The 55,266-nt window shown below is 71.4% G+C and carries 53 protein-coding genes, 2 tRNA genes and 1 pseudogene (1 of these 56 only partly in view); 34 read left to right on the top strand and 22 right to left on the bottom strand.

Going from position 1 to position 55,266, the window contains the following annotated elements; genetic code table 11:
* Positions 1-1,299, top strand: partial view of an alpha/beta hydrolase gene (locus ACFFXY_RS00280; protein ID WP_382344795.1) — the 3' portion only. The gene continues 414 nt to the left of window position 1, outside the view; the window shows 1,299 of its 1,713 coding nt (coding positions 415-1,713); its start codon lies beyond the left edge, outside the window; it ends in the stop codon at positions 1,297-1,299.
* The gene (locus ACFFXY_RS00275; protein ID WP_382344794.1) at positions 1,296-1,985 is read left to right on the top strand and encodes a hypothetical protein; all 690 of its coding nucleotides are present in this window, start codon (positions 1,296-1,298) and stop codon (positions 1,983-1,985) included. Before ACFFXY_RS00280 ends, ACFFXY_RS00275 begins: the two co-directional genes overlap by 4 nt.
* 20 nt (positions 1,986-2,005) lie before the next feature.
* Here the strand turns inward: ACFFXY_RS00275 and ACFFXY_RS00270 are convergent, their stop codons facing one another.
* The 4 genes from ACFFXY_RS00270 to ACFFXY_RS00255 all read right to left on the bottom strand — a co-directional run bounded on the left by ACFFXY_RS00270 (position 2,006) and on the right by ACFFXY_RS00255 (position 3,860).
* Complete coding sequence (locus tag ACFFXY_RS00270; RefSeq protein WP_382344793.1) at positions 2,006-2,329, bottom strand: type II toxin-antitoxin system PemK/MazF family toxin; 324 nt, start codon at positions 2,327-2,329, stop codon at positions 2,006-2,008.
* On the bottom strand, positions 2,326-2,595 hold the full coding sequence (locus tag ACFFXY_RS00265; RefSeq protein WP_382344792.1) for a hypothetical protein: 270 nt from the start codon (positions 2,593-2,595) through the stop codon (positions 2,326-2,328). The genes ACFFXY_RS00270 and ACFFXY_RS00265 overlap by 4 nt, the downstream gene beginning before the upstream one ends.
* Positions 2,596-2,639: 44 nt before the next feature.
* Positions 2,640-3,317: a class F sortase gene (locus ACFFXY_RS00260; RefSeq protein ID WP_382344791.1), complete on the bottom strand. Its 678-nt coding sequence runs from the start codon at positions 3,315-3,317 to the stop codon at positions 2,640-2,642.
* 66 nt (positions 3,318-3,383) lie between these two features.
* On the bottom strand, positions 3,384-3,860 hold the full coding sequence (locus tag ACFFXY_RS00255; protein ID WP_382344790.1) for a hypothetical protein: 477 nt from the start codon (positions 3,858-3,860) through the stop codon (positions 3,384-3,386).
* A 194-nt stretch (positions 3,861-4,054) separates the two neighbouring features.
* On the opposite strand from ACFFXY_RS00255, the gene ACFFXY_RS00250 reads away from it, so the two are divergent.
* Genes ACFFXY_RS00250 through ACFFXY_RS00240 form a run of 3 tightly spaced genes read left to right on the top strand, consistent with a single transcriptional unit; the run spans position 4,055 to position 6,713 of the window.
* Positions 4,055-4,522 carry a 4Fe-4S binding protein gene (locus tag ACFFXY_RS00250; protein ID WP_382344789.1) on the top strand — a complete coding sequence of 156 codons (468 nt, stop codon included), beginning with the start codon at positions 4,055-4,057 and terminating at the stop codon, positions 4,520-4,522.
* On the top strand, positions 4,519-5,016 hold the full coding sequence (locus ACFFXY_RS00245) for an NADH-quinone oxidoreductase subunit J family protein (protein WP_382344788.1): 498 nt from the start codon (positions 4,519-4,521) through the stop codon (positions 5,014-5,016). Before ACFFXY_RS00250 ends, ACFFXY_RS00245 begins: the two co-directional genes overlap by 4 nt.
* A gap of 50 nt (positions 5,017-5,066) precedes the next feature.
* A complete protein-coding gene (locus ACFFXY_RS00240) occupies positions 5,067-6,713 on the top strand; it encodes a DUF885 domain-containing protein (protein ID WP_382344787.1) in 1,647 nt (548 codons plus the stop codon).
* Between the two features lie 56 nt (positions 6,714-6,769).
* Here the strand turns inward: ACFFXY_RS00240 and ACFFXY_RS00235 are convergent, their stop codons facing one another.
* Both ACFFXY_RS00235 and ACFFXY_RS00230 read right to left on the bottom strand, forming a co-directional pair.
* Positions 6,770-7,657: a CHAD domain-containing protein gene (locus ACFFXY_RS00235; RefSeq protein WP_382344786.1), complete on the bottom strand. Its 888-nt coding sequence runs from the start codon at positions 7,655-7,657 to the stop codon at positions 6,770-6,772.
* Between the two features lie 134 nt (positions 7,658-7,791).
* Positions 7,792-8,934, bottom strand: coding sequence for a lytic polysaccharide monooxygenase (locus tag ACFFXY_RS00230; protein WP_382344785.1), 1,143 nt, complete (start codon positions 8,932-8,934; stop codon positions 7,792-7,794).
* Between the two features lie 193 nt (positions 8,935-9,127).
* Between ACFFXY_RS00230 and ACFFXY_RS00225 the strand changes: the two genes are divergently transcribed.
* Positions 9,128-9,580, top strand: coding sequence for a peroxiredoxin (locus tag ACFFXY_RS00225; protein ID WP_382344784.1), 453 nt, complete (start codon positions 9,128-9,130; stop codon positions 9,578-9,580).
* A 40-nt stretch (positions 9,581-9,620) separates the two neighbouring features.
* On the opposite strand, the gene rdgB is transcribed toward ACFFXY_RS00225, so the two are convergent.
* Together rdgB and rph are read right to left on the bottom strand one after the other, a co-directional pair.
* A complete protein-coding gene (gene rdgB, locus ACFFXY_RS00220) occupies positions 9,621-10,205 on the bottom strand; it encodes an RdgB/HAM1 family non-canonical purine NTP pyrophosphatase (protein ID WP_382344783.1) in 585 nt (194 codons plus the stop codon).
* Positions 10,202-10,930 (bottom strand): ribonuclease PH, encoded by a 729-nt coding sequence (gene rph, locus ACFFXY_RS00215; RefSeq protein ID WP_382344782.1) that lies wholly within the window; start codon positions 10,928-10,930, stop codon positions 10,202-10,204. The genes rdgB and rph overlap by 4 nt, the downstream gene beginning before the upstream one ends.
* A 77-nt stretch (positions 10,931-11,007) precedes the next feature.
* On the opposite strand from rph, the gene ACFFXY_RS00210 reads away from it, so the two are divergent.
* From ACFFXY_RS00210 to ACFFXY_RS00195, 4 genes are all read left to right on the top strand, one after another.
* Positions 11,008-11,089: transfer RNA gene (locus tag ACFFXY_RS00210), tRNA-Leu, on the top strand.
* A 147-nt stretch (positions 11,090-11,236) separates the two neighbouring features.
* The gene (locus ACFFXY_RS00205) at positions 11,237-11,599 is read left to right on the top strand and encodes a nucleotidyltransferase domain-containing protein (RefSeq protein WP_382344781.1); all 363 of its coding nucleotides are present in this window, start codon (positions 11,237-11,239) and stop codon (positions 11,597-11,599) included.
* A 436-nt stretch (positions 11,600-12,035) separates the two neighbouring features.
* Positions 12,036-12,836 carry a Cap15 family cyclic dinucleotide receptor domain-containing protein gene (locus ACFFXY_RS00200; protein WP_382344780.1) on the top strand — a complete coding sequence of 267 codons (801 nt, stop codon included), beginning with the start codon at positions 12,036-12,038 and terminating at the stop codon, positions 12,834-12,836.
* Between the two features lie 91 nt (positions 12,837-12,927).
* Positions 12,928-13,587 carry a hypothetical protein gene (locus tag ACFFXY_RS00195; RefSeq protein WP_382344779.1) on the top strand — a complete coding sequence of 220 codons (660 nt, stop codon included), beginning with the start codon at positions 12,928-12,930 and terminating at the stop codon, positions 13,585-13,587.
* 52 nt (positions 13,588-13,639) lie between these two features.
* On the opposite strand, the gene ACFFXY_RS00190 is transcribed toward ACFFXY_RS00195, so the two are convergent.
* A complete protein-coding gene (locus tag ACFFXY_RS00190; protein ID WP_382344778.1) occupies positions 13,640-14,557 on the bottom strand; it encodes a DMT family transporter in 918 nt (305 codons plus the stop codon).
* Between ACFFXY_RS00190 and ACFFXY_RS00185 the strand changes: the two genes are divergently transcribed.
* The gene (locus ACFFXY_RS00185) at positions 14,556-15,962 is read left to right on the top strand and encodes an aminotransferase-like domain-containing protein (RefSeq protein WP_382344777.1); all 1,407 of its coding nucleotides are present in this window, start codon (positions 14,556-14,558) and stop codon (positions 15,960-15,962) included. The genes ACFFXY_RS00190 and ACFFXY_RS00185 overlap by 2 nt on opposite strands.
* 11 nt (positions 15,963-15,973) lie before the next feature.
* On the opposite strand, the gene ACFFXY_RS00180 is transcribed toward ACFFXY_RS00185, so the two are convergent.
* Positions 15,974-16,879, bottom strand: coding sequence for a hypothetical protein (locus ACFFXY_RS00180; protein WP_382344776.1), 906 nt, complete (start codon positions 16,877-16,879; stop codon positions 15,974-15,976).
* Between the two features lie 85 nt (positions 16,880-16,964).
* On the opposite strand from ACFFXY_RS00180, the gene ACFFXY_RS00175 reads away from it, so the two are divergent.
* The 8 genes from ACFFXY_RS00175 to ACFFXY_RS00140 all read left to right on the top strand — a co-directional run bounded on the left by ACFFXY_RS00175 (position 16,965) and on the right by ACFFXY_RS00140 (position 24,306).
* Positions 16,965-17,177: a hypothetical protein gene (locus ACFFXY_RS00175; RefSeq protein ID WP_382344775.1), complete on the top strand. Its 213-nt coding sequence runs from the start codon at positions 16,965-16,967 to the stop codon at positions 17,175-17,177.
* Positions 17,178-17,223: 46 nt separating this feature from the next.
* A complete protein-coding gene (locus ACFFXY_RS00170) occupies positions 17,224-18,291 on the top strand; it encodes an efflux RND transporter periplasmic adaptor subunit (RefSeq protein WP_382344774.1) in 1,068 nt (355 codons plus the stop codon).
* A 98-nt stretch (positions 18,292-18,389) separates the two neighbouring features.
* The gene (locus ACFFXY_RS00165) at positions 18,390-19,094 is read left to right on the top strand and encodes a response regulator transcription factor (RefSeq protein ID WP_382344773.1); all 705 of its coding nucleotides are present in this window, start codon (positions 18,390-18,392) and stop codon (positions 19,092-19,094) included.
* Entirely contained in the window at positions 19,091-20,575 is a 1,485-nt protein-coding gene (locus tag ACFFXY_RS00160) for a sensor histidine kinase (RefSeq protein WP_382344772.1), read from the top strand. Before ACFFXY_RS00165 ends, ACFFXY_RS00160 begins: the two co-directional genes overlap by 4 nt.
* A gap of 96 nt (positions 20,576-20,671) precedes the next feature.
* Positions 20,672-21,853 (top strand): efflux RND transporter periplasmic adaptor subunit, encoded by a 1,182-nt coding sequence (locus tag ACFFXY_RS00155; protein WP_382344771.1) that lies wholly within the window; start codon positions 20,672-20,674, stop codon positions 21,851-21,853.
* A complete protein-coding gene (locus ACFFXY_RS00150; RefSeq protein ID WP_382344770.1) occupies positions 21,853-22,557 on the top strand; it encodes an ABC transporter ATP-binding protein in 705 nt (234 codons plus the stop codon). Before ACFFXY_RS00155 ends, ACFFXY_RS00150 begins: the two co-directional genes overlap by 1 nt.
* The gene (locus ACFFXY_RS00145) at positions 22,554-23,759 is read left to right on the top strand and encodes an ABC transporter permease (protein WP_382344769.1); all 1,206 of its coding nucleotides are present in this window, start codon (positions 22,554-22,556) and stop codon (positions 23,757-23,759) included. The genes ACFFXY_RS00150 and ACFFXY_RS00145 overlap by 4 nt, the downstream gene beginning before the upstream one ends.
* Before the next feature lie 10 nt (positions 23,760-23,769).
* Complete coding sequence (locus ACFFXY_RS00140; protein ID WP_382344768.1) at positions 23,770-24,306, top strand: hypothetical protein; 537 nt, start codon at positions 23,770-23,772, stop codon at positions 24,304-24,306.
* 207 nt (positions 24,307-24,513) lie between these two features.
* Here the strand turns inward: ACFFXY_RS00140 and bcp are convergent, their stop codons facing one another.
* Positions 24,514-24,987, bottom strand: a complete 474-nt coding sequence (gene bcp, locus ACFFXY_RS00135; protein WP_359952290.1) for a thioredoxin-dependent thiol peroxidase — start codon at positions 24,985-24,987, stop codon at positions 24,514-24,516.
* Positions 24,988-25,217: 230 nt separating this feature from the next.
* Between bcp and ACFFXY_RS00130 the strand changes: the two genes are divergently transcribed.
* The 4 genes from ACFFXY_RS00130 to ACFFXY_RS00115 are packed head-to-tail and all read left to right on the top strand — an operon-like array spanning position 25,218 to position 27,844.
* Complete coding sequence (locus ACFFXY_RS00130) at positions 25,218-25,970, top strand: energy-coupling factor ABC transporter permease (protein WP_382344767.1); 753 nt, start codon at positions 25,218-25,220, stop codon at positions 25,968-25,970.
* Positions 25,967-26,305, top strand: coding sequence for a PDGLE domain-containing protein (locus ACFFXY_RS00125; RefSeq protein WP_382344766.1), 339 nt, complete (start codon positions 25,967-25,969; stop codon positions 26,303-26,305). Before ACFFXY_RS00130 ends, ACFFXY_RS00125 begins: the two co-directional genes overlap by 4 nt.
* A 28-nt stretch (positions 26,306-26,333) precedes the next feature.
* Positions 26,334-27,095: a cobalt ECF transporter T component CbiQ gene (gene cbiQ, locus ACFFXY_RS00120; protein ID WP_382344765.1), complete on the top strand. Its 762-nt coding sequence runs from the start codon at positions 26,334-26,336 to the stop codon at positions 27,093-27,095.
* Positions 27,092-27,844, top strand: coding sequence for an energy-coupling factor ABC transporter ATP-binding protein (locus tag ACFFXY_RS00115; protein WP_382344764.1), 753 nt, complete (start codon positions 27,092-27,094; stop codon positions 27,842-27,844). Before cbiQ ends, ACFFXY_RS00115 begins: the two co-directional genes overlap by 4 nt.
* A gap of 276 nt (positions 27,845-28,120) precedes the next feature.
* Here ACFFXY_RS00115 and ACFFXY_RS00110 read toward each other — a convergent pair whose 3' ends face one another.
* A complete protein-coding gene (locus ACFFXY_RS00110; protein ID WP_382344763.1) occupies positions 28,121-28,861 on the bottom strand; it encodes a DsbA family protein in 741 nt (246 codons plus the stop codon).
* 69 nt (positions 28,862-28,930) lie between these two features.
* On the opposite strand from ACFFXY_RS00110, the gene ACFFXY_RS00105 reads away from it, so the two are divergent.
* A complete protein-coding gene (locus tag ACFFXY_RS00105; RefSeq protein WP_382344762.1) occupies positions 28,931-30,631 on the top strand; it encodes a copper resistance CopC/CopD family protein in 1,701 nt (566 codons plus the stop codon).
* 36 nt (positions 30,632-30,667) lie between these two features.
* Here the strand turns inward: ACFFXY_RS00105 and ACFFXY_RS00100 are convergent, their stop codons facing one another.
* Entirely contained in the window at positions 30,668-31,522 is an 855-nt protein-coding gene (locus ACFFXY_RS00100; RefSeq protein WP_382344761.1) for a TatD family hydrolase, read from the bottom strand.
* A gap of 192 nt (positions 31,523-31,714) precedes the next feature.
* Between ACFFXY_RS00100 and ACFFXY_RS00095 the strand changes: the two genes are divergently transcribed.
* Positions 31,715-32,824 (top strand): hypothetical protein, encoded by a 1,110-nt coding sequence (locus ACFFXY_RS00095; protein WP_382344760.1) that lies wholly within the window; start codon positions 31,715-31,717, stop codon positions 32,822-32,824.
* A 61-nt stretch (positions 32,825-32,885) separates the two neighbouring features.
* Here the strand turns inward: ACFFXY_RS00095 and metG are convergent, their stop codons facing one another.
* Positions 32,886-34,676 (bottom strand): methionine--tRNA ligase, encoded by a 1,791-nt coding sequence (gene metG / locus ACFFXY_RS00090; RefSeq protein WP_382344759.1) that lies wholly within the window; start codon positions 34,674-34,676, stop codon positions 32,886-32,888.
* Between the two features lie 156 nt (positions 34,677-34,832).
* Here metG and ACFFXY_RS00085 point away from each other — a divergent pair, with 156 nt between their 5' ends.
* From ACFFXY_RS00085 to ACFFXY_RS00070, 4 genes are all read left to right on the top strand, one after another.
* A complete protein-coding gene (locus tag ACFFXY_RS00085) occupies positions 34,833-35,582 on the top strand; it encodes a hypothetical protein (RefSeq protein WP_382344757.1) in 750 nt (249 codons plus the stop codon).
* 236 nt (positions 35,583-35,818) lie between these two features.
* Entirely contained in the window at positions 35,819-37,963 is a 2,145-nt protein-coding gene (locus ACFFXY_RS00080; RefSeq protein WP_382344756.1) for a transglycosylase domain-containing protein, read from the top strand.
* 30 nt (positions 37,964-37,993) lie between these two features.
* Positions 37,994-39,544, top strand: a complete 1,551-nt coding sequence (locus ACFFXY_RS00075; RefSeq protein WP_382344754.1) for a dolichyl-phosphate-mannose--protein mannosyltransferase — start codon at positions 37,994-37,996, stop codon at positions 39,542-39,544.
* 66 nt (positions 39,545-39,610) lie between these two features.
* Positions 39,611-39,686, top strand: a tRNA-Ala gene (locus ACFFXY_RS00070).
* 60 nt (positions 39,687-39,746) lie between these two features.
* On the opposite strand, the gene ACFFXY_RS00065 is transcribed toward ACFFXY_RS00070, so the two are convergent.
* The gene (locus ACFFXY_RS00065) at positions 39,747-40,307 is read right to left on the bottom strand and encodes a TetR/AcrR family transcriptional regulator (protein WP_382344753.1); all 561 of its coding nucleotides are present in this window, start codon (positions 40,305-40,307) and stop codon (positions 39,747-39,749) included.
* 92 nt (positions 40,308-40,399) lie between these two features.
* Between ACFFXY_RS00065 and ACFFXY_RS00060 the strand changes: the two genes are divergently transcribed.
* Both ACFFXY_RS00060 and ACFFXY_RS00055 read left to right on the top strand, forming a co-directional pair.
* Positions 40,400-41,242, top strand: coding sequence for an alpha/beta fold hydrolase (locus ACFFXY_RS00060; RefSeq protein ID WP_382344752.1), 843 nt, complete (start codon positions 40,400-40,402; stop codon positions 41,240-41,242).
* A gap of 135 nt (positions 41,243-41,377) precedes the next feature.
* Positions 41,378-43,585, top strand: a complete 2,208-nt coding sequence (locus ACFFXY_RS00055) for a heavy metal translocating P-type ATPase (RefSeq protein WP_382344751.1) — start codon at positions 41,378-41,380, stop codon at positions 43,583-43,585.
* Between the two features lie 20 nt (positions 43,586-43,605).
* On the opposite strand, the gene ACFFXY_RS00050 is transcribed toward ACFFXY_RS00055, so the two are convergent.
* From ACFFXY_RS00050 to ACFFXY_RS00035, 4 genes are all read right to left on the bottom strand, one after another.
* The gene (locus ACFFXY_RS00050) at positions 43,606-44,505 is read right to left on the bottom strand and encodes an alpha/beta fold hydrolase (RefSeq protein ID WP_382344750.1); all 900 of its coding nucleotides are present in this window, start codon (positions 44,503-44,505) and stop codon (positions 43,606-43,608) included.
* A 133-nt stretch (positions 44,506-44,638) separates the two neighbouring features.
* Positions 44,639-46,387, bottom strand: a complete 1,749-nt coding sequence (locus ACFFXY_RS00045; protein ID WP_382344749.1) for an ABC transporter ATP-binding protein — start codon at positions 46,385-46,387, stop codon at positions 44,639-44,641.
* Positions 46,384-48,066 (bottom strand): ABC transporter transmembrane domain-containing protein, encoded by a 1,683-nt coding sequence (locus tag ACFFXY_RS00040; protein ID WP_382344748.1) that lies wholly within the window; start codon positions 48,064-48,066, stop codon positions 46,384-46,386. The genes ACFFXY_RS00045 and ACFFXY_RS00040 overlap by 4 nt, the downstream gene beginning before the upstream one ends.
* Positions 48,067-48,131: 65 nt before the next feature.
* The gene (locus ACFFXY_RS00035) at positions 48,132-49,913 is read right to left on the bottom strand and encodes a thioredoxin domain-containing protein (RefSeq protein WP_382344747.1); all 1,782 of its coding nucleotides are present in this window, start codon (positions 49,911-49,913) and stop codon (positions 48,132-48,134) included.
* 171 nt (positions 49,914-50,084) lie between these two features.
* Here ACFFXY_RS00035 and ACFFXY_RS00030 point away from each other — a divergent pair.
* Positions 50,085-50,711, top strand: a pseudogene (locus tag ACFFXY_RS00030) (DUF998 domain-containing protein); the annotation flags it as partial.
* A 36-nt stretch (positions 50,712-50,747) separates the two neighbouring features.
* Here ACFFXY_RS00030 and ACFFXY_RS00025 read toward each other — a convergent pair.
* The 3 genes from ACFFXY_RS00025 to phoH2 all read right to left on the bottom strand — a co-directional run bounded on the left by ACFFXY_RS00025 (position 50,748) and on the right by phoH2 (position 53,561).
* The gene (locus tag ACFFXY_RS00025) at positions 50,748-51,419 is read right to left on the bottom strand and encodes an aggregation-promoting factor C-terminal-like domain-containing protein (RefSeq protein ID WP_382344746.1); all 672 of its coding nucleotides are present in this window, start codon (positions 51,417-51,419) and stop codon (positions 50,748-50,750) included.
* An 84-nt stretch (positions 51,420-51,503) separates the two neighbouring features.
* Positions 51,504-52,187, bottom strand: coding sequence for an aggregation-promoting factor C-terminal-like domain-containing protein (locus ACFFXY_RS00020; protein ID WP_382344745.1), 684 nt, complete (start codon positions 52,185-52,187; stop codon positions 51,504-51,506).
* A 69-nt stretch (positions 52,188-52,256) separates the two neighbouring features.
* Positions 52,257-53,561, bottom strand: a complete 1,305-nt coding sequence (gene phoH2 / locus ACFFXY_RS00015) for an RNA 5'-3' helicase PhoH2 (protein ID WP_382347306.1) — start codon at positions 53,559-53,561, stop codon at positions 52,257-52,259.
* A 184-nt stretch (positions 53,562-53,745) separates the two neighbouring features.
* Here phoH2 and ACFFXY_RS00010 point away from each other — a divergent pair, with 184 nt between their 5' ends.
* Both ACFFXY_RS00010 and ACFFXY_RS00005 read left to right on the top strand, forming a co-directional pair.
* Positions 53,746-54,012, top strand: coding sequence for a hypothetical protein (locus tag ACFFXY_RS00010; RefSeq protein ID WP_219926995.1), 267 nt, complete (start codon positions 53,746-53,748; stop codon positions 54,010-54,012).
* A gap of 13 nt (positions 54,013-54,025) precedes the next feature.
* Entirely contained in the window at positions 54,026-54,823 is a 798-nt protein-coding gene (locus ACFFXY_RS00005) for a hypothetical protein (protein WP_382344744.1), read from the top strand.
* Positions 54,824-55,266 lie beyond the last annotated feature (443 nt).

The following is a 55,266-nucleotide window of genomic DNA, read 5'->3' as shown; positions in this document are numbered from 1 at the left end:
GAGGAGATCGACGCCCTGCTCGAACGGGCGACCGCGGCGGACGAAGCGCTCAAAGCGGCGGTGGGGATCTGGGCCGGGACCTTCAGCGAATCGGAGCGGCTCGACCTGATCCACCAGGCTGAGGACGAGGCCGGAGAACTCCAGGACCTGATCGACTCAGGCGCTTCTCCGGATGCGGTCAACGATTGGTGGAACGGCCTCAGCGAGGCCGAACGCCTCGGCGTCCTCGAAGGGAGCCCGGCCCTGATCGCCGGCCTCGACGGCGTCCCCACCGGCACCCGCGACGCCGCCAACCGCGACCTCCTCGAAGCCGAGCTCGATCGCTACAGCCCGACGCTCGACGGCGACATCGCCTCTCTAGAGGACCAGATCGCGGAGCTGGAAGGGGACTGGGACGACATCGTCGCCTCCGACGACCGCGAGCGGGCCATGGAGCTCGAAGACCTCCAGGCCGAGCTGGAACGCCTTGAAACCCAGCGCGACCAGCGCGACTCGCTGGCGAGCCTCCAAGAGGCGATCGCGGGACAGGCCCCGAGCGGCCAGGAGTACCTCCTGCTGGGCTACGACTCCGCCGCCGACGGCAAGGCGATCGTCTCCGTCGGCAATCCCGACACCGCCGACAACACCGCGGTCTATGTGCCCGGCACCGGTGCCGATCTCGACGGCGCGAGCAGGGGGCTCCTGGACCGGGTCGAGGCCATGGCGACGGATGCCTCCCAGGTGCCCGGCAGCGGGGAGACCGCCGTGGTGCTGTGGCTCGACTACGACGCCCCGAACAACCCGGTCGTAGACTCCCCGAGCATCTCCTACGCCGAAGACGCCTCCGAACCTTTGGCCTCCTTCATGAGCGGCCTCGAAGCCACGAACCACGACCCGGAGGGAACGACGACCACTGCCGTCGGGCATTCCTACGGCACCACGGTCATCGGTCAGAGCGCCAGCGAACACGGGCTCGCCACCGACCAGATCGTGGCCGTCGCCAGCCCGGGAATGAACGTTGAGCACGCCAGCGACCTGGGCATCGACCCCGACGACTTCTACACGACCACAGCACCCGGAGACATCATCAACCTTGCGGCCGAGACCGGGACGCACGGCCCCGACCCGAACGACAGCGGCGTCAACTGGGACGGCGAGCATGTGGGAGTGGACTGGGAAGGTTTCGGAGGGAACACCTTCACCAGCGACGACATGGACGGGAACGCGGTCGACATCCACAGCAACTACTGGGACGAAGGGAACTCGGCGAGGAAGAACCTCGCCTACATCTTCACTGGAAACGGCGGTGAAGTCACATGAGGACCTTCCACCGCTCAGTGCTCGCGGTTCTGCTCGTTGTACTTGCTATCGGAGGATGCTCCCCCATGTCGTCAGAGATGCCAGAACTGGAATTCAAGCTCGACGAGGCGTTCCTCCGAATGGACGATGCGATCGCTGAGACGATCGAAGGGCTTCCGGACTTCCCCGGCTTCTACGAGCGGACGACGCTCAAATTCGAATGCCCTGATCCGGGCCGAGAATCCTACGAGATCAACTACACCCTTCCCGAGGAGACGATCGGCTCCGACCTGGTCACGAAGGAGTACTTCGAGATACTGAAGGAGTACTGGCCCTCGATCGGATGGGAAGTGCACGGCGAGCGGGACAACGCGCAGGGGAACGTCGCCGACATCGAAGCGATCCGGCCCGACGGCGTCAACGTCTGGTACTCGAACATGCTCGGCCAGATCGTGATCCACGCGCAGGTCGCCTGCGTGGCCCCGGGAGACGGGCCGGCGCTGTGCGGGCCCCCGTTGGGCGGAGTCCTCCCCGAGAACGACCGCGCTCGGGACTGCTCGGTCGTCGAACCGGAAGCGTCCGAGAGCGAGAGCGCGGATGCAGTGGCCCCGTTCCAGGGCGGGCAGGCGGCGCTCAGGCCGTTCGGCGGGCCGGGCCGGGAGTTCGACGCGCACCCGATGCAGGCCTCATACGACGAACACCTCTGAGGGGCGAAGCAAGCGGCCGCTCAGCCCATGAGGCCGAGGTAGCGGACCACGGCGTACTCGACCTTCTCCATGTCCTCCCGGTTGAGGAAATCGACCAGATCGCCGACCACGTACTGAGCGTCGATGGTCCTTATCTGGTCGACCAGCAGCCGCGTCGGCCGCCCCGCGACGATCGCCTCCGGGCGGAACGCGGAGCGCTGCGCGCTCGTGGAGGTGGGGACGATCGTGATCGTGCTCCAGCGCTCGTGCTGCGAGCTGAGCACGAGCCCGAGGCGCCGTCCCCGCTGCTCGTGTCCGCGCTTCGCGTCGCCGAGATCGACCGGGTAGACCGCGCTCCGGATCACCGGTCGCCGTCCTTGCGCGGCGACACGACCACGTCGGTGCCGATGATGCGGATGCTGCCGTCCTCGGCGTACTCCCAGTCGTCCGGCTCCTGCGAGAGGTCTTCGAGTGCGAGCCTCGCCATGTCCGCCCGGGCCTCTTCCTCCCACGCGAGTCGCTCCAGGCTTCGCAGCCCGCGCCGCAGCACGTCGGAGGTGCTCTCACCCTCGCGCTTGAAGCTCTGGATGATCCGTTCGTCATCGTCCGTCGGACGGAAGCCGATAGCCATGGACCGATTGTACAACAATTGTTGAACATGCTGGTGGACCCGGACTAGTCCCGGTCCTTGAAGTCGTTCCTGCCGTTCAGGGGGCGGGCGAGTTCCTTGTCGGTGGCCTGGTGGTGGCCCGCGTAGTCGGCGAAGACCACGACGTTCTCGGTGTAGTCGCCCGCGTCGCGGTCGAACTCGCCGCCGCAGGTGATGAGGCGCAGGACCGGTTCGGGGCCGATGCCGAAGACGTCCTCGTAGGGGAGGCGCTTCTTGGGGTAGGACTCGACGCCGGTGACCTCGTAGACCACGACGATGCCGTCCTCGCGGGTCACCTCGATCTCGTCGCCCTCCTCAAGGCGCTTCACCGAGTAGAACACCGCCGGGCCCTTCCTGGTATCCACGTGTCCCATGAGGACGGTGGGGCCGAACTCGCCGGGCGTCGGGCCCGGCTCGAACCAGCCCGCGTCCTGCGGGCGCCACATCGCCGGGACCTCGAAGTCCCCGCGGAAGTTCAGGCCCAGGGACGTCAGCGGGGCGTGCACGTCGATGCGGTCGATGTCCACGCGCGTGGGCTCCGAGCGGTCGAGCCAGTCCCCGCCCGCCGGGTCCGCCACCGCGAACGGGTCGTCCTCGAAGGGGGAGTGGAACTGGGGCCAGCGCAACGACGGCACCGGCACGACGCTCCCGACCATGAGCCCCAGGCCCCCCGCGAGGACCAGCGAGAGCACGACAGCGGCCACCGGCCGGAACGCGGGTTCCGGCCGGTGGACGGGTCTCTCGTCGGCCCCTGGAGGCTCAGTGTCCATTTAGGCGGCCGTGACGCCGCTGCGGCGCTTGAGCAGCCACATGCCCGCGGCCGCCGCGAGCACCAGCGCCGCGCCCGACCACAGGACGACCGTCGCCGCGTCAGAGGCGGCCCCGCCGCCGCCCGTGGACGCGCCCGTCCCCGACGTCACCGTGAACTTCGAGGAGGCGGTGTCGCCGTCGCAGGTCACCGTGATCGTGTACGTGCCGGGCTTCAGGTCGTTCGTGACCGTGAAGCTCCCCTGCGCGTTGTTGTTGTTCTTCGGGAGCTTGAAGGAGACGTCGGTCCCCTCCACGTCGCCCGTGGCGTCCTTGTCGCAGTTGGACGCGAGCACGTCCACCCGGGTGCCCACCGCCCCCGCCGTCGGCGAGAGCGTGACGGTGATGGCCGCGTTCGCCGGTGCGGCGCTGGACAGCACGACCGCGGCGCTGAGCGCCACCGCCGCGAGCATCCCGCGGACGGACTGCGTGATTCGCATGGGCACGGTTCCTCCCCGATCGCCGCCGGGACCGACCCGGCAGACGTGACGTGTCAAGGCCTCACGGTAACGGCTGTCGCCAGTGGTGCAGGGGTTTTCATCGGAAAACGGGTGCGGCCCGTGGGAGTCGGGAATCGGACAGTGGCGGCGGCGCCGGGCTGGAAAACACCGGTGTCATCTGCCACGATGAGGACATGAGGCTTCCCGGGAGCGGTCTGGTCGGCGGGCTCGCCGCGACCGCGCGCACAGCGACGCGACGCGCGGTCACCCGCCAGTACCCCGAGCGCGAACCCGAACTGCCCGAACGCACCCGCGGCGTCATCGCCCTCCACGAGGGCAACTGCACCTCCTGCATGCTGTGCGCCCGCGAATGCCCCGACTGGTGCATCTACATCGACTCCCACAAGGAGACCGTCGAGGCCGAGGGCGCGGCCCGGCCCCGCCAGGTCAACGTCCTCGACCGCTTCGACATCGACTTCTCCCTGTGCATGTACTGCGGGATCTGCGTCGACGTGTGCCCCTTCGACGCCCTCTTCTGGGCCCCCGACTTCGCCTACGCCGAAGGCGACATCCGCGACCTCCTCCACGACAAGGAGCACCTGGGGGAGTGGCTCGCCAACGCGCCCGCCGCCCCGCGCCCCGCGGAGGAGGAGGGCGCGTGACGCTCGCCGACGTGCTGCTCGCCGCGTTCGGGCTCCTCGCGCTCGGCGCGGGCCTCGCCGTGGTCACCACCGACCGGATCGTGCGGGCCGGGCTGTGGCTCGCCGTCGCGTTCGCCGGGATCGCCGGGGTCGCGCTCGTGCTCGCCGCGGAGTTCCTCGCGTGGGTGCTCGTCCTCGTGTACGTCGGCGCGATCGTGGTGCTCCTGCTGTTCGCGACGATGCTGACGAAGGCCCCGACCGACCCGTCCGAGGACCTCGACCGGGCGCGCTGGCCCGGGGCCGCCGTCGCGGGCGGCGTGGGGCTGGCGCTGGCGGCGGCGGTGACCGGGGCGTACGGGTGGACGAAGGCGGACCTGGACGCGAACGGCGCGGGGGACGCGGCGGCGATGGGGGAGGCGGTGTTCTCGCAGTGGGTGCTGCCGTTCGAGGTCCTGTCGCTGCTCCTGCTGGCGGCGCTCGTGGGCGCCGTGGTGGTCTCGACCAGGTCACGGTGAACGCCGATCTTGAAACAAACGCTTCCTAGCCGCGCGGTAAGCTAGCGCGCATGACCTCACCGATCTTCGCTCTCGCCGACGAGTACATCACCTCGTACGCTCGGCTCGACCCCGCATTCGCCGGCGCCGTCGGCATCAAAGGCGACTTCGGCGTCGCCACCGACTACGGACCCGACGCGGAGGCCGAGCGCGCGCGGCTCTACCGCGAGACCCTGACCCGCCTCAACGCCCTCGAATCCACCGGCCCCGCCGACGACCTCGCCCGCCTGCACATGGCCGAGCGCCTCCAGGTGTTCGTGGACCGCCACGACGCGGGCGAGTGGCGCCGGGCCCTGAAGGTCCCGTACGGAATGCTCCAGAACGTCGTCAGCTACATCGACCTCGCGCCGCGCGAGACCGAGGGCGACTGGCGGCTGGGCGTCGCGCGCATGCGCGCGATCCCCGAGATGCTCGCGACCTGGCGCCAGACCATGAACGCCGGGATCGACGCGGGCGAGACCGTGGCCCTGCGCCAGGCCCTCGAAGGCGCCAAGCAGGCCCGCCGCAACGCCGAGTCCCGCGTGTTCGACAAGCACGTCGCGGCCTACGGCGACGGCTCGCAGGCCGGCGACCTCCGCGAGGCCGCCGACGCCGCGTACGCCGCGTTCGCGTCCGTCGCCGAGTACCTGGAGCAGACCTACGCGCCGCACGCCGACCCGAACGACGGCGTCGGCGAGGAGCGGTACTTGCTCGCGGCCCGCTCGACGCTCGGCGCGGTCCTGGACCCGCACGACGCGTACGCGTGGGCGTGGGACGAGCTGCACCGCATCGAGGACGAGATGGAGGCCGAGGCCGAGCGCATCCTCCCGGGCGCGGGCCTGTCCGACGTCATCGCGCACCTCGACGCGACGCAGGCCGTGGAGACCGCCGAGGAGTACCTCGCCTGGCTCCAGGCGAAGCACCGCGGCGCGCTCGACGCGCTCAACGGCGTCCACTTCGACATCGACCCGCAGCTGATGAACCTGGACGTGCAGCTCGTGCACGGCTCCTCGGCCGGGTCCGCGTACTACACCGGGCCTTCGGAGGACCTCTCGCGCCCGGGCCGCACCTGGTGGCCCGTCGCCGACCGCGAGCGCTTCCGCACCTGGGCCGAGCTGACCACGGTCTTCCACGAGGGCGTGCCCGGCCACCACCTCCAGATCGGGCAGGCGAAGGTCGCCGGGGACGGCATCTCGCGGTTCGCGAAGGTCTTCGGCTCGGTCTCGGGCCACGCCGAGGGCTGGGCCCTGTACGCCGAGCGGCTCTCCGACGACCTCGGCTGGTTCACCGAGCCGGGCACGCGCCTGGGGATGCTCAAGGGCTCGGCGCTGCGCGCCGCCCGCGTCGTCATCGACGTCGGCTGGCACCTCGGCCTGCCGCTGCCCGCCGCGGAGGCGAAGCGCCACGGCGACACCTGGAACTTCGACGTCGCGCTCGACGTGCTCACCACCCGCGGCCGCATCGCCGAGCACCGCGCCCACCCGGAGATCGTCCGCTACGCGGGCTGGCCGGCCCAGGCGATCTGCTACAAGCTCGGCGAGCGGGCATGGATCGCCGCGCGCGACGAGGCGAAGGCCGCCGCGGGCGCGGACTTCGACCTGAAGGCGTGGCACACCGCGGCCCTGAACCTGGGCCCGATCGGCCTCGACAACCTCGCGTCGGTCCTGCGCGGGAAGTAGTCGGCATACGACAGACGGCGGGCGCTCAATCGAGCGCCCGCCGTTGCCGTGCCGCCCTACTGCCAGCGGTCGATCATGGCCGCGGTCGCCTGGTCGATCTGCTCGCCGAGCTGGTGCAGGTGCTCCTTCTCCAGGTCGGCGAGGCTCGCGGTGAGCCGGTCGGCGCGGTCGGCGCCCGGCAGGCGCAGGAGCCAGTTGCGGGCGATGACGGCCTGCCGGTACTGGACCAGCAGGTGCCCCAGATCGGCCACCGGGGCGATGACCTCCTCGGCGCTGCGGCCCAGTCCCGGCGCGGCGGCCTCGGCGAGGTGGTGCGCGTCGCGGGCGGCGGTGCGCATCTCGTCCCGGGCGGCCACGAGGTCGGTCGCGTGGCTCATCTTCACGTACGTGTCGAGCAGGTGGATCTTCGCCTTCGAGACGACCCCCATGAGCGAGGACGCGGGCTTGTCGCCGTCGCGCGTGAACTTCGCGTGCTCGGCGAACATCCGCACCTGGCCGAGCAGGGCCGCGACCCACGTCTGCGAGTGGACGCGCTCGATCTGCCGGTACGATTCGCGGACCTCTTCGTCAAGGGCCCCATACCATTTCGGGTACTCGGCGACCGTGAGGCCGAGCTGGTCGAAGCGGTCGGCGAAGTGGGTGCGCAGGCGCTCCAGGTCCTCGGTGTGCTTGAGCGCGGTCAGGAGCTGTTCGAGCTGCGGGCCCCCGTGCGGGGTCGCGGTGAACAGGTGCTCGTAGCCGCGGATCGCCGTGCGCAGACGGTGGATCACGGCGCGCACACCCCCGGCGGAGCCGGGCGCGTGCCGTTCGGTGGCGGCGATCGCGCGGTTGAGCGTGTCGACCTGGCTGGAGATGTAGTACTGGATGACGGCGCCGGCGCGCGTGTTCGCCGACATGGGACCCGATGACGCGGCCGGTTCGACGGCCGCAGTGGCTGCTGACATGGCTCCTCCCCCGGAAGACCTGCTGAAATGGAGTATTCCAGCGGGGTACCCGGGGGAGGAGCCGAAGCGGTGATTTTTCGACGATCGTTCAGGTTTCGGCCGCGCAGGCGTCACCCGGAGCGATCACCGCGTTGTCATCCCTGCATGCAGTCCAGCGTCGGCATCGTCGACAGCGTCCCCGTGACGTTGAAGCCGAAGGTCGCCGTGCCGTTCGCGTTGATCGTGCCGTTCCAGGCGGCCGGACCGGCCATCTGCATGTCGCCCATCGTGGTTATCGTCGAACTCCAGTAGTCCCTGATGGTGATCCCCGAGCCCGGCGGCCACATCCAGTGGACCATCCAGTTGCTCAGAGCCGTGGTCCCGGTGTTCTTGACGGTGACGTTCACCGTCGCGCCGCCGTTCCAGGAGGACACGGTCGCGGTCGCCGCGCAGATCCCCGACGGGTTGCCCGTGCCGGGGTCGGTCGGGTCGTCCGAGGTCGGGTCGTCGGTGGTCGGCGGGTCCACGACGCCGCCGTCGTTGCCGGGGAACGAGGTGCCGGGGCGCACGCCCGAGATCTCGCCGTTGCCGCCGTCGAACTGGACGTCGGAGCAGGCGTAGAAGTTCTCGTTCGAGTCCGAGCGCACCCAGTGCGTGAACACCATGTGGTAGCCGGACTTCTGCGGCAGCGTCAGGTTCGCGTAGTAGTAGTGGTCGTTGCTGCCGGGCCCGCCGTTGGAGGCCGGGTTGGTGAAGGTCTGGAACTTCTCCAGGTCGTCCCAGGCCAGCGGCTGGGACGGGTCCCACCCGTCCTTGGTGATGTACAGGTCGAAGCGGCCCGGGTGGTGCGCCCAGTTGTTGTAGCGCCACTGGACGGTGTCGCCCGCGGTCACGTGGGTCTTCGGCCAGTCCCCGGGGTCGTTGAACGCCGAGAAGTCGTACGGGCCGCGGCCGCCGCCGTTGCAGATCTGGCCGTCGGGGATGTACCCGACGGTCTTGCCCGCGCCGTTGGAGTCGAGGTTGCCGAACCAGTTGTAGAACGGGGTGGGCCCGCCCTGGTCCAGCGCGGACTGGCACGCCTCGTTGTACGGGTCGAGCGCGCCGGTGCCGCCGAGTGCGTCGAAGTAGCACAGGTACTGGCGGGAGCCCGGGAACACGGTGGCGCCGTGGGCCTCCGCGTCGCTCTTGGTGAACAGCGTCGATATGGTCATGGCCGCTACTGCGGCCAGCACCATCGACATGACGACGGCGATGCGGCGGCGTCTGCCGCCGAGCACCGCCGTGGCGGTGGTGGACATGGAGTAACTCCTCTGCCGGTTCTGGAGCGCTCCCAACCAGGCCCTGCGAGCCCGCGCGCGATCTTGTGGACTGCTGCTGACGCGAATTGCTATATTCGAGTGTATCTATATTGAGGCGCGGAGCGCAAACGCCCCCCTCTAGATGCCGATCGGACCGGCCCGCCGCGGCGGGCGCGTGGATAGACTGGGCTTCATGGACATCGGCGACACCGCCCCGGCATTCACCCTCGACGACGAGACCGGGGAGCCGCGCAGCCTCGACGACCTCGTCAAGGACGGCCCGGTCGTGCTCTTCTTCTACCCGCTCGCCATGTCGGCGGGCTGCACCGCCGAGGCCTGCCACTTCCGCGACCTCGCCGCCGAGTTCGGCGCGCTGGGCGCGACCCCGGTGGGCATCTCCACCGACGCCGTCGAGCGCCAGGCCGAGTTCTCGCGCAAGCACTCGCTGGGGTACCCGCTCCTGTCGGACACGGGCGGCGAGATCGCCGAGGTGTTCGGGGTGCGCCGCAAGATCACGATCGTGCCGACCAAGCGCAAGACGTTCATCATCGGCGCCGGACGCGAGATCATAGGCGTCGTCAAGAGCGAGATGAACATGCGGGCCCACGCGGACAAGGCCCTGGAGCTCCTCAAGGCTCGCACGTAGGAAGAGGCGGCCCGGAGGCCGCCTCTTCCTCTGCTTTCGGTCAGATCTTGGTCGCGAGCTCGCGGAACGCCTTGCCGCGGTGCGAGATGGCGTTCTTCTGCTCGGCGGTGATCTCGGCGCTCGTCAGGTCGAACCCGTCGGGCACGAACAGCGGGTCGTACCCGAAGCCGTTGGCGCCCCGGGGCTCCCGGATCACGCGGCCGGGCATCTCGCCGTGGACGACGATGTCGCGCCCGTCGGGGAACACGATCACGGCGGCGCAGACGAACTGCCCGGTGCGCAGCTCGTCGGGGACGTCGCTGAGCTGGTCGAGCAGCAGCGCGTTGTTCGCCGCGTCGTCCTTCTTCGATCCGGCCCAGCGGGCCGAGAGGACGCCGGGCATGCCGTTGAGGGCGTCCACGGCGATCCCGGAGTCGTCGGCGATCGTGGGCAGGCCGGTGTGCTTGACGCCGTCGCGGGCCTTGAGCAGGGCGTTCCCCGCGAAGGTCAGCTCGGTCTCGGGGGTCTCGGGGTACTCGTCCACGGCGTCGAGGCCGACGAGCTCGACGTGCGGCGCGGCCTCGGCGAGGATCTGGCGCAGCTCGTCCACCTTGCCCGCGTTGCGGGTCGCCAGGAGCACTCTCATGAGCTCAGCAGGGTCCGGGCCTGGAGGCCGGCGAGTTCCTTGCAGCCCTTGAGGGCCAGGTCCAGCAGCTGGTCCAGTTCGGAGCGGTTGAAGACCGCCTCCTCGCCGGTGCCCTGGACCTCGACGAAGTCGCCCTCGCCGGTGCAGACGACGTTCATGTCGACCGACGCGGCGACGTCCTCCTCGTAGGGCAGGTCGAGCACGGGCACGCCGTTCACGACGCCGACGCTGATCGCCGACACCGAGGTCGTCAGGATCTTGTCGGGCTTGCGGGCGAGCTTCTGCTCCTTGAGCCAGTCCACCGCGTCGTGCAGCGCCACATAGGCGCCGGTGATCGAGGCGGTGCGGGTGCCGCCGTCGGCCTGGAGCACGTCGCAGTCGAGGGTGATCGTGTTCTCGCCGAGGGCCTTGAAGTCGACGCAGGCCCGCAGGGAGCGGCCGATCAGGCGGGAGATCTCATGGGTGCGCCCGCCGATCTTGCCGCGGATCGACTCGCGGTCGGAGCGCGAGTGCGTGGAGCGCGGCAGCATCGAGTACTCGGCGGTCACCCACCCCTCGCCCGAACCGCGGCGCCAACGCGGCACGCCCGGCGTCACCGACGCCGTGCACAGCACGCGGGTGCGACCGAATTCGACCAGAACCGACCCTTCCGGGTGATCGGTCCAGGAGCGGGTGAACTTCACGGGGCGCAGCTCATCGGCGGCGCGCTTGTCAGGTCGAGTCATCCTGACCAGCCTACGGCAGCGTACAGGCGTGTGACACACTAGTTGCTGCTCAAATGAGAGCGCCCGCATCTCACCAGGCGCGAGTGGCGGAACTGGCAGACGCGCAGGATTTAGGTTCCTGTGTCCTAGGACGTGGGGGTTCAAGTCCCCCCTCGCGCACCGAAGTAAGACCCATGAAGACGAGTGTCCTCCCATCTTCTCAGCTCATCGTGCCTGGCTCGCAGCCGAAATTTCAGGTCCGTGGTCGGTGACTCGTTCCGGGTAGGATCTGTCAAGATCTTCCCGACAAATCTCCCTGAGGACGGCATGGAGCGCAATCAGGCTACGGCGATACTTGAGGAAGTCATCGCCAACATCTGCAGGTCAGACGAGTGGCCGGTGAACCTTATCAGCAGCCTGTACGTCTTTGGCTCGTATGCACAGGGCTCACCGCGCCCAGGTGACATCGATGTCGCCATCGAGTTGGAACAAGACGAGCGATGGGTCCGGCACACGGTCTCGTGCATATTCTCGGGCCGAAACTGGATGGCGCCACTGAACCTCGCGATTCGCGGGAAGCGCCGGTCGGTTCAGATCGTCAAGAAAGACGAAATCATGGAGAGCATCCCCTTGACGCTGCTATGGCGACGTCGGTGGCAGGCACCGAGCGCGCCGAGCGACACTTCATGATTCCGGCATTCGATGGGATTGACAAGTGGGTGCCGATCGGTGCCAGGCAACCGCTTGTGAAGCTCGTGGACCAAGGTGCCGTCCGCGTGACCAAGGCTGAACTTCCCGAATCAGCTCCTTCCGATCCGCTCGTTCAAAGACATGTGAGGCGCCGATGGTCACCGGACAGCCCGTTGCTTCGATGCTCGAATGCGGCACTTGGATACCTGGAATCTCGCGGAGTCGATCTCAGACAGGTTCACTTGCACGGCGTTGACATCGGCAGTAGGACGACACCCTATTACGTCAGCATCGGTTACAGGTACTTCAAGTCGCTCTCACACTGCTTGAAGGAGTACGAGGGAGTCCAGTGGATTGAGGTGGTTCGACCGACTCGTCGGAGTCCGATGTTCGCCTTGGTGATCGACCTTCTCGATCGAGATCGAATCGAGGATTTATGAAGCACGGGCCGATCGTGCGGGTTGTCGTGGCAGTGGTGGTCATGATCTTCATCGCCGTATCGTGGTGGCAGACCGGGAAAGCCGACCTCACCTGGGTCAGACTGTCCTCCACGGCCATATTCGTTTCCGCCGCCATTCTGGGCCTGTGGGATGTCTGGCTGTGGCGAACTCCTCTCGTCCAGCGAATCCCGGTAGTCCCACGTTGCGTGCGCGGCACTTGGAAAGGTCAACTCGCATCCAATTGGCGCCATCCCGACCGGCCTGACCAACCGGTCGTTGGCGAGGTATACCTGGTCGTCAAGCAGACCTCCACCTCTATCGAGGCCAAGCTCGTGACCTGTGCTTCGCAATCGAACTCCACTGTTGCAAAGATCGCGGTCATCAACAACAACATATTGCTGACCTACATATACATGAGCGAACCGGATCTCCGTGTGCAGCAAATGAGCAAGATCCACTACGGCACTACGGTACTGGAAGTGATCGGAAGTCCTTCACGGAGGATGAAGGGACGGTACTGGACCGATCGAGGTACGAGTGGGGAACTGAACTTCAACCAGTACCGCCGGAAGATCGCGGGGGACTTCGAAGAGGCCGTGGAGTTGTTCTCGAATGAGAGAAGCACAGAGGCAATCGCAGACATGGAACGTGTCGGCTTAGAAGCGACCTCGACGGTGGCACGGTGGCCGCGACGGACGGCTTCCCTGAGGGTGCCGAGTTCGTGTCGACGCGGTTCTTCGCGACCGATGACGCCGGGACCGAGGTCGGGCAGACCACGATCCGCTCGTTCGGCCTGAAACAGCGAGAAAAAGGGCCCGGCGGTGCAACCCGGCGGGTCCTTTCTGGCGTATGGAGGGTGACGTCTGGTTCGACCGAAAGGTGATCTTCATGTCCGTTGTCAAGTCCGTCACCCGTACCGCCGTCGCCGCTGCGGCGGCCGCGGCCGTGTTCCTTCCGGCGGCCGCCGCCTCCGCGCAGGGGACGGAGATCCCGGAGGAGGGGTGGGAGTACTCCGCGGCCTGGGACTTCGTCCGGGACGAGTACACCGCCGAGTTCCAGTCCGACGTGGACGACGCGCTGGCGTCGCAGTTCCCGGACTGGACGTTCGACAACAGCCTGGAGGCCGTGCGGCTCCAGAACTACTACATCGACGGCGTGAACGAGACGCCCGTGCAGCGCAAGTTCCGGGCCGACTTCTGGGTGGGCGAGACCGGGGAGGGCTTCGAGACCGCGGTGTACCTGCCGGGCGGGCTCACGCCCGGGATCCAGGACGTGTCGGGGGGCGAGGAGTTCGACGGGCACTACCTGCTGCACTGCCAGGCGGCGGACACCGAGTGCTCGTCGGAGACGCTCGCCGACGGGACGGTCGTCGCGTACACCACCGACGGGACCTATGTGGAGGCCGCCGCGTTCTACCCGGACGGCTCCGCGAGCTGGTCCTGGTGGGGCGCGTTCGAGGGCCCGCTCCAGGTGACGCCCGACAACGTGACTGCGCTGGTGCTCGACCTGAGCACCGAGCCGGTCTGGCACGCGCTCGAAAACGACTAGCCGCGCCACCGCAGACCACGGCCCCCGCTGCCTTCCCGGCGGGGGCCGTTGCTCATTGCGGGAGGCGGGATCTGACGGCGAGGGCCGCGCAGGCGACGACGGCGAGGCCGCCGAGGAGGGTGGGGAGGCCGAGGGGTTCGCCGAGGAGGAGCGCGGACCAGGCGATCGTCATGACCGGCTGCACGAGCTGGACCTGGCTGACCTGGGCCATGGGGCCGAGGGCGAGGCCGCGGTACCAGGCGAAGAAGCCGAGGAACATGCTCACCGCCGAGAGGTACGCGAACGCTCCCCACTGGACCGGCGTGGCGGACAACGGCTCGGCGGCGAGTGCGAAGGCCGTCGCGGCGACCATGACGGGGGAGCCGAGGACCAGCGCCCACGAGATCGTCTGCCACGCGCCGAGTTCGCGCGCGAGCAGGCCCCCTTCGGTGTAGCCGACCGCGGCGGCGGCGACCGCCGCGAACAGGAGCAGGTCCGGCCAGCCGAGCGAGCCGAGGCCGCCGTTCCCCAAGGCCGCGAACGCGACCGCCGCGACAGCGCCCGCACCGGCGGCGATCCAGAAGCGCCGCGGCGGGTGCTCTCCGGTGCGCAGCACGGTCATCGCGGCGGTCGCGGCGGGCAGGAGCGCGACGACGACCGCGCCGTGGCTCGCCGACGTGTGCTCCAGGGCGAACGAGGTGAGCAGCCCGAACCCGGCGACCACGCCCGCGGCGACGAGCGCGAGGCGGCGCCACTGGCTGCGGGTCGGGGGCCGCTGGCGGGTCGCGGCGAGCGCGATCCCGGCGAGGACCGCGGCGATGGCCGCGCGGCCCGCGCCGATGAGCAGCGCGGACATGCCGTCGACGGCGATCCGCGTGAGCGGCAGGGTGAACGAGAACGCCACGACGCCGAGCAGCCCCCACCACAGGCCCGCCCGGGAACGCGATAGCGGTGGCGCCGCGAGGACAGTAGCGCTACTGTTGTCTTTCATGGTCAACGATAGCAGTGCGAGGATCGCCGCGGCACTGCGCGAACGCGTCGCCCGCGCCGCCCCGGGCACCCGCCTGCCCTCCACCCGCGAACTCGTCGCCGAGTTCGCCGCCAGCCCCGTCACCGTGCAGCAGGCCCTGCGGACCCTCGACGCCGAAGGGCTCCTGGAGCGCCGCCCCGGCGTCGGCACGTTCGTGCGCGCCGTCCGCACCGCCAGGCCCAGCGACTACCGCTGGCAGACGGCGGCACTCGGCGCCCCGCCCGCCCGCGTCCCGCGCGTGCCCACCGCGCTCAAGACCGCCGCCAACGACGTCATCGCCCTCCATTCCGGGTACCCCGACCGCGAACTGCTCCCCGAACGGCTCGTGCGCGCCGCGTTCACCCGCGCCGCCCGCGGCGACGCCGCCATGAGCCGCCCGCCCGCCGCGGGCCTGCCCGAACTCCAGCAGTGGTTCGCCGCCGAACTCGGGGAGACCATGGCCGCCGGAGTAGCGCCGCCGACGCCCGGCGACGTCATCGTCATCCCCGGCAGCCAGACCGGCCTCGGCTCCCTGTTCCGCGTCCTCGTCGGCCCCGGCCGGCCCCTCCTGGTCGAATCGCCCACGTTCTGGGGCGCGATCGTCGCCGCCGCAAGGGAGCACGTGGACCTCGTCCCCATCCCCACCGGCCCCACCGGCCCCGACCCCGACCTCCTCGACCAGGCCTTCGAGCGCACCGGCGCCCGCGCGTTCTACGCCCAGCCGAACTTCGCCAACCCCACCGGCGCCCAATGGACCGACAAGCTCACCGAACGCGTCCTCGACGTCGTCCGCAGCCGCGGCGCCTTCCTCATCGAGGACGACTGGGCCCACGAGTTCGGCATCGGCGCCGACCCGCGGCCCGTCGCCTCCCGCGACGACACCGGCCACGTCGTCTACGTCCGGTCCCTCACCAAGAGCGTCTCCCCGGCCGTGCGCGTCGCCGCCATCATCGCCCGCGGCCCCTCCCGCGACCGCATCCTCGCCGACGCCCAGGCCGAGTCCATGTACGTCAGCGGCCTCCTCCAGGCCGTCGCCGTCGACGTCGTCACCCAGCCCGGCTGGCGCACCCACCTCAAGGGCCTGCGCCACCAACTCGCCGCCCGCCGCGACCTCATGGTCGCGAGCCTCGCCGACCACGCCCCGCACGTCCACCTCGAAGCCGTCCCCCAAGGGGGCCTGAACCTCTGGGCCCGCCTCCCCGACGGCACCGACCTCCCCGCGCTCGCCCGCGCCTGCGAGGCCGCCGGCGTCCTCGTCGTCCCCGGCGACGAATGGTTCCCCGCCGAACCCACCGGCGCCTACCTGCGCCTCAACTACTCAGGCCCCAACCCCGGCGCCTTCCCCGACGCGGCCCGCACCATCGGCGAGGCCCTCGACAAGGACTGAGGCCCCGCGGATCAGACGCGATCGCCGCGGGTCATCCCTGAATCGCCGAACGGCTCATCAAGGGACGTCTCGTTTTGGCGGAGGTGATGGAAGCGCTCTGACTCCATGATCTCGGACCAGCTCAGTCCCGTGACCGCCATCAAGAATGACGTCGACGGTCGGCTCCCATGCTCCGCCTGGTACGCCCTGATCGCCTTGAGCACCATCGAGTGCCGTTTCCGGAGCGCTTCTGGCGTCGTCCCGTAGTACACCTCGCTGAGTTTGCCCCGGATCGTGCCTTTGCAGGTCTTCCAGGCATAGGACTTGAAACTCCCGAGGTACGGGAGGTGCTTGAGAATGGCTTCCCGCAAGGCGAACTGCGCTTCCTGTGCGAAGTCATCGCGGTCGGAAACACTGAACACGATTTGGCGGGCGGCGGCCTTGGGGATGTAGTCATACTTGAGCCACAGCCGGTTGAGGCACTTCTTCTGCTCGTCGGACCCGATCAGAGTGCCAGCCATGTCGACGAACTCCTCTTCTGCCTCCGATTTCTGAAGGTCCTCGGAGGCGTACGCCCATGTGAACTGGTCCAGGCAGTGTTCGAGCCACGCCAGCGGGAGCCCGAGCGCATCTCTGCAACCGCGAAGGAACAGCATGTGCGGCATGGACCGGCCGGATTCGAACCGTGAGACCAAGTGGACCCTGGTGTTCGTCAGGATGCCGAGTTCTTGGATGCTGAGGCGGTACGCCTCCCGGGTAGCACGGAGCAGCTCGGCGAAGGAATCGAAGTGCTCGGCGCGCGGGAAACGCCTGACTGCCCCTCGCCTTCGCGAGCGGTCAGGAACTGCGCAGCTGTCACTCATCAACGGCCTCTCGGTCGAACCGACTTCCTCGAACGAATCGATCGTGAACCGGCGGCCGGGCTTGGCGACGGACAAACCGAGCTTGGTTCGTTAGCGCATGAGCCCTCGACGTTCATCCGCAGTTCGGGAGGCGTCTGCGCGCGGCGCGGAGATTCGGGGCATGAACGGTGTCGATGAGGTGGAGCGGGTCGTCGCGCTGGCGGCGGCAGTGGAGCGGTCGGGGATGTTGCCGCTGGAGGAGCAAGCGGCGCTGCTGGACACGTACCGGCGGGCGCGTGAGCGCGTACTGCGGCAGGGGAGCGCCGACGAGGTACGGCGGCTGCGCGAGATCGACGAGGCCATGGGGCCGAGGCGGGTTCTGAGTCGGTTCTGAGGTTTGGTTGAGGGCGTCCCGAGTGGGTGCGGCGACGCTTCGGGGCATGGCATCTCCTCGCGTCAAGACCACGGTCATAGCGGCTGCGGCGCTCGCACTCGCCGCGGGCGGCACGGCCGCCTACCTGCTCCTCGGCGATCCTGCGCCCGCCGAGGCGGCCGACACGGTCGAGGTCGAGCGCGGCGATGTCGAGCTCACCGCCTCCGCTTCCGGGACCGTCGCCGCCGCCCGCTCCTGGTCCCTCGGCTTCGATGTCGAAGCCGAGGTCACCGAAGTGGATGTGGCCGCGGGGGACGAGGTCGCGGAAGGCGACGTGCTTGCCCGCATCGATGACGGCGATGCCGCGGAAGCGGTCGATGACGCTCAGGCCGCCCTGGACGAAGCCGAAGACGACCTCGACGACGCCGAAGCCGATGCGGCAGAGGCGGAGACGTGCGAAGAAAACGCCACCGAGACCCCCGCCATGGGCGGCCAGACGCAGACCCCGACCTGCGACACCGGCAGTGGCGCCGACGCGATCCTCACCGCGCAGCAGCGCCGCAACCAGGCCCAAGCCGACCTCGAAGACGCGCAAGCAGCCCTCGACGCCACCGCCATCACCGCGCCCGCCGACGGCACGGTCATGTCCGTGTCCGCGAGCACCGGCACCGTCCTCGCCGCCGGGACCGCGCTCATCGAGCTCGCCGACCTCACCACCGTCACCGTGACCGCCGACTTCGCCGAAGCCGACGCCGCCGCGCTCACCCCCGGCCAGGCCGTCACCGTCGCCTTCGCCGACGAACCCGTCGAAGCGCAGATCGCCGCCATCGACCTCGTCGGCACCGACACCGACGGGCTCGTCACTTACGGCGTCGCCGTCACGCTCCCCGACCCACCGGACGACGCCCTCGCCGGCTCCACCGCCACCGTCACCGTCGTCCTCGACAGCGCCCCCGACACCCTCTGGGTCCCCGCCGCCGCCCTCCGCGACATCGACGGCGACACCGCCACCGCTGAAGTCGTCAACGCCGACGGCACCACCGAGACCCGCGAAGTCGCCCTCGGCCTGCGCGGCGACGACGGCGTCGCCGTCGCCTCCGGCCTCGCCGAAGGCGACACGATCGCGCTCGGATGACCCCGCCAGCCGATTCTGACAGTTCTTTGAGGTTCCTCCCAGGAAGGCCCCGGCCTGCGGCGATAGGCATTCAGGGCACTGGATTGAAGGAGCCTGGAGTGAGCGAAGCGCCTGAACGCAAGGACCGCGTCCTCGTCGTGGACGACGAGGAGAACATCGCCGCGCTCCTCTCGGCGACCCTGCGCCTCACCGGATTCGAGGTCGAAGTCGCCCGCGACGCCGCCGAAGCGCTCCGCGCCGCCGCCAAATTCGAGCCCGACCTTGTCATCCTCGACGTCATGCTCCCCGACCTCGACGGCTTCGAAGTCGCCAAGCGCCTCCGCGCCGAACGCGACCTCCCCGTCCTCTTCCTCACCGCCCGCGACGCCGTCCGCGACCGTGTCACCGGCCTCACCGTCGGCGGCGACGACTACGTCACCAAGCCCTTCGACCTCGAAGAAGTCGTCCTCCGCATCCACGCGATCCTCCGCCGCGCCAAGGCCCCCGCGCCCGCCGAGGACCGCGTCCTGCGCTACGCCGACCTCGAACTCGACGAGACCGTCCACGAGGTCCGCCGCGCCGGGAACCCGATCGAGCTGTCCCCCACCGAGTTCAAACTCCTGCGCTACCTCATGGTCAACGCGGGCAAAGTGGTCTCCAAATCGCAGATCCTCGACCGCGTGTGGAACTACGACTTCGGCGGCAACGGCCGCATCGTCGAGTCCTACGTCTACTACCTGCGCAAGAAGATCGACACCATAGAGCCCCCGCTCATCCAGACCGTCCGCGGCTTCGGCTACGCCCTCAGGCAGCCCCGCAGATGATCCGCCCGCGGCGCTGGCGGCACTGGACCGTCCGCTCCCGCATGGCGTTCACCATCGTGACGCTGTGCACGCTCGCGCTGGCCGCCGCGATCCTCGTCGCGACCGCGCTCCTCCAGAACGTGCTCACCGACCGCATCGACACCCAGCTCACCACCGCCGCGGAGATGACCCGCGACAACAGCCCGCGCGGCGACGGGGACTTCACCGGGGGCGCGGGCTTCGAGCCGCCCTCACCGCAGGCCGGGCTCCCCGACAGCCCCCGCGTGTACCTGTACGGCGCCGACGGGGAGCTGGAGCACGCGTTCGGCGACGACGCCCCCGAGCTCACCGGCCTCGGCGACCTGGGCGAGCGGGTCGGGGAGACCGCGACGGTCCAGGACGCCGACGGGAACTCCTGGCGCATCCTCGTGGACGACGCCGAGGAGACCGGCGGGTACGTGGTCCTGGCGCTGTCCTCCGAGTACATCGGCGCCGCAACGGAATCGCTGCTGCTCATCGGCGGCGGCACGGTCGCCGCGATCCTCCTCGTGATCGCCGTCAGCGCGTTCTGGGTCGCGCGGCTCGGCCTGCGCCCCCTCGATCGCATGGAGGCCACCGCCGCCGCGATCGCCAAGGGCCGCATGGACGAGCGCGTCACCGACACCGACCCGCACACCGAGACCGGCCGCCTCGGGCAGGCCCTGAACACGATGCTCGGGCGCGTCCAGACCGCGTTGGACGACAGCGCCGCCTCGGAGGCGCGGCTGCGCCAGTTCCTCGCCGACGCGTCCCACGAACTGCGCACGCCCCTGACCTCCATCAAGGGGTTCGCGCAGCTCTACCGGCGCGGCGGCGTCCCGCCCGGGCCCGTCATGGACGACACCATCGGCCGCATCGAGGCCGAGTCGCAGCGCATGGGCCTGCTCCTCGACGACCTCATGCTCCTGGCCGCGCTCGACCGGCAGCGGCCCCTCCAGCGCGGCCCCGTGGACCTCCTCGGCGTCGCCGCCGACGTCGTCGGGGACGCCCACATCCGCGCGCCCGGCCGCTTCATCGCCCTGGAGGCGTTGACGGGCGGGTCCGAGGAGTTCCTCGACGCCGTCGACATCACCGGCGACGAGCCGCGCCTGCGGCAGGTCCTCACCAACCTCGTCGCGAACGCGCTGCGCCACACGCCCGGGAACGCCCGGATCGCCGTGCGCATCGGCTGGAGCCACAGCCCCGGGCCCCGCTGCCTCGCACAGGTGGGGGCGCTCCCGGCGCTGCCCGCGGCCGTCCTGGAGGTCGCCGACACCGGGCCCGGCGTCGCCCCTGAGCACGCCGAGGCCGTGTTCGAGCGGCTCTACCGCGCCGACCCCGGCCGCGTCCGCGGCGGCGAGGGCGGGTCGGGGCTCGGCCTGTCGATCGTCGCGGCCATCGTCACCGGCCACGGTGGGTGCGTGCGCCTCGCCGAGACGCCCGGCGGCGGCGCCACGTTCCGGGTGCTCCTGCCGAAGTCCTAGCGGCGCCAGGGACTCCGACGCATCCCGCAGCTCTTCTGAGGCGGCTTTGAGCTGGCCGGGTCTCGGCCCCGAGGCGGCGCCGCGAGCATTCCCCCCATGCGAAAGCCACCTCCTTCCCTCCTGGTCAACGGCGGGCTCGCGCTGGTCCTCGCGGCCGGCGCGGGCGGGTCCTACCTGCTGCTGCGCGGCGACGCCGCCACCGCCGAGGACGCCGGGTCCGCGACGGTCGCCTCCACGGCCACCGCGACCACGGGCACCGTCACCCGCACCGTCGCCGCCGACGGCACGGTCACCGCCGCGTCCACCGCCACCGCCGAGTTCGCGACCGCCGGGACCGTCACCGCCATCGACGTCGCCGTGGGTGACGTGGTCGAGAAGGGACAGACGCTGGCGACCGTGGACGACGCGGACGCCCGGCGCGACCTCGAACTCGCGGAAGCGAACCTCGACGCCGCGGAGGACAGCCTCGACCGGGCCGAGACCGACGCGGAGACCGAGAACGCCAAGGACGCGGTGGACGAGGCCGAAGCGGCCGTTGCGGAAGCACAGGACGCGGTCGAGGGGACCGTGCTCACCGCGCCCGCCTCCGGGACCGTGATCGCCGTGAACGGCACCGTCGGCGCGAGCACCGGGTCCTCCGGCTCCTCCGGCGGGTCCGGCGGTGGCGCGGGCGAATCCACCGACACGTCGTCGTCCTCGTCCTCGTCCTCTTCTGGCTTCATGCAGATCGCCGACCTGGGGGACCTGCGGGTCACCGCCGCGGTCGCCGAGGCCGACGCCGCGGACGTCGCGGTCGGCCAGACCGGGACCGTCACCTGGAACGCGATCGACGCGGCCGCCGACGCGGAGCTGACAGCGGTCGCGCCGACCGCGGGCTCCAGCGGCAACGTCGCGACCTACGATGTGACGCTCGCGCTCGACGAGCTCCCTGAGCAGGTGCGCCTGGGGCAGACCGTCACCGTCGCGATCACCGTCGAGGAGGCCGCCGACGTGCTCACCGTTCCCTCTGCGGCCGTGGACGTCTCCGGCGACACCGGCACCGTGACGGTGATCGGCGACGACGGGGCCCAGACTGAGACAACGGTCCAGATCGGACTGGAAGGGGACACGTCTGTGGAGATCGCCTCCGGTCTGGCCGAGGGCGACACGGTGGCGCTCGTCGTCACCGAGGACACCGATGCCGGGGGCGGCGACATGCAGTTCCCCGGCGGCGGCACGTTCCCCGGCGGGGCCGGCGGGCAGATGCCCGCGGGCGGCGGCTTCCCGGGGGGCAACTGATGGGCGCCGTCATCGCGCTCGACCGGATCGCGAAGGTCTACGGCCACGGCGAGACCGCCGTCCACGCGCTGCGCGGCGTGTCCCTCGCCGTGGAGCGGGGCGAGTACGTGGCGATCATGGGGACCTCCGGGTCCGGCAAGTCCACGTTGATGCACATCCTGGGGCTGCTCGACCAGCCGACGTCCGGGTCCTACCGGCTCGACGGCGTCGACGTGGCCCGGCTCGGCGAGGGCGCGCAGTCGCTGGTGCGCAGCAGGCGCATCGGGTTCGTGTTCCAGGCGTTCAACCTCATCCCGCGGACCACCGCGGCCGCGAACGTCGAACTGCCCCTTGCCTATGCGAAGATCCCGCGCCACGAGCGGCGCCGCCGGGTCGCGGCCGCGCTCGCGCAGGTCGGCCTCGCCGACCGGGCCGGGCACCGGCCGAACCAGCTCTCCGGCGGCCAGCAGCAGCGCGTCGCCGTGGCGCGGGCCCTGGTCACCGCGCCGTCGCTGCTCCTCGCCGACGAGCCGACCGGCAACCTCGACTCGCGGTCCACCGCCGACATCCTCGACCTGTTCGACCGGCTCCACGCCTCGGGCCGCACCATCATCCTCATCACGCACGAGGACGAGGTGGCCGAGCGCGCGGGCCGCGTGATCCGCCTGCGGGACGGCGACGTCGTCGCCGACACCGCCCGTGAAGCCTTGGAGGGCAGGCGATGAGCGCCGCCGAGATCCTGCGCTTCGCGCTGCGCGGCGTCGCCGCGAACAAGCTCCGGTCCTCGCTCACCGTGCTCGGCGTCCTCATCGGCGTCGCCTCGGTGATCCTCCTCGTCGGCGTCGGCACCGCCTCGCAGCGGGAGGTCGAGGAGTCCATCGAGGCGCTCGGCACGAACACGCTGACGGTGACCGCGTCCGGTTCCCAAGGGACGCAAGTGCGGTTCACCGACCTGACCGCCTCCATCGCCGAGGGCCTGGAGGCCTCCGAGCTGACGCCGGACGTGGCCGCGGTGTCCCCGGTCGCCACCACGTCGGCGACGGCCGTGTGGGACGGCGCCGAGTACGAGGTGGGGTCGGTCGTCGGCACCGACGAGGACTACCTGGAGGCCGCGAACTTCGAGGTGGCCGAGGGCACCGGCATCACCGAGTCTGATGTGGAGGCCGCGGCGCGGGTGGCGGTCGTCGGCTCGACCGTGGCTGAGGAACTGTTCGGCGGGGACGACCCGGTGGGGGAGCAGGTCAGCCTCGGCGGCGCCGTCTACACCGTGGTCGGCGTCCTCGACGAGCAGAGCTCCTCGACGGGCTTCGGCGACAGCAACGACCTCGTCGTGGCGCCGCTGACCGCGGTGCAGCGCACGCTCACCGGGTACGGCGCGCTGTCGCAGATCCTGGTGCAGTCCACCGGGTCCGGCACCGTGGACGCCGCCGAAGCGGAGGTCTCGGCGGTCCTGGACGGGCTCATGCGCGTCTCGGGGGAGGAGGCCGCGCCGTACTCGATCACCAACGCCGCCGAGCTGCTGGAGACGCAGGCGGACACCGCCGAGACGTTCACGCTGCTGCTCGGCGCGGTCGCCGGGATCAGCCTCCTGGTGGGCGGCATCGGGATCACGAACATCATGATGGTCTCGGTGACCGAGCGGACCCGCGAGATCGGCATCCGCAAGGCCCTCGGCGCGCCCCGCCGCGCGATCCTCACCCAGTTCCTCGTCGAGGCCACGGCCCTGAGCCTGCTCGGCGGCGGCCTCGGCGTGGGCCTCGCGTACCTCGCGTCCTCGATGACGATCGCCGGGTACGAGACCGTGATCGTCCCCGGCACGGTGCTCCTGGCCCTCGGGGTCTCGGTCGGCATCGGCCTGTTCTTCGGCGGCTACCCCGCCTCGCGCGCCGCGAAGCTGCGCCCCATCGACGCCCTCCGCTACGAGTAAGGAGACCCGCATGAGCAAGAGCGACACCGTGATGCTGAAAGCGGTCGAGGACGACCCGCCCGAGATCGAGCCGATGCCCGACGACCTGGAGCGGGCCCTCGCCGAGCGCCGGCCCTGGACCAACCGGGCCACCAAGTGGATCGCCGCGGCCGTGCTCGTGGCGGGCGGCTTCGCGGGCGGCGTCGCCGTCCAGCAGCAGTGGGGCGCGACCGAGACCGCCGCGGAGGCCGACGCGGGCGGGTTCCCCGACATGAGTGCCATGGGCGACGGCGGCGGCTTCCCCGGCGGCGGCGAGATGCCCGGCGGCTTCGGCGGCCAGGAGACCACGGGCACCGTCACGGGCGTCGACGGCACGACGGTGACGATCGAGACCGAGGACGGCACCACGGTCACGGTCGAGACCGGCGAGGACACCGCGGTCACATCGAGCGAGGTGATCGACCTCGGCTCCCTCGCCGCGGGCGACACCGTGACGGTGACCGGTGAGACCGCCGAGGACGGCACGGTCACCGCGGACGCCTTGGAGCGCACCGCGGCAGCGGAGTAGACGGACGCGAACCGCCGCGGCCCTGCGGGCCGCGGCGCGCGGTCGTGACGAGCGCTCCGCTTGCGGCCCCGATCGGGTGACATGCGGGGCCGCGGGGCCCGATCCTGCCGGACCCCCGCGGGAGGATGGCGCGTACGGTCCCCGGGTGGGTGGGGGGTAGGGATGGTTATACGTCTACCCCACCCACCCGCCCTGCGGGCGGCGCGCCTATTCGTCCAGGCCCAGTTGCTTCTTCAAGCGCGCGACGTGGCCCGTGGCCTTCACGTTGTACTGGGCCGCCTCGATCTTGCCCGCCTCGTCGATGACGAAGGTGGAGCGGATGACGCCCGTGATCGTGCGGCCGTAGTTCTTCTTCTCGCCCCAGGCGCCGTACTCCTCAAGCACCTTGTGCTCGGGGTCGGAGAGCAGGGGGAAGGTCAGGCCGTCGCGCTCGACGAACTTCGCGAGCTCCTCCGGTTCGTCGGGGGAGATCCCGACGACCGCGAACCCCGCGGCCTGGAGGCTCGCGAGGCTGTCGCGGAAGTCGCAGGCCTCCTTCGTGCAGCCCGGGGTCATCGCCCGCGGGTACGCGTAGAGGATCACCTTGCGGCCCTGAAGGCTCGACAGGGTCATCGTGTCGCCGGTGTCCGTGGCGAGCGTGAAATCCGGTGCCGTCTCACCGGGCTGAAGTCGTACGTTCACAGGTCGCAACCCTACCTTCCGTCCCTGACAATCGCCTGGGAGCACGCTCGACACTCGCTGTCCGGCCCCGGCGTCCCGAAATATGCGACCGGGTTGACGCGGGCGGCCCCGCTATTGCAAAATAATTGCAATAGCCCGAAGTGGGTTGTTGATTCCAGCGTGGGCGCCTTGCATCCGGCAGGGCGACCGCCACAAATCCCCCCGGACACATACCGAAAGGCGCGCCGCCCGTGGAAGACCTCGCGCTGCACATCCCGACCGACGTCATCGACGGGCCCACGTCGCTCGTCACCGCCCTCATAGCCGCCCTCGCCGTCGCCTGGTGCACCGTCGCCGCCCGCCGCGGCCCGCGGCCGTTCAGCCGCTCCGCGCGAGCTGAAGGGAGCGACGGAGGCATGGACGAGCGCCTCGTCCCCCTCGCCGGACTCGCCACCGCCTTCATCTTCGCCGCCCAGATGCTCAACTTCCCGATCGCCGCAGGCGTCTCCGGGCACCTCCTCGGCGGCGCCCTCGCCGCCGCGCTCCTCGGCCCCTGGCTCGGCGCCCTCTGCGTCACCGTCGTCATCGTCATCCAGGCGCTCCTGTTCGCCGACGGCGCCGTCACCGCCCTCGGCCTGAACGTCGCCAACATGGCCCTCATCGCCACCTTCACCGCCTACGGCGTGATCGCCCTGGCGCTCAAGGTCCTCCCGCGCACCCGCTGGGGCCTCGGCGCCGCCGTCTTCGCCGCGTCCGTCGTCAGCGTCGTCGCCGCCTCCGCCGGGTTCGTGCTCCAGTTCTGGATCGGCGGCGAACCCGTCGGCCAGTCCTTCGGCGCCATCGCCGGAGCGATCCTCGGCACCCACGTGCTCGTCGGCATCGGCGAGGGCGTCATCACCGCCGGAGCCGTCACCGCCGTCGCACTCGCCCGCCCCGACCTCGTCCACGCCCTCCGCGGCACCCCGCTCGCCAAGCCCGCACCGGCCCTGAAAGAGGCACGATGAAGAAGTTCCTCATCACCGGCACGATCGTCACGCTCGTCCTCGCCGGGTTCGTGTCCCTGTTCGCCTCCGCCTCACCAGACGGCCTCGAATCGGTGCTCCTCACCGGCTGCGACACCGCCGAAGGCGAGATCACCGGCGGCGCCTGCGTCCTCCAGGCCGCGGGCGAGCACGAGATCGGCGGGGCCTTCGCCGACTACGGCATGTCCTTCCTCGACAACGAGATCCTCGGCGCCTCCCTCGCGGGCATCCTCGGCGTCCTCCTCACCCTCGGCGTCGCCACCGGCCTGTTCTGGCTCCTCGCCCGCGGCAAGAAGCCCGCGGAAGAGAACGCGTGAGGCGCGCGACCGGACGGCGAGGCCGCCCGTGAACGCCGCGGACGGCCTCCACCGGCCCGGCGACTCCCCGCTCCACCGGCTCCGGCCGCAGGTGAAGATCGTCGCGCTCGTCGCCTTCACCTGCGCCATCGCCGCGACCCCGCGGGAAGCCGTGTGGGCCTTCGGCGTCCACGCGCTCGTCCTCGCGGGGCTCTTCGCGCTCGCCCGCATCCCCGTGACGTGGGTGGTCACCCGAAGCCTCGTCGAGTCGCCGTTCCTGGTGCTCGCGCTGGCGTTCCCGTTCATGGTCGAGGGCCCGCCCGTCCACCTCTGGTTCCTCACCGTCTCCGAACCGGGCCTGTGGGCCGGGTGGAACCTCCTCGCGAAGGCCACCCTCGGCGTGTGGGCCGCGCTGCTGCTCGCCGCCACCACGCCCGTCGCCGGCGTCCTCGCCGGGCTCTCGCGGCTGCGCTGCCCCGAGATCCTCCTCCAGATCACCGCGTTCGCGATCCGCTACGCGCACTTGACCGTGGCCGAAGTCACCCAGATGCGGCTCGCGCGCCTCGCCCGCTGCGACGACCCGCGGTTCCTGTGGCAGGCCGGGGCGCTCGCCCGCAGCCTCGGCACCGTCTTCATCCGCTCCTTCGAACGCGGCGAACGCGTCTGGCAGTCCATGGCCGCCCGCGGCTACACCGGCCGCCTCCCGCTCGAAGTCGGGCCCGCGCCCGCCAGCGCCCTCCAGTGGACGGCCGCGATGACCGCGCCCGCGGTCGCCGCCGCGGTCGCGGCCTGGACGGCGGTGAACGCATGAGCGCCTTGGACATCCGCGGCCTCGGCCACGCCTACCCCGACGGCCACCGGGCCCTCGACGGCGTGGACCTCGTCGTGGAGGAGGGCGAGCGCGTCGCGATCCTCGGCCCCAACGGCGCCGGGAAGACCACACTCATGCTGCACCTCGCGGGGCTCCTGACGGCCACCGAGGGGGAAGTGTCGGTGGGCGGTGTCAGAGTGGACAAGAAGACGCTGACCGAGGTCCGCCGCCGCGTCGGCATCGTCTTCCAGAGTCCCGACGACCAGCTGTTCATGCCGACGGTCGCCGACGACGTCGGCTTCGGCCCCGCGAACCTCGGCCTGCGGGGCGCGGAGCTCGCCGAGCGCGTCGCCGATGCGCTGGCGGCGGTGGACCTCGCGGAACTCGCCGAGCGCCCGCCGCACCACCTGTCGGTGGGCCAGCAGCGCCGCGCGGCGCTCGCCGGGGTGCTCGCCATGCGCCCCGACATCGTGGTCTGCGACGAGCCCTCGGCGAACCTCGACCCGGCCAGCCGCAGGGACCTCGCCGCGATCCTCCACCGGACCGCCCCGACCCTGCTCCTGGTCACCCACGACCTGCCGTACGCGCTCCAGCTCTGCGACCGCGCCGTCGTCCTCGACGCGGGCCGCGTCGCCGCCGACGCCCCCATCGCCGACCTCCTCGCCGACACCGCGCTCCTCGCCCGCCACCGCCTGGAGCTCCCCTTCGGCTTCTCCCTGGAGACCGCCCTCGCCGCATTGCGCGGCTGACCCGCCGACCGCTCATCGGTCGATCCTCAGGGCGGACCGCCGTACCGATGTCGTACCCCGGGAGCACTATCGAGCCGGGGGCGACTCGGAACGGCCGCACCCGACTCTGCGGCTGCCCGAAATCAGCGGCCCGCCCCGATGTCGTACCCGCCGGGCACTATCGAACCGGGGGCGACTCAGCACGGGCGCGCCCGGCGTCGCCCCTGCCCTGAAACGTCCGCGCGAACGCCGAAGGGGCGCAGCCGAACGGCTGCGCCCCTTCGGGTTCTGCCAGTGTCAGGCGGCGTCGATCGCGGCCTGGACGTCGTCGGCGAAGGACGCGTTCTCCACGACCTCGCCGTCGACCTTCGCGGTCGGGGTGCCGGTGACGCCGCCGTCGCCGGTGGCCCACGCGGTGCCGTCCTGGACCCAGCCCTTGTAGGTGCCGTTCTCGACGCAGGTCTGCCAGGACGCGTCGAGGCCCACGTCGTCGGTGCCGATCGAGATCAGCTCGTCGTCGGAGAGGCCGGTCGAGTTCTCCGCGGGCTGGTTCTGGTACAGCGCCAGCGTGTAGTCGAGGAACTGCTGCTCGCCGACGTCGGCGGCGCACACCGCGGCCGCCGCGGCGCGCGTCGAGTACTGCGTGCCCGAGGAGAGCCGGTCGAGGATGGTGATCGGGTGGTAGTTGACCGTGACCGAGCCGTCGTCGAGCCACGACTGGAGCTGCTCCGAGTACGCGGACTCGAACTGGTTGCACGCCGGGCACATGTAGTCGATGAACAGGTCGATCTCGACCGGCCCGGAGCCGAGCGTCACGCCGTACGAGTCGGAGACCGCCGCGGTCGGCTCGTTCACCTCGTAGTCGTCGCCGCCGCTGTTCGCCCAGATGCCCCACCCCAGGAGCCCGCCGATGAGCACCACCGCGGCGCCCACCGAGACCCACAGGAGGACCTTGCGCCGCCTGGCCTCCGCGGCCTGCTGCCGCTTCAGCGCCTCCGCGGCCTTCCTGCGCTCGCTCTTCCGCTCCGAACTGCCCATGTGCCTCGTTCAGCCTTTCTCAGGTCCAACACTCGATTCACGAAGCGGATTCGAGTACGCTCAGCGGCGATGCACAGCCGTCTGACCACCCGACAACGTCCCCCCGCACGCGGCCGCCGCACCCCCTGGCACGGTGCGGCCGCCGCGCGGCGGCACGCCGCCCGCCTCGCCTGGTCGTCGCTCGCGGCGGTCCTCATCGGGGTCCTGTGGGCCTCGGCCGCATCGGCGCACGCCGCGGCCACGAAGACCACCCCCGTGTCCGGGGCGGTCCTGGACGAGGCCCCGAGCGAAGTCGTCGTCGAGTTCAACGAGCCAGTCACCCCCGTAGACGCGGGCACCGGCGTCGTGGCTCCCGATGGTGACCGAGCAGACACCGAAGTCGTCCGCAGCGAGGACGGCACCGAGATCACCATCAAGGTGGACGCCGACCAGCAGGGCACCTACCTGGTCGGATACCGCGTCGTCTCCGACGACGGCCACCCCGTCTCCGGCACCTTCACGTACGCCGTCGGCGCCGAGACCGAGGCCCCGGGCGCCGAAGCGCTCACCGCCGCCGGAACCGACCCGCTCGTCCAGGCGCTCCTGTACGGCAACCGCTGGTTCGGCTACGCGGCCTTGGCACTCGCGATCGGCGCCGGCATCCTCCTCGTCACCGGCGCGCGCCCCCGCGAGGCCGCCGCGAAGCTCGTGGCCCTCGGTCTCGCCGTCGTCGCCATGACCGCCGTCCTCGGCCTGCCCCTTCAGGCCGCCTACGAGACCGGCACCGGCGTCTCCGACCTCGACGCCGCCGGGCTCCAGTCGGTCATGCAGTCGAACATCGGCCTCTCCGCGCTCCTCAGGCTCCTGCTGGTGCTGCTCGCGCTGCCGCTCATGCGGTACGTCGTCACCGCCGAGGAGGAGCCGAGACGGCCCGTCACGCTGGGCCTGGCCGCCGTCGGCCTCGCCCTCGGCGCGACCTGGCCGCTGGCCGGGCACCCCATGGCCTCCGAGCCCGTCGTCGTCGCGTTCATCGCCGACTGGGTCCACCTGACGACCGCGCTCGCGTGGGGCGGCGGCGTGTTCGCGCTGCTGATCCTGGCGCTGCGCAAGGACACCGAGCTGCCCGACCGGACCGCCTCGACCTGGCTCGCGCTCGTGCCGTGGTTCATCGCGAACCTCATCGTCGCCGGGATCGCGTCCTCGCTGCTGCACATCGACTCGGTCGAGGCGCTCACGCAGACCCAGTACGGGAAGCTCGTGCTCCTCAAGTCCGGCATCCTCATCGTCACCGTCGCCGTCGGGCTCCTCACGCGGCGCGCGATGCTCCGCGGCCGTGAGGGCCGCGCCCGCCTGCGGGCCATGGCCGGGGTCGAGACCGTGTTCCTCGCGGTCGTCCTCGGGGCCGTCGCCGTGCTCGTGCAGGCCGTCCCCGCGAAGACCGCGCTCCTCGACGCCGAGACCTCCGAGTCGGCGTCCACCGAGACCGCGACGCTCGTGACGACCGAGGCGTTCACCGCGCAGGTCGTCCTCGAACCGGGCCGGCCCGGCGCGAACAGCGTCCGCATCCTCGCCGACGACCTCGAAGGCGTCGCGTTCGCGGCCGTCGAGTGGGAGGCCGTCTACGGCCTCGAAGGCGAAGCGCCCCAAGAGCTCCGGCTCATCGAACTGCGCACGGGCATCCTCGCGGGCGAGGTGAACCTCGGCGAGGCGGGCCGGTGGGTCGTCACGTTCACGCTCACGGACGCGGAGGGCACCACGGCGACCGCCACCGCCGAGATCGACGTCTCGTGACCCTATATCCTATTTCCTATAGGATATAGGGTTCGCCTACCAGGTGCCGAAGGCCGCTTCGGTGTTGCGCCACAGCCGTTCGCACCACGCTTCGAGGTCGCGCTCCAGGTATTCGGCGAGGAACCGGGCCGTGTAGTTCGTCAGCGCCGGGTGGTTCCGGTACCCGCGCACGGGGATCGGGGCCATGAACGGCGCGTCGGTCTCCACGAGCACGAGCTCGGCGGGGGCCGCGGACGCGGCGTCGCGCAGGTGCGGCGCGTTCTTGAACGTCACGTTCCCCGCGAAGCTCATGAAGAACCCGCGCCGCGCGCACTCCTTCGCGAACGCGGCGTCCCCCGAGAAGCAGTGCAGGACCACGCGGTCGGGCGCGCCCTCCTCGTCGAGGACCGACAGGACGTCCTCGTGGGCGTCGCGGTCGTGGATGACGAGGGCCTTCCCGCGGCGCTTCGCGATCTCGATGTGCGCCCTGAAGGACCGCTGCTGCGCGGCCCGCCCGGACTCGTCGGTGCGGAAGTAGTCGAGCCCGGTCTCCCCGAGGGCCGCGACGCGCGGCAGCGCCGCGAGCGCGTCGATCTCGGCCAGCGCCGCGTCGAGGTCGGCGAGCCGCGGCGCCTCGTTCGGGTGCAGCGCGGCGGCGGCGAGGACGCGCGGGTCCGCGGCGGCCGCGGCGGACCACTTCGAGGACGGCACGTCGGTGCCGACCTGCACGACCCGGGCGACCCCGGCGGCCTCGGCCTCGGCGAGGCGCGCGAGCACCTCGGGCGCGTCGGGAGCGGGCGCGGGGCGCTCCTCCTCGGACCCGAACACGTCGACGAGGTCGAGGTGGGTGTGGCTGTCGGCGACGGGGAACGGCAGCGGCTCGGGGAGCGGCGCGGGTTCGGTTCGGTACACGGGACAACCATGCCACGCCGCGCCCGCGAGCAGCCGCGTGTGGCGGCCGTAACATCTTCTTCATGTCGCGGACATGCGCGCCTGACAGGGTGCGCTTACGTTGGCGGGCAGTCGGTGCACCGACTGCGGATAGACCTATACGAATATCAGGCGACACCGCCGTCGCACCCGCGCAGACGAATCGAGCCGCACATGACCCGCGACCTCGCGTCCCGCCGCAACCGCGCCGCAGCGCTCCAGCAACGCCGCCCCGCCGTCCCGGCCGAACCGCAACTCCAGACCGCAACCGTCGAATGGCAGGGCGAGCGGTTCCCCGGCGCCCCCTTCGCCGACGGCGCCGCCTGGGAGCTGTTCTCGGCGCTCCCGCGCCCCGACTTCCTCCCGAACACCCGCGCCGACAGCGAGTACCCGTACCGGGCGTTCGCCCACGCCAGCGAGATCCTGCGCGACGGCGTGCCGGTGACCGTGGCCGACGAGCACGCCCTCATGGTGCCGCTCGCGCCGGGCATCGACCTCGCGTACGTGCGCCGCCTGACCCAGACCCCGCACCTGGAGCCCGCCGCGCGGGTCCTCCTCGACCGGGTCCGCCGCTCCGCGCCCCTGGCCCCCGGCGACCTGATGGAGCGGCCCGTGACGGCCGCGCAGATCGTGCGGCTCATGGAGACCGCGGCCGTGCCCGGCGGGTTCTGCTACCGCCGCAGGGACACCGCGCACCTGCGCACGCCCGCGTCCCGGGCGGTCCTGGGCGGGGAGTCCGAGCACGGCGAGCCGTGGGTGTACGCGCTGCGCTGGGCCGTGGCCGACCCCGCGGACTACCAGGACCCGGTCGCCCCCGACTACGAGGGGCTGACGGCGATGCCGTCGTCGGACCGGCGCGGGGCGCCCGTCCTCGGCACCGGGTTCGCGATCTCCTCCGCGCACCTGCTGCCCGAGCACGTCACCGCGGACCTCACCGACCTGCCGCTGCCGGAGGGGGCCTCGATCCTGGGCTACGACGAGTCCGGGACGGAGGCGGAGCTGTTCCGGTACGCGGGCCAGCACTGGACGCCGGTCCACGCGGTCGCCCCGATCGCGGGCGTCGCGGCCGGGCGCGCGCACCAGGTGCGGCGCGTGCTGCGCGAGACCGCGCGGGCCGTGTGGAACGGCATCCCGGGGTCGCTGGTCGACGCGGACGAGGAGTGGGCCCGGTTCCGGCTCTCGCGCCCCAGCCCCGACGTGCTCTCGCGCACCGGCGCCGAGGCGGTGCGCCGCGGCGTCTACGAGAAGTGGGTCAGCCGCGCCGAACTCGCCCCCGCGGTCTGAAGCAGGCTCGAACGCGCAGCGGCCCCCGGCATCGCGCCGGGGGCCGCTGCGTCTGCGCGGCTTAGGAGTTGAGGCGCTCGATCTCCTCGTCGACGATCGACGGGTCGAGCTTCGCGAACACCGGGACCGGCTTGTCCAGGGGCGTCCCGGGCGCCAGCGGCACCGACTCCCACTTCGGGACGTCGGCGTAGTCGCCGGTGAGCACCGGGTACGGGCCGTCGGTGGCGCCGCCCTCGTCGAGGTCGGCGACCTCCTCGATGCGCGGCATCGGCGCGAACACGCCGGTGCCGCCGAGGAGCTCGTGGACCTTCTGCGAGGAGTGCGGCAGGAACGGGCTCATCTGGGTCTTCAGGTCCGAGACGGCCTGGAGGACCGTGTAGAGGACCGTGCCCTGGCGCTTGGGGTCCTCCTTCATCTTCCACGGCGCGGTGTCGGCGAGGTACTTGTTCGCGGCGGCGACGGTCTTCATGGCCTCGCCGATCGCGGCGCGGACCTTGTTCTGGCCGATGAGGTCGCCGACGGCGTCGAAGGACGCGGCGGTGGCCGCGAGGAGCTCCCGGTCGATCTCCTCCAGCTCGCCGGGCTCGGGGACGGCCCCGAAGTTCTTGGCGGCCATGGCGACCGACCGGTTCACCAGGTTGCCCCAGCCCGCGACGAGCTCGTCGTTGTTGCGGCGCAGGAACTCCGCCCAGGTGAAGTCCGAGTCCTGGTTCTCCGGGCCGGCCGCGCAGATGTAGTACCGCAGCGCGTCGGGGGAGTACCGCTCCAGGAAGTCGCGCACGTAGATGACGACGCGGCGCGAGGACGAGAACTGCTTGCCCTCCATCGTGAGGAACTCCGAGGACACGACCTCGGTCGGCAGGTTCAGCTTCCCGAGCGCGCCCGGCTCGCCGCCCCCGCTCCCCTCGCCGTTGGCGCCGAGGAGCATCGCGGGCCAGATCTCGGAGTGGAAGACGATGTTGTCCTTGCCCATGAAGTAGTACGAGACCGCCTCGGGGTCCTGCCACCACTTCTTCCAGGCCTCGGGGTCGCCGGAGCGCCGCGCCCACTCGATCGTGGCGGACAGGTACCCGATGACCGCGTCGAACCACACGTACAGGCGCTTGTCCTTGCGCTCGACCCACCCGTCGAGGGGGATCGGCACGCCCCAGTCGAGGTCGCGGGAGATCGGGCGCGGCTGGAGGTCGTCGAGGAGGTTCTTGGTGAACCGCACGACGTTCGTGCGCCAGCCGGTGCGCGTGTCGAGCCACGCGTTGAGCGCGTCGGCGAACGCCGGGAGGTCGAGGAAGAAGTGGTCCTCCTCCACGAACTTCGGGGTCTCGCCGTTGATCCGCGACTTCGGGTCGATGAGGTCGATCGGGTCGAGCTGGCGCCCGCAGTTGTCGCACTGGTCGCCGCGCGCGGAGTCGAACCCGCAGTGCGGGCACGTGCCCTCGATGTAGCGGTCGGGGAGCGTGCGGCCCGTGGACGGGCTGATCGCGCCGAGCGTCTTCTTCTGGAGGATGTAGCCGTTGCCGTAGAGCGTGGAGAACAGCTCCTGCACGGTCTTGTAGTGGTTGCCGGTCGTGGTGCGCGTGAACAGGTCGTACGAGAGGCCCAGGGCGTCCAGGTCCTCGACGATGATCCGGTTGTACTTCGCGGCGGCCTCCGCGGGCTTGAGGCCCTCCGAGTCGGCCTGCACCAGGATCGGGGTGCCGTGCTCGTCGGTCCCGGAGACCATGAGCACGTCGTGACCGCGCATGCGCATGTAGCGGGCGAAGACGTCGGCGGGGACCCCGAATCCCGCTACATGTCCGATGTGCCGGGGGCCGTTGGCGTAAGGCCAGGCCAGCGCGGTCAGTACGTGAGTCATGGGCCCCATGGTATCCGTCCTGACATCTGGAACCGGCACCCTCCGACCGCGTCGACTGCCAGCTCACGGCCGATCAGCGCTGCGTATCCGGACGCCGACACACTATCCCTGCGCGATTGCGCCCGGCTTCGGCGATTCGGTGATGCAATAACCGGTATGTCTGGAACACACCGCGCGGCCGACCAGCCCCAGTCCGCCGGCGCCGATCACCCCGTGCCCGAGGTCCCGGCCGCCTACGGGGCGGTCGAGCACGCTGAGCCGATCGGGCCCGTCGACTGGGACCCCGCCGAGGAGGCCCCCCGCCCCGTCTCGCAGCGCAGCCCGCTCGGCTCCCAGGCCGACGGCATGGCCGCGATCCGCGCCGTGTGGGAACGCGCCGCCGAGACCGACCGCCGCCGCCCCGCCCGCCCCGGCCGGCCCCAGCGCCGCCGCGAGCCCAAGCGCCTCGGGCCCGCGCTCCTGGGCGTCCTGGTGTGCGCGTGCCTGCTCATGTTCTTCGCGTGGGCCGCCGCGCCCGCGCTGTGGATGAGCATCGGCCACGCCGACCAGGGCACCGTGACCGTGACCTCCTGCCAGGACGGGTTCGCGCCCTCCTGCAACGGGCGCTTCGCGGCCGACGGCTGGTCGAAGGACCTCGCGCTCACCGGCGAGGTGTCCGCCGCCGACGTCGGCACGGACCTGCCCGCGCGCTCCACCGGCCCCGACGCGCACAGCGCCTACGTCGGCGGGACCGGCGGGCTCCTGCTCCGCTGGGCGCCCGCGCTGGTGCTGTTCATGGTCGTGGCCATGGCGATGGTCCCGGTCTCGGGCGCGACGCGCCTGTACGAGGGCCGCTCGGGCGCGATCGGCCTGTGCTGGGTGTTCGCCGGGGCCGTGCTCGCCGCCGCGCTCGCGTTCGCCTGGTGAGGAGCCGCACCGCCGGTCCGTCCCCGTCCCGTAGCAGCCGGTGCACGATCGGGGCGGGCGGCGCGCCCGCGGCCGCGCCGGGCTGTAATCGCCCCCACCAGTGCCGGACTGCGTCAGAGACGCCCCCCTGGCGCGTCGTACAGTTGGGGCGCCCCCGGAACTCCGCCTGATCGGCGCTTCGCCGCGCCCAACTGAAATGACCGTTCCTTCCCCGTGTCGGGGCTTTGGGAGACAGCGTGAGTGATTCTTCGTCGAAACCGGTGGCGCAGACCTGGTTCGGACCCATCACCGCCGTGCAGCGCCGCGCCATGTTCGCGCTCGTGCCGGTGGCCGTGGCGTTCGGCCTCGTCGTGGGACTGGCGTTCCTGCCGGTGACCAGCGGCATCGGCGGGCTCGCCAAGGTCGGCTCGGAGGCCGTCCTGGACCTCCCCGACGAGCTGGTCCTGCCCCCGGCGCCGGAGTCCTCGACGCTGTACGCCTCGGACGGGACGACCGTGATCGCCACGTTCGGCGACCAGTACCGGGTGCAGCTGGAGTACGACCAGATCCCCGAATCGGTCATCCAGGCGCTCGTCGCCACCGAGGACTCGAACTTCTTCGAGCACAACGGGGTCGACCCCGAGGGCGTCATGCGCGCCCTGGTCACGAACATCGCCGACGGCGGCACCTCCGAGGGCGCCTCGACGATCACCATGCAGTACGTGCGCCAGGTGCTCTCCTACACTGCTACCACCCCCGACGAGGTCGCCTCGGCCAGCGAGGTCACCATCGACCGCAAGGTCAAGGAGATGGGGTACGCGCTCGCCCTCGAAGAGGAGATGTCCAAGGAGGACATCCTCACGAACTACCTGAACACCGTGTACTTCGGCAACGGCGCGTACGGCATCGGCGCGGCCGCCCAGGTCTACTACGGGAAGGTCCCCGCCGACCTCACCGTCGCCGAGTCGGCGATGCTGGTGGGGCTCATCCAGTCCCCGAGCGTCTACGACCCGATCAACGGCTCCTCGGAGGCGGCGCTGGCGCGGCGCAACCACGTCGTCAACCGCATGGTCGCCGTCGACTACCTCACCTCCGACGAGGGCAAGACCGCGAAGGAGGAGGCGCTCAACCTCAACCCGCAGGAGGCGAACAACACCTCCGGCGGCGCGATCGACTCCGACTACGGCTTCTTCGTCGACTACTTCGAGAAGTGGTGGGAGCAGCAGGAGGACTTCGGGGAGTCCGAGGAGGTCCGCAAGGCCCGCCTGTACCGCGGCGGCTACGAGATCACCTCGACGCTCAACCTGGAGCTCCAGGACGCCTCGCAGGAGGCGATCGAGGACCAGCTCAAGACCGGGTCGGAGTACGCGCTCGGGTCCGTCGTGGTCGAGCCGGGGACCGGCGCGATCGAGGTCATGGCCGTCAACCGCAACTACTCCAACGACGTGTCGGACAACGGCCCGAACACCGCGAACGACGAGTACAAGGGCTCCTACCCGAACACCACGAACCCGCTGCTCAGCGGGAACGCGGACGTGAACGGGTACCAGGCGGGGTCCTCGTTCAAGATGTTCACGATGCTCGCGGCGCTCGAAGCGGGCATGCCGCTGGACACCACGATCTACTCGCCGTACCAGTACACGTCGAAGTACGTGGTCGGCGACGGCGAGGCCGCGTGCGGGAACTACTGGTGCCCGAAGAACGCGTCCGCCTCCGAGGTCGGGGACTACAACATGTGGACCGGGTTCGGGGAGTCGGTGAACACGTACTTCGTGCAGCTCGCCGAGCGCGTCGGCGTCGACAACGCGATCGACGTGGCCGAGCGCCTCGGCATCAAGTTCCGCAACCAGCAGGACCTCGGGCACGTCGAGAACAACCCGGAGTCGTTCGGGCCGTTCGTCCTCGGCGTCACCCAGACCACGCCGCTCGACATGGCCGCCGCGTACGCGGCGCTGCCCGCCGACGGCGTCTACTGCAAGCCCACGCCCGTGACGTCGGCGCTCACCAACTCCGGCGGGCTCATCCCGTTCGCGAGCGAGTGCGACCAGGCCATCAGCGTCGAGGTCGCGCGCGCCGCCGTGGACGCGGCCCGCTGCCCGACCGGGTACGGCGCGGCCGAGGGCTCCTGCACGTGGGGCACCGCCGAGCAGGTCGGCGCGGCCGTCGACGGGCCCGTCGCGGGCAAGACCGGCACCACCGACTCCAACTCCACCAACTGGTTCGTGGGGTTCACGCCGAACGCCGCCGCGGCCGCGTTCGTCGCCGACCCCGACAGCCCGCAGAACTACGTGGGCCACGGGAACCTCGGCAAACCCGCCAACGCGGTCGCCGACATCCTGGCGGCCCAATGGGAGATCAACGGCGAAGGGGACTTCACGCCTCCGAGCGAGCTGGTGCACTGACGGTGAACTCCAGGCCCTAAACTCGGGCCGGTGAGCGCCACCGCAGTCCGGCCCGAGCAGCCGCCAGCCGCCTGGCGGCCGACCCCGCTCCCCGGCCCCCTCCCCGCCGTCCGGGCGCGCTTCGCCGCCGCCGTCCCGGACGACCGCCGCCGCGCCCTCTGGGTGACCCTCGCGGTCACCGGGATCGCCGCGGTCCTGCGCCTGATCGGCCTGAACCACCCCAAGGGCCTGATCTTCGACGAGGTCTACTACGCGCAGGACGCGCACACGATGCTCTCGCACGGCGTCGAATGGGACCCGGGCGCGACCGGCTCGGCGTACGTCGCGCACCCGCCGTTCGGCAAGTGGCTCATCAGCCTCGGCGAGATCGCCTTCGGCTACGACGAGGTCGGCTGGCGCATCGCCGCGGCCGCCGCCGGGATCGCCGGCGTCGCGATCCTCATCCGCCTCATGCGCCGCCTCACCGGCTCCACGCTCCTGGGCGGCACCGCCGGGCTCCTCCTCGCCGTCGAGGGCTCCCACTTCGTGCTCTCGCGGACCTCGCTCCTCGACATCTTCATCGCCACGCTCATCCTCGCGGCCTTCTACTGCCTCGTCCGCGACCGCGACTGGCGCCGCGCGGGCTGGCTCGCCGCGATCGACGGCGGCCTCGACGCGCGCCGCCGCCGCCCGCGGCTCGGCGCCCCGTGGTGGCGCATCGCCTCGGCGGTCCTCCTCGGGCTCTCCATGGCCACCAAGTGGTCCGCGCTGTGGTACATCATCGCCGCGATCGTCCTCTACGTGATCTGGGACTGGCGCCTGCGCGCCGACGCGGGCGCCCGCAAGCCCTTCCGCGACACCGTCATCTACGAGTTCGGCCAGAACCTGTGGTTCGGGCTCCTCGCGATCGGCGTGTACGTCCTGTCGTGGACCGGCTGGTTCCTCAACGACACCGGCTCCTACCGCCACTGGCTCCTCGAACAGGGCCGCTCCGAGCCTCCCGTGCTCGGCGCGCTCGTCAACTGGTGGGAGTACCACCTGAGCGTCCTCAAGTTCCACGAGGGCCTCTCCTCGGAGCACGCGTACCAGTCGTGGCCGTGGCAGTGGCTGTTCGACCTGCGGCCCGTCGTCTTCTACTGGAGCTCCGACGTCAACTGCGGCGCCGGCGACTGCGCCTCGGAGGTCCTCCTCCTCGGCACGCCGCTGCTGTGGTGGGCCTTCGTGCCCGCGACCCTCGCGCTCCTGGTCTGGGCGATCGCGCGCCGCGACTGGCGGGCCTGGTTCCTGCTCACCGGCATCGGCGCGGGCATCATCCCGTGGTTCTTCTACCCTGAGCGGACGATGTTCTTCTTCTACACCGCCCCCGCCGTCCCCTTCTTCATCGGCGCCGTCACCTGGTCCCTCGGCCTCATCATCGGCCGCCACCGCCGCGGCGAGCTCTCCCTCGCCTCCCCCGAGCGCCGCCTCACCGGCGCGCTCATCGCCGGTGCCTTCGTCGCCGTCGTCGTCCTCTGCTTCGCCTACTTCTGGCCCATCTACACCGGCGAGGCCCTCCCCCGCGACGAATGGCAGGCCCGCATGTGGCTCGACTCCTGGATCTGACGAGACCCGCCCCACACAACGCCCCTGCACCCCTCTCCCGCAGCCGTGCTAATCTTGTCGCCGCAAGGGGCTTTGGCGCAGTTGGTAGCGCGTCTCGTTCGCAATGAGAAGGTCAGGGGTTCGAATCCCCTAAGCTCCACCATAGGGAAGAGGGACCATCAGGTTGATGGTCCCTCTTTTTGTTGTGCCGCAGGGGTTTCGGTCAGTCGAGGGCTGCGGCGAGGAGGGTTTGGGCTGCTGCTCGGGCCTGGGTGGCGGGGGTTGGGGATTTTGTTATTGCGGCGGTGGTCTGGGCCCCTTCGGCGAGGATGACGAGTTGGGGGGCGAGGGAGGCGGGGGCGCCGGCTTCGTGGACGAGGCGGGCCATGTATGCGCCGAAGTGCTCCTTCTGCTGGCGGACGGTGCGCTGGACGTCCTCGGCGCCGCCGCTCAGCTCGCCGTAGAAGTTGATGAAGGCGCAGCCGCGGAAGTCGGGTTCGCGGAACCAGGCGTCGAGGAAGTCGAAGACGGCGAGGATCTTCTCGCGGGCGGTCGGGGCGCGGTCGGCGCTGGCGGCGATGCCGGCGTCCCAGACCTCGCGGCGGCGCTCCAGGACGGCCACGACGAGGTCGTCCTTGGAGGGGAAGAGGCGGTAGATGCGCTTGAGGGAGACGCCGGCGGCGGTGCGGACGGCGTCCATCCCGACGGCCTGCACGCCTCGGGCGTAGAAGAGCCGGTCGGCGGCGTCGACCACCTGTGCCCGGGCCGCGGTGTCGTCGATCATATGGGAACCCCTTGCGATGAGAACGATCGTTCTCTAGAGTAGTCCGCATCAGCGGAGAACGACCGTTCTCTATCGGGAAAAGGATGAAGACCATGGGCACCGTCACCGTCGGCACCGAGAACAGCACCCCGATCGAGCTCTACTACGAGGACCAGGGCTCCGGGCAGCCCGTCGTCCTCATCCACGGCTACCCGCTCGACGGGCACAGCTGGGAGCGCCAGACCCGCGAGCTGCTCGCCGCCGGGTACCGCGTCATCACCTACGACCGCCGCGGGTTCGGGCAGTCGAGCAAGGTCGGCGCCGGCTACGACTACGACACCTTCGCCGCGGACCTGGACGCCGTCCTCACCGAGCTGGACCTGCGCGAGGTCATCCTCGTCGGCTTCTCCATGGGCACCGGCGAACTCGCCCGCTACGTGAAGAACCACGGCCACGAGCGCGTCGCGAAGCTCGCCTTCCTCGCCTCGCTGGAGCCGTTCCTCGTCAAGCGCGACGACAACCCCGAGGGCGTCCCGCAGGAGGTCTTCGACGGCATCGCCGCGGCCGCCCGCGGCGACCGCTACGCCTGGTTCACCCAGTTCTACAAGGACTTCTACAACCTCGACGAGAACCTGGGCTCGCGCATCAGCCAGGAGGCCGTCACCGCCAACTGGAACACCGCCACCGGCTCGGCCCCGGTCGCCGCCTACGCGGTCGTCTCCTCCTGGATCGAGGACTTCCGCGCCGATGTGGAGGCCGTCCGCGCCGCCGCCAAGCCGACCCTGATCCTCCACGGCACCAAGGACAACATCCTGCCGATCGACGCCACCGGCCGCCGCTTCCACCAGGCCGTGCCCGAAGCCGAGTACGTCGAGGTCGAAGGGGCCCCGCACGGTCTGCTGTGGACCCACGCCGAGGAAGTGAACGGAGCGCTCCTGACGTTCGTCCGCTCCTAGGGGAGGCAGGGGGACGCCGCGGCCAAGGCCGGGGCGTCCCCCTGAGTCGTCCCAGTCGCCTCACTGGGTTGCATCTATACCCCCAGGGGGTATAGAGTCGGGCGACTGCTGAACGAGACGGAAGGGGGTCCTCCAGTGAGCGGGGGCCACGACCACGCACATGGCGAGCACGCCGGGCACCAAGCGGGGCAACACCACGAGGGGCACGATGCGCACCGCGCCGAGCCGCAGGAGGGGCACGATGCGCACGCGGCGCACGACGCCCACGCGGACCACGGCGCGCACGCCGCCCACGGCGGCCATGACGCGCACAGCGGCCACGGGGGCCACGGCGGCCACGACAAGCACGCCGGGCACGACCCGGAGGCGTTCAGGCGGAAGTTCTGGCTGAGCCTGGCGCTGACGGTGCCGCTGGTGGCGACCAGCCACATGGTGATGGGCTGGTTCGGATACACACTGGACTTCCCGGGGATCGAGCTGGTCGGGCCCGTGCTCGGGACGGCCCTGTTCTTCTACGGCGGCTGGCCGTTCCTCGTCGGCGGCGTCCGGGAGATCCGCGACCGCGTGCCCGGGATGATGCTGCTCATCGCCACTGCGATCTCCGTTGCCTATATCGCCTCTCTTGCAACCAGTCTCGGCTTCTTCGACCTGGAGTTCTGGTGGGAGCTCGGGGCGCTGGTGACGATCATGCTGCTGGGCCACTGGCAGGAGATGAAGGCCATCGGCCAGGCGCAGGGGGCCTTGGCGGCGCTCGCGGCGCTGCTCCCGGACGAAGCCGAGCGCGTCGCCGAGGACGGCACGGTCGAGACCGTCCCGGCCGCGGCCCTTCGCCTCGGCGACGTCGTGCTGGTGCGCTCCGGGGCCCGCGTGCCCGCCGACGGGGAGGTCGTCGACGGCGAGGCCGAGATGGACGAGTCGATGATCACCGGCGAGTCGCGGCCCGTGCCGCGCGGCCCCCGGGACCGGGTGGTCGCGGGCACGGTCGCGACCGACTCCGCGGTGCGCGTGCGCATCGAGGCCGTCGGCGACGACACCGCCCTCGCGGGCATCCAGCGCCTCGTCTCGCAGGCCCAGGAGTCCCGCGGCCGCGGCCAGGTCCTCGCCGACCGGTTCGCCGCGCTCCTGTTCTACATCGCCATGGGCGCCGGGATCGCGACGTTCGCGGTCTGGTCGCTCCTCGGCGACGTCAACGCCGCCGTGGTCCGCACCGTCACCGTCCTCGTCATCGCCTGCCCCCACGCCCTCGGTCTGGCGATCCCGCTGGTCATCGCGATCACCACGGCCGTCTCCGCGAAGGCCGGCATCCTCGTGAAGGACCGCCTCGCGATCGAGCGCATGCGCACCGTGGACGCCGTCCTGTTCGACAAGACCGGGACGCTCACCAAGGGGGAGCACACCGTCGCGGGCGTCAGCGGCGCCGAAGGGACCGACGCGGACACGGTGCTGCACCTCGCGGCGGCCGTCGAGTCCGACTCGGAGCACCCGCTCGCCCGCGCCATCGTCGCCCACCACGGGCACGAGCACGGCGAGGGCACGAGGGCCACCGACTTCCGCTCGCGCACCGGCAGAGGCGTCGAAGCCACTGTGGACGGCAAGCGGTTCGCGGTCGGCGGGCCCGCGCTCCTGCGGGAGCTGGAGCTCGCCGCCCCGGAGGAACTGGCCGGGGACGTCGGCACGTGGTCGGGCCGCGGCGCCACCGTCCTCTACCTCGTCGCCCTCGGCAGTGCCGCTGACGACGGCGAACCGAAGATCCTCGGCGCCATCGCCCTCGAAGACGAGGTCCGGCCCGAAGCGAAGCAGGCCATCGCTGACCTGCGAGCCCAAGGCGTGCAGAAGATCGCGATGATCACCGGCGACGCCCGCGCCGTCGCCGAGGCGGTCGCCGCCGACCTCGGGTTCACCGACGCCGACGAGGTCTTCGCCGAAGTGCTCCCGGCCGACAAGGACCAGGCCGTCGCCGAGCTCCAGGCCCGGGGTCTGCGCGTGGCGATGGTCGGCGACGGCGTCAACGACGCGCCCGCGCTGGCGCGCGCGGACGTGGGGATCGCGATCGGGGCGGGCACCGACGTGGCGATCGAGTCCGCCGGGGTGGTCCTGGCGTCCTCGGACCCGCGCGGCGTCGGCGGGGTGCGGCGCCTCTCGAAGGCCAGCTACCGCAAGATGATCGAGAACCTCGGGTGGGCCGCGGGGTACAACATCGCGGCGATCCCGCTCGCCGCGGGCGTGCTCGCGGGCGTTGGGGTCACCCTGAGCCCCGCGGTCGGCGCGGTCCTCATGTCGGCCTCCACGATCGTGGTCGCCCTGAACGCGCAGCTCCTGCGGCGCGTCAAGCTCACCGCGTAGGCGGTGCGGGTCCCGGTGCGCTAGGCGTGCACCGGGACCCGGCGCAGGTCCTCCACCACCGTGGCGTACGGCAGCTCCGTGAAGTCCTCCCCGGAGAAGTACCGGGTCATGAGGTCCACGAGCTGCGCGGGCCGCTCCAGGTGGATGAGGTGGTCGGCGCGGGCGATCTCCACGTACCAGGACTCCGGGCAGGTGAACGCGAGGTCGCGGCACAGCGCGGGCGGCGTCAGGTTGTCGTGCTCGCCGGTGGTGAACAGGATCGGCGCGGCGGGCGGCACGGACGGGTCGATGAGCTGGCGCGAGAGCAGCCGGTGCGTGTTCGCGATGAACTTCGCGAGGTCCGCCTCGTCGGCGGAGCCGAAGCGCATCGACATGATCCGGCGGACCACGGCCTTCCCGATGATGTCCGGCTCGGGGCTCATGAGCGCCTCGATCGCGGCCGGGCCGAACCGCTCGCGCGGGCCCGACTCGGCCAGGGCCACCGCGGCGCGCATCATCGGCCGCGACTCCGGGGGGATGCCGCCCATCGTCCCGGCCAGGACCATCCGGCCGATCCGCTCGGGGTGGGTCTGCGCCATCCGGTACCCCACCGAGGACCCGTAGGAGCCCGCGAACACGTTGACCCGCTCGATCCCCAGGTCGTCGAGGAGCCGGACCAGGGACTCGACCGGGACGTCCGGTCCGAGGTACGGCGGCAGGAGGTCCGCCTCGCCCCACCCGGGCAGGTCCGGGCAGAGCACGTCGGCGGACGCGAGCATCCCCTGCTCGACGCGGCCCCAGTCCTCCTTGCGGTGCAGCGCGCCGCCGATGAGCACCACCGGTTCCAGGACCGGCGCCTCCGCGCACGTCATGCGCGACCAGTACGTGTACCCGGCCCAGCGGTGCTTGCGGACGTGCGGGGGGAAAGTGGTGCGCGGCATGGGATCTCCCGTATCGAGGTGCGCGGCGCCGGAGCGCCGCGGGTACGGGAGACCACCTTAGTGTCGTAAATGCGAATTACTGGTATTTTGTGGCGCGGCTACGCGTATGTCCTTCGATCAGGGGAATCAGATCTCAGGCCGCGACGCCCTTCCACGCCGTCCACAGCGCCGCGTACACCCCGCCCGCCGCGAGCAGCTCCGCGTGCGTGCCCTCCTCGGCGATCCGCCCCTCCTGCACGACCGCGATCCGGTCGGCGGACTCGGCGGCCTGGAGCTGGTGCGCGATCGCGATCACGGTGCGCCCGTGCAGGGCCGCCGCCAGCGACGCCTCCACGTTCCCGGCGCTGCCCGGGTCGATCCCGGCCGTCGCCTCGTCCAGGATCACCACGTCGGGGTCGGCGAGGATGACGCGCGCCAGCGCGAGCTGCTGCGCCTCGGCGAGGTTCAGGCCGTGGTGCTCGTCGCCGAGCATCGTGTCCAGGCCCTCGGGCAGGTCGGCGACCCACCGGGCGTCGACGGTGGCGAGCGCGTCGAGCAGCGCCGCGTCCCCGGCCTCGGGGGCCGCGAGGTTCAGGTTCTCGCGCAGCGTGGCGGTGAACACGTAGTGCTCCTGGGTCACCAGGATGACCTTGCGGCGCACCGTCTCCAGCGGCACGTCGGCGACCGGCACGCCCCCGAGGGTCACCGATCCCGAACGGGGCCTGTCGATCCCGGCGACCAGGCGCGCGATCGTGGACTTCCCGGCCCCCGAGGGGCCGACGACCACGAGCCGCTCGCCCCGCTTGGGGTGCAGGCTGAGGCGGTGGAGCACGTCGGGGCCGTCGCCGTACCCGAACGTCACGTCGTCGAGGCGGACCTCCGCGCCGTCCGGTTGGGCGTCGCGCACCTCGTCGGGCATGAGGTGGACGCCCTCGACGCGGGCCATCGCGGCCCCGCCCATCTGGAACTCGCTGAGCGCCATGGTCGTGCGGAACACCGGCCCGTCCAGGCGCAGCGTCAGCATCGCGACGGCCACGACCTGCCCGACGGTGACCCACCCTTCGAGGTACCACAGGGAGCCCACGACGGTGACGAACACGGCCGGGAGCAGGAACGTCAGGTCCACGGACGGGAAGAACCAGGTCTGGAGGCGGATGATCCCGCGCAGGCGGTCCATGTGGGTCGCGGCGCGCGCGTACCCGGCGTCGCCGCGCTCGGTCTGCATCCGGTACGCCGCCACGGTCTGCGCCCCGGCGGCGGACGCGGTGAGGGTCTCGGCGATCTCGCTCATCGCGGCCCGCTCGGACAGGAACACCGGGCTCGCCAGGCGCAGGTACCGGCGGGCGGTGAGGATCAGCGTCGGCACGCCCACCAGGAACAGGACCCCGAGCAGGGGGCTGACGACGAACGCGGCGGCGATGAGCACGACCGCCTCGATCGAGGACACCGCGACCTCGGGGCCGGTCTTGCGCAGCAGCTCCGCGACCGCGCCCACGTCCCCGGAGGTGCGGGTCGCGAGGTCGCCGGTCCCGGCGCGCTCCACCGTGCCCAGCGGCAGGCGCAGCACCCGGTCGATGAACGACTCGCGCAGCCGCGCCGCGGCCCGCTCGCCGAGCCGGTACCCGAGCTTGCGGCCGGTGCGCATCAGGATGAGCTGCACGAGGACGAGCGCGACGATCACCCCGCACACCAGGTCCACGCGCGAGGCGGTCCAGCCGCCGCCGATGCCGTCGATGACCTCGCCGAGCATCACCGGCAGGGCCGCGCCCGCGCCCGCGGCGGCCGCGTAGAGGGCCACGACCCCGGCGAACGCGGCCTTGTCGTCCAGGACGAGCCGCTTGATCGCCTGGAACATGGCGGCGCGGTCGGCGACGGGCAGGCGGCCCGCGGTCTGGTCGCTCATCGGGACTCCTGCCGGGAGGTGAGGGAACGGTACTCGGCGTGCTTCGACAGGTCCGCGTGCGAGCCGGCGGCCCGCACCTTCCCGTCGACCATCCACACGACGGTGTCGGCGCGCGCCAGCCACAGCGGCGACGCCGTCACCACCGCGGTGGTGCGGCCTTTGCGGGCCGCGCCGACGCGGGAGGCGATGAGGTTCTCGGTGTGGGCGTCCACGGCGCTCGTCGGCTCGACGGCGAGGAGCACTTCGGCGTCGGCGGCGAGGGCCCGGGCGAGGCGCAGGCGCTGGCGCTGGCCGCCGGAGAGGTTGCGGCCGCCGTTGGTGACCTCGCCGGCGAGGTCGGAGCCGAGGCTGGAGTGGACGTCGGCGGCGCAGGCGGCCTCGATGGCGGCGAGGGCCTTCGGCTCGTCGACGCGGAGGGTCTCGCCGAGGGACTGGGCGAACAGGTAGTCGTCGCGCAGGAGGAGGACGCGTTCGCGGACCTCGTCGAGGGCGAGGGCGTCGAGCCGGGTGCCGCCCCATTCGGCGCCGGACTCGCGGTAGCGGGCGAGGCGCTCGACGGCGGCCTCGGCGGGTTTGGCCTCGGCGGAGACGACGACGGTGAGGCGTCCGGGCTCGACTTCGAGCGCGGACTCGGGGTCGCGGAGGGCGCCGCGGGCGCCGCGGCCCTCGCCGGTGTCGTCGATGTCGTTGCGGGTCCCGAAGAACGCGGTGAGGCGGCGGGAGGCGACCTGGGCGGCGATGACGGCCTGCGCCATGCCGATCATCGCGCCGGAGTGCTGGGCGACGAGGGCGGTCATGCCGAACGCGGCCGAGAGTTCGCCGACGCTGATGGTCCCGGCGATGGCGAGGCGCGCGGCGACCCAGGTGATGGCGGCCATGAGCGCGAGGGGGAGGCTGGTGCGCAGGCCCTGGACCCACGAGTCGGCGCGGGCGACGCCGTACCCGGCGTCGCGCAGGTCCGCGGAGGCGGCCCGGTAGCGGCGCGAGAACTGGTCCTCGCCGCCGACGCCGCGCAGGACCCGCAGGCCCCCGACGACGTCGGAGGCCTGCCCGGTGAGGGTGGCGACGGAGGCGCGGTAGGCGATCTGGTGGTGCTGGAGGCGGCCGAGGACGGGGCCGACGACGAACCCGATGAACAGGACGCCGCCGAGGATGACGCCGCCGAGCGCGGGCGCGATGTTCCACAGCAGGCCGGTGCCGACGCCGAGCATGACCACGCCCATCCACCCGAACCCGAGCTGGAAGATGAACGAGCCGGTCTTGTGGGCGTCCTCGGTGGACAGGTTGACCATCTCGCCGGGGGAGACCGCGCCGCGCACGCCCGTGCCGGCCCGGTTCAGGTGGTCGGTGAGGTTGCGGACGGTGCGCACGCGCGCGTGCGACTCGGCCAGGAACAGGGCCCGGTACCCGGCGATGAACACCCACGACGAGGCGACCGCGACGACCACGAGCACGATCGTCCACCGCAGCAGCGGCGCGGTGGACCCGGCCGCGATGACCTCGTCGATGACCTTCGCGATCGCCCACGGCAGGAGCACCCACGCCGTCCCCGAGATGCTCAGGCCGATGAACCCCAGCGCGACCAGGCCCGTGTGGGACCGGGCCACGAACAGCAGGTAGCGCCACGGGTCGGCGGGGATCTCGGACGGCGGGGGAGGGCGCAGCGGGCTCGGCTTCACAACTCTCAAACGTAAGTGCCGTGCTTGCCGCCCGGCAAGCCGATATCCCCGGGCGGCCCGGTGATTCAGGACTCCCCGTCGGCCCGCTGGACGCGCACCAGGGCCTCGGCGGCCGCGTGCAGGCCCGCGGTGAACCGCGGGTTGCCCGACATGACCGGCTCGGCCCGCGCGACCGCCCGCCACGCGTCGTCCTTGTACGACGCGTCGCCGGTGGCCGCGTACGCCTCCAGCAGCGCCGCCGCCGCGAGCGCCCAGCCCGAGGCCGTCGGCCCGTCGTGGACGTCCGCAGGCCGCGTCACCAGCGCCTCCGCATCCGAGGCGGTGTCGTAGAACCCGCCGAGGCCGTCGCCGAAGTGGGCGCGCACCTGCTCCAGCAGCGCCAGCGCCCGCGCCGTCCACTCACCTCCCAGACGCAGGAACCCCAGCGCCACGGCCGCGTAGTCCTCCAGGATGCCCGGCGCCTCCGACACTTCGCCCCCCAGCGAGGCCCGCGCGAGCCGCCCGTCCGCGCCGAGGTGCCGCTCCGCGAGGAACGCCGCGGCCCGCTCCGCCGCCACCAGCGAGTCGCGGTGGCCCGTGCGCGAGGAGTACTCCGCGAGCGCCGCGACGGCCATGCCGTTCCACGCCGCCACGACCTTGTCGTCGCGCCCCGGCTGCGGGCGCTCCCGCCGGGCCGCGAGCAGCCGGTGCCGCACCGCCGCGAACCGCGCCCCGTCCACCGGGTCCTCCGGCAGCTCCAGGACGCTCGCGCCGTGCTCGAAGTTCGGGCTCCCCGGCTCGACCCCGAACGCGCCCATGGCGAACGCCGCGTCCTCCCCGAGGACCGCCTCCAGCTCCGCGGCCGTCCACACGTACGTCAGCCCCTCGACGCCCTCGGTGTCGGCGTCGAACGCCGCCGCGAACGCCCCCTCCGGCGTCGAGAACCGCTCCAGCAGGAACGCCGCCGTCTCGTCGGCGACCCGCGCGAACAGCTCGCCCTCCCCGGAGAGCCGCGCGTACAGCCACAACAGCTCCGCGTTGTCGTACAGCATCTTCTCGAAATGCGGCACCGTCCAGGCCGCGTCCACGCTGTAGCGCGCGAACCCGCCCTCAAGCTGGTCGTAGATCCCGCCCCGCGCCATCCGCTCCGCCGTCAGCTTCACGTGGTCGAGCAGCGGCGCGTCCCCGGTCCGCACGTACGCGTCGAGGAGGAACCGGAGCGAGGGCACCCCCGGGAACTTCGGCGCCGACCCGAACCCGCCGTTCACCGCGTCCGCCGACGCCAGGATCACCTCCGCCGCCCGGTCGAGCATCGACTCCCGCACCGGCGGCGCCGGCGGGCACGGCCCGTCCAGCGGGCACGCCACCGTCACGTCCGCGAACGCCGGGCCGCCCGCCGCCGCGGCCTCCACGATCGCCGCGCCCTGGTGCCGCAGCTCCTCCCGCTGCCCCGACCACGCGTCGTGCACCGCGTCCAGCAGCCGCAGGAAATGCGCCTTCGGGAAGTACGTGCCCGCGAAGAACGGCGTCCCGTCAGGGAACGCGAACACCGTCATCGGCCACCCGCCCTGCCCCGTGATCGCCATCGTCGCCTGCATGTACACCGCGTCCAGGTCCGGACGCTCCTCCCGGTCCACCTTCACCGGCACGAACCGGTCGTTCACCGCCGCCGCCACCGTCCGGTCCTCGAACGACTCGTGCGCCATCACATGGCACCAGTGGCACGTCGAGTACCCGATCGAGATCAGCAGCGGCACGTCCCGCGCCGCCGCGTCCGCGAGGGCCGCGGGCCCCCACTGGCGCCACGCCACCGGGTTCCCGGCGTGCTGGCGAAGGTACGGGGACAGCGCTCCGGCCAACTCGTTCATCACGCAAGCCTCGCACACCCCCCGCCGCGCGGGACGCCACCGGGCGGGAGCAAGCGGCGGAGGACGGCCCGCGGTAGGGCAGGCGCTACCAGAGGCCGGGTGCTGGCGGGGGGAGCGATTCGGGTGTCCGCGTCACTGATTCCGAGGCCCAAAACAAAGAGGCTATTACACATGGTTTCTTTTGCCCCCGCAGCGAACCGGACCGCGACAGCGACGGTCCCCAGTGGATTCATCGGCGTCGGGAACGCGTCCCTCGCGGCCGGCCTGGTCGCCATGGTCGTCCTCCACGCCACCTCGGGACTCAACCCGCTCTACAAGGTCATCAGCATCCACCTGTACACCCCGCTCGGCTGGCTCCTGCCCGTCGCGCTCGGCCTCTTCTCCCTCGGCGCCTCCGCGTTCGCCCTCCAGGCCCGCCAGACCGGCGCCCCCAAATGGCTCTCCTGGTCCCTCTTCGCCTGGGCCGCCGCCATCGCGATCGTCGCCGTCGTCCCCTCCGACCGCGACGGCGTCACCGAGTTCACCACCCACCACCTGGTGCACCGCTACGCCGCGTTCGTCGCCTTCTGCATCATGGCCGTCCTCGGCATCGCCTTCGGGCGCTGGCTGCGGCGCACCGAACCCGGACGCGCCAAGCGCGCGAACCTCGTCATCGGCTGCGCCTGGTTCTCCGTCGCCGCCCTCTCGTTCACGTCCCTGCCGTACGTCCTCGAATGGTTCTCCATGCCCCGGCCGCACTGGCTGGAGATGGCCGGCCTCCTCCAGCGCCTCACCATCGCCTCGGGCATCGTCGCCCTCGTCGTCATCGGCGGCTACCTCAAGACCTGCACCGGGTCAGTAGAAGCCCTCGGCCTCGGAGTACGCCCAGGCGTCGCACGGGGTCCCGTACTTCCCCTCGATGTAGCCCAGACCCCAGAGGATCTGCGTGACGGGGTTCGTCGCCCAGTCGTCCCCTTCGCTGACCATCTTGGAACCGGGGTAGGCCTGGGGGATGCCGTAGGCGCCGATCGAGTTCTCGGCGAGTTCGTTCCAGCCCGACTCCTTGCTCCAGAGCAGCTCCAGGCACGCGAACTGGTCCAGGCCGTACCCGCGTTCGAGCGTGATCGCGCAGCCCGTGGCCCGGTTCCCCGAGTACTCGCCGCAGCTCGACGGGACCTCGACTGACGTCGGGTTGTTGTTCATCGCGGCCTCCTCAGCGGCCTGGTCGGCGTCCACCTGGGCGTCGTCCAGGCCCCGCGCCTTGTCCGAGGCGTACTCCGCGACCGCCGCGGCCTTGACGGCGACGTCGGCCCCGGCGGTCGCGGCGATGTAGTTCATGTGGTGCGAGCGCGCCTCGTCGAACGCGGCCTCCGCGTCCGCCTGGTTCTGGGCCGCCGCGTTGCTCGGATGGTTCGCGTCCTCGTCCGCGGGCCGGTCGGTCGCGGCGAGCACCGCGATGACGGCCCCGAGGGCCAGCACGAGGACCGCCGCGATCCGGGCGGCGTGGCGGGTCAGCTTCGGGATCAACAGGGGGCTCCTGGGGGAGAGGAGAGGAAAAAGGGGGAGTGCGGAACGGGGCGGGCGCCTGAGCGCCCGCCCCGTTCACTGCGGCTAGTACCAGCCGACGTCTTCTGAGTGGGCCCACGCGCCGCACGGGTTCCCGTAGCGGCCCTCGATGTAGCCCAGGCCCCACTTGATCTGGGTGACCGGGTTGGTCTCCCAGTCGGAGCCGGCGCTGGCCATCTTGTCGCCGGGCAGCGCCTGCGGGATGCCGTACGCGCCGATGCCGTTGGCGGCGTACTCGTTCCAGCCGGACTCGCGGTCCCACAGGGCCACGAGGCAGCCGACCTGCTCCAGGTCGTGGCCGTTCTCCAGCGCCATCGCGCAGCCGGTGGCCTTGTTCCCGGAGTAGTCCGAGCAGCTTCCCGGGATGTCGACGGACGTCGGGTTCGCGTTGGCCTCGGCCTCCGCCTCGGCCTCCGCTTCGGCCTGGTCGGCGTCCTCCTGGGCGCTGTCGAGGCTCGCGGCCCGGTCGGCGGCGAAGTCGGCGAGGGCGTCGGCCTTCACCGCGACGTCCGCGCCGGCGGTCTCGTCGATGTAGTTGACGTGCAGGTAGCGGACTTCCTCGTATGCGGCCTCGGCCTCGGCCTGCTGCTCGGCGGCGGCCTGGCTGGGGTGCTGGGCGTCCTGCTCCGACGGGTCGTCGGTCACGGCGTTGACGGCTATGACGGCCCCGAGTGCGAGGACGAGCACGGCGGCCAGACGGGCGCCGTAGCGGGTCAGCAGTGGGATCATGCGCTCTACTCCTGTGTCCCGGGCGTCTGTCCACAGACGCCCGGGACACAGCATGCCAGAGCTTTCCCGTCAGCCTTCCAGCAGGTTGGTGACCATCTCCGCGATCTCAGAACGCTCACTGCGCGTAAGCGTCACGTGCGCGAACAGTGGGTGGCCCTTGAGCACGTCGATGACGCTCGCGACGCCGTCGAAACGGCCCACCCGCAGGTTGTCGCGCTGCGCCACGTCGTGCGTGAGGACCACTTTGGAGCCCTGCCCGATGCGAGAGAGCACCGTCAGCAGCACCCCGCGTTCGAGCGACTGCGCCTCGTCGACGATGACGAACGCGTCGTGGAGGCTGCGGCCCCTGATGTGCGTCAGCGGCAGCACTTCGAGCAGGCCGCGCTCGACGACCTCGGAGATCACGTTGTCGTTCGTGACCGCCCCGAGCGTGTCGAACACCGCCTGGCCCCACGGGCTCATCTTCTCGTTCTCGGACCCGGGCAGGTAGCCGAGCTGCTGGCCGCCCACCGCGTACAGCGGGCGGAACACGATGACCTTCTTGAAGACCTCGCGTTCGAGGACCTGCTCCAGCCCCGCGGCCAGGGCCATCGCGGACTTGCCCGTGCCGGCCTTGCCGCCGAGCGAGACGATCCCGATGTCCGGGTCCAGCAGCAGGTCGATGGCGACGCGCTGCTCCGCGGACCGGCCGTGGACGCCGAAGGCCTCGCGGCCGCGCACCAGGCGGATCTGCTTGTCGACGGTGACCCGGCCCAGCGCCTTCGAGCTGGTGCCGTTGAGCACCAGGCCCGTGTGGCACGGCAGCTCCACATCGTGCGGGAGGTCCACGTCGGCGCCGTCGAACAGCGCGTCCACGACCTCGTCGGACACCGCGAGCTCGGCCATCCCCGACCAGGTCGGGTCGACGGCCTGCCCGTGCCGGTACTCCTCGGTGGGGATGCCGACCGCGGAGGCCTTCACCCGCAGCGGCATGTCCTTGGTGACCAGCACCGCGTCGGCGCCTTCGAGCCCGAGGGCCCTGGTGACGGCGATGATGCGGGAGTCGTTCGTGTCCAAGGCGAACCCCGCCGGAAGGCCGGAGGTGTCGACGTGGTTGAGCTCGACCCGGATGGAACCGCCATGGTCCCCGATCGCGATCGGCTCGTCGAGACGGCCGTGCTTGACGCGCAGTTCGTCGAGGCGCCGCAGGCACTCCCGGGCGAACCAGCCCAGCTCCGGATGGTGGCGTTTGGCTTCCAGCTCGCTGACTACGACGAGCGGGATGACCACGTGGTGTTCGTCGAACCGTGAGAACGCTCCTGGGTCTGACAGCAGAACCGAAGTGTCGAGGACGTAAGTGCGTTGCACTGGCACGGTCGCCTCCCGGGTGTCGATGTGTAGGGGAACCTGGCCCCGTTGGTAATCACACTGTAGTTGGGAGGTACGTCACTGCGCCACCCAAAAATGCATCGAAAGCAACACTGGTTGTCACTGGACAGTCGGGAATCCGACAAACCAGACACGCCGGGTTGCGACATCATCACGGAAAGTCGGCGGAATCTCCGCGAGAATAAGCGTCGTGTCCACCGTGAGCGTCGCCGAACTCAAGTCCGCCATCGCCGCCGCCCTCCAGCAGGTCCGCGACGGCCAGGCGGCCATCACCGCCGCCAGCCAGAACATCGAGGCGGCCCAGGGCGGCCTGACCGCGGTCACCGCCGGGTCCGGCCACGACTCCGTCGCCACCGCCCAGGCCGCGCTCGCGCAGGCCGCGGCGGAGCTGGAGCAGTCCCTGGCCGCGACCTTCGCCGCCGCCGAGCAGGCCGAGGCGTACGCCGCGACCCTCTAGAACGGAGACCCCTGTGGACGTCGCCGCCCTCGCCGGGAGCCTCAGAGCCCTCGCCGCCGACCTCCCGCTGCCCGCGCTCGACACCGCCGACCACTGCTTCGAGGCCGCGCAGACCGAGCTCACCGAGGCCTCGCGCGAGTCCAACGCCGAAGTGGGCCTCCACAAGATCGGCGCCGCGCGCGAGCGCCTCGGCGCGGCCCGCACCCGCCTCGGCGAGGCCGCCGAGGCCCTCGACGACTACCTCGCCGCGATCGGCGCGGGCGGCGCCGTCCCGACCCAGGCCGCGGGGCCGGACCGTCCCGGGCCGTCCGCGGCGCCGGCCCCGGTGGACCCGCGCCGGTGGTGGACCGACCGCGTCAACGACCTGTGCGACCGCGACGGCGAGGCCGTCCCGGAGAAAGTCCCGCCGACGCGCCTGTTCAACGAGCTGCTCAAGGCCGCGGGCGAGGGGAACGCCGACGCGTACTGCAAGCGCCTGCGCGACGCGGGCCCCGAGACCGGCGTGAAGCTCCCGGGCCTGGCGTGGCCGCTGGTGCGCAGCCTCGCCGCGGAGCACCTGGGCCGCAACCCGAACGCGAGCGACGTCCCGGGCCTGCGCGACAAGTGCCTCGCGAAGGTCCGCGCCCTGGTGCCGAAGGCGGAGCCGGTGCACGTGGCCGAGGCGCTCGCCTCGGCGTGCACGCTCGGCGTCGGCACGGGCGACGACGCGGCGCGGACCGCCGCGATCGGGCCGGTGCTCGTCGCCGCGATGCACCGCCTGCCGCGGCAGCCCCCCAGCGATGAGCGCAGCACGACAGACCGGAGGGCCTGACCATGAGCAGTTGGCGCAGACGACTGGTGGCGGCCATGGGCGACGAGCTCGGCCGCGCCCGCGGCGAGGCGCGGCTCCTCGCCGAGCGCACCGCCGAGCGGGCCGAGTCCGAGCGCGGCCGCGCCGAGCGGGTCATCGGCGACGCCACGCGCAAGCAGACCCAGCTGCGGCACATCCACGAGAAGATGACCGCGACCCTCCAGGCGCGCAAGGCCGCCGCCGTCGAAGGCGGCCACCGCGGCGCCCTCGACGCCGCCGCCGTGGCCGCGCCCGCGGGGGCCGGGGGGGGGGGGGGCGGGGGGGGGGGGGGGGGGGGGGTGGGGGGGGGGGGGGGGGGGGGGGGGGGGCCCCCCGGAAGGACTCGAATCAGAGGAGCTCGATTCGCTGGCGGCGATGCGGCCGACGCGCAGCAGCGGCGCCGCCCCGCGGGTCAGCCCCGACTC

It is taken from the genome of Glycomyces mayteni (assembly GCF_042428885.1).
GTDB lineage: Bacteria > Actinomycetota > Actinomycetes > Mycobacteriales > Micromonosporaceae > Glycomyces > Glycomyces mayteni.
This window is presented reverse-complemented; position numbering and strand designations above follow the sequence as displayed.

Excerpts from the sequence above, each read along its gene's own strand:
- ACFFXY_RS00160 (WP_382344772.1), top strand. The coding sequence starts at position 19,091 with ATGATCCGCCCGCGGCGCTGGCGGCACTGGACCGTCCGCTCCCGCATG.
- ACFFXY_RS00150 (WP_382344770.1), top strand. The coding sequence starts at position 21,853 with ATGGGCGCCGTCATCGCGCTCGACCGGATCGCGAAGGTCTACGGCCAC.
- ACFFXY_RS00095 (WP_382344760.1), top strand. The coding sequence starts at position 31,715 with ATGACCCGCGACCTCGCGTCCCGCCGCAACCGCGCCGCAGCGCTCCAG.
- ACFFXY_RS00255 (WP_382344790.1), bottom strand. The coding sequence starts at position 3,860 with ATGCGAATCACGCAGTCCGTCCGCGGGATGCTCGCGGCGGTGGCGCTC.
- ACFFXY_RS00185 (WP_382344777.1), top strand. The coding sequence starts at position 14,556 with ATGGTCAACGATAGCAGTGCGAGGATCGCCGCGGCACTGCGCGAACGC.
- ACFFXY_RS00145 (WP_382344769.1), top strand. The coding sequence starts at position 22,554 with ATGAGCGCCGCCGAGATCCTGCGCTTCGCGCTGCGCGGCGTCGCCGCG.
- ACFFXY_RS00125 (WP_382344766.1), top strand. The coding sequence starts at position 25,967 with ATGAAGAAGTTCCTCATCACCGGCACGATCGTCACGCTCGTCCTCGCC.
- ACFFXY_RS00050 (WP_382344750.1), bottom strand. The coding sequence starts at position 44,505 with ATGCCGCGCACCACTTTCCCCCCGCACGTCCGCAAGCACCGCTGGGCC.
- ACFFXY_RS00155 (WP_382344771.1), top strand. The coding sequence starts at position 20,672 with ATGCGAAAGCCACCTCCTTCCCTCCTGGTCAACGGCGGGCTCGCGCTG.
- ACFFXY_RS00235 (WP_382344786.1), bottom strand. The coding sequence starts at position 7,657 with ATGTCAGCAGCCACTGCGGCCGTCGAACCGGCCGCGTCATCGGGTCCC.
- ACFFXY_RS00190 (WP_382344778.1), bottom strand. The coding sequence starts at position 14,557 with ATGAAAGACAACAGTAGCGCTACTGTCCTCGCGGCGCCACCGCTATCG.
- ACFFXY_RS00195 (WP_382344779.1), top strand. The coding sequence starts at position 12,928 with ATGTCCGTTGTCAAGTCCGTCACCCGTACCGCCGTCGCCGCTGCGGCG.
- rph (WP_382344782.1), bottom strand. The coding sequence starts at position 10,930 with ATGACTCGACCTGACAAGCGCGCCGCCGATGAGCTGCGCCCCGTGAAG.
- ACFFXY_RS00140 (WP_382344768.1), top strand. The coding sequence starts at position 23,770 with ATGAGCAAGAGCGACACCGTGATGCTGAAAGCGGTCGAGGACGACCCG.
- ACFFXY_RS00045 (WP_382344749.1), bottom strand. The coding sequence starts at position 46,387 with ATGAGCGACCAGACCGCGGGCCGCCTGCCCGTCGCCGACCGCGCCGCC.
- ACFFXY_RS00200 (WP_382344780.1), top strand. The coding sequence starts at position 12,036 with ATGAAGCACGGGCCGATCGTGCGGGTTGTCGTGGCAGTGGTGGTCATG.
- ACFFXY_RS00115 (WP_382344764.1), top strand. The coding sequence starts at position 27,092 with ATGAGCGCCTTGGACATCCGCGGCCTCGGCCACGCCTACCCCGACGGC.
- ACFFXY_RS00275 (WP_382344794.1), top strand. The coding sequence starts at position 1,296 with ATGAGGACCTTCCACCGCTCAGTGCTCGCGGTTCTGCTCGTTGTACTT.
- ACFFXY_RS00170 (WP_382344774.1), top strand. The coding sequence starts at position 17,224 with ATGGCATCTCCTCGCGTCAAGACCACGGTCATAGCGGCTGCGGCGCTC.
- rdgB (WP_382344783.1), bottom strand. The coding sequence starts at position 10,205 with ATGAGAGTGCTCCTGGCGACCCGCAACGCGGGCAAGGTGGACGAGCTG.
- ACFFXY_RS00065 (WP_382344753.1), bottom strand. The coding sequence starts at position 40,307 with ATGATCGACGACACCGCGGCCCGGGCACAGGTGGTCGACGCCGCCGAC.
- ACFFXY_RS00265 (WP_382344792.1), bottom strand. The coding sequence starts at position 2,595 with ATGGCTATCGGCTTCCGTCCGACGGACGATGACGAACGGATCATCCAG.
- ACFFXY_RS00105 (WP_382344762.1), top strand. The coding sequence starts at position 28,931 with ATGCACAGCCGTCTGACCACCCGACAACGTCCCCCCGCACGCGGCCGC.
- ACFFXY_RS00225 (WP_382344784.1), top strand. The coding sequence starts at position 9,128 with ATGGACATCGGCGACACCGCCCCGGCATTCACCCTCGACGACGAGACC.
- ACFFXY_RS00035 (WP_382344747.1), bottom strand. The coding sequence starts at position 49,913 with ATGAACGAGTTGGCCGGAGCGCTGTCCCCGTACCTTCGCCAGCACGCC.
- ACFFXY_RS00250 (WP_382344789.1), top strand. The coding sequence starts at position 4,055 with ATGAGGCTTCCCGGGAGCGGTCTGGTCGGCGGGCTCGCCGCGACCGCG.
- ACFFXY_RS00060 (WP_382344752.1), top strand. The coding sequence starts at position 40,400 with ATGGGCACCGTCACCGTCGGCACCGAGAACAGCACCCCGATCGAGCTC.
- ACFFXY_RS00020 (WP_382344745.1), bottom strand. The coding sequence starts at position 52,187 with ATGATCCCACTGCTGACCCGCTACGGCGCCCGTCTGGCCGCCGTGCTC.
- ACFFXY_RS00085 (WP_382344757.1), top strand. The coding sequence starts at position 34,833 with ATGTCTGGAACACACCGCGCGGCCGACCAGCCCCAGTCCGCCGGCGCC.
- ACFFXY_RS00110 (WP_382344763.1), bottom strand. The coding sequence starts at position 28,861 with ATGGGCAGTTCGGAGCGGAAGAGCGAGCGCAGGAAGGCCGCGGAGGCG.
- metG (WP_382344759.1), bottom strand. The coding sequence starts at position 34,676 with ATGACTCACGTACTGACCGCGCTGGCCTGGCCTTACGCCAACGGCCCC.
- ACFFXY_RS00230 (WP_382344785.1), bottom strand. The coding sequence starts at position 8,934 with ATGTCCACCACCGCCACGGCGGTGCTCGGCGGCAGACGCCGCCGCATC.
- ACFFXY_RS00175 (WP_382344775.1), top strand. The coding sequence starts at position 16,965 with ATGAACGGTGTCGATGAGGTGGAGCGGGTCGTCGCGCTGGCGGCGGCA.
- ACFFXY_RS00240 (WP_382344787.1), top strand. The coding sequence starts at position 5,067 with ATGACCTCACCGATCTTCGCTCTCGCCGACGAGTACATCACCTCGTAC.
- ACFFXY_RS00205 (WP_382344781.1), top strand. The coding sequence starts at position 11,237 with ATGGAGCGCAATCAGGCTACGGCGATACTTGAGGAAGTCATCGCCAAC.